This window comes from Streptomyces sp. Tek67B01, from assembly GCF_055231995.1.
The window spans coordinates 5517687-5574175 of sequence record NZ_JBUYUY010000001.1; the positions used below are offsets into that span (position 1 = coordinate 5517687).

50 protein-coding genes (2 of these 50 cut by a window edge) are annotated in these 56489 nt (G+C 73.2%); 27 read left to right on the plus strand and 23 right to left on the minus strand.

From position 1 onward, the window contains the following. The 9 genes from ACV7NM_RS24790 to ACV7NM_RS24830 all read left to right on the plus strand — a co-directional run. Window positions 1-362: the end of a ParA family protein gene (locus ACV7NM_RS24790; RefSeq protein WP_240801789.1), read on the plus strand. The gene continues 676 nt to the left of window position 1, outside the view; 362 of the gene's 1038 nt are visible here — the last part of the coding sequence; its start codon lies beyond the left edge, outside the window; it ends in the stop codon at window positions 360-362. Beyond that, window positions 347-856 carry a hypothetical protein gene (locus tag ACV7NM_RS24795; protein WP_463412338.1) on the plus strand — a complete coding sequence of 170 codons (510 nt, stop codon included), beginning with the start codon at window positions 347-349 and terminating at the stop codon, window positions 854-856. The genes ACV7NM_RS24790 and ACV7NM_RS24795 overlap by 16 nt, the downstream gene beginning before the upstream one ends. A 1953-nt stretch (window positions 857-2809) precedes the next feature. After that, window positions 2810-3589, plus strand: a complete 780-nt coding sequence (locus ACV7NM_RS24800; RefSeq protein WP_463412339.1) for a segregation and condensation protein A — start codon at window positions 2810-2812, stop codon at window positions 3587-3589. Further along, on the plus strand, window positions 3586-4215 hold the full coding sequence (gene scpB / locus ACV7NM_RS24805) for an SMC-Scp complex subunit ScpB (protein ID WP_463412340.1): 630 nt from the start codon (window positions 3586-3588) through the stop codon (window positions 4213-4215). The genes ACV7NM_RS24800 and scpB overlap by 4 nt, the downstream gene beginning before the upstream one ends. Beyond that, window positions 4215-5552: a pseudouridine synthase gene (locus tag ACV7NM_RS24810; protein WP_463412341.1), complete on the plus strand. Its 1338-nt coding sequence runs from the start codon at window positions 4215-4217 to the stop codon at window positions 5550-5552. Before scpB ends, ACV7NM_RS24810 begins: the two co-directional genes overlap by 1 nt. 177 nt (window positions 5553-5729) lie before the next feature. Continuing rightward, a complete protein-coding gene (gene pnuC / locus ACV7NM_RS24815) occupies window positions 5730-6341 on the plus strand; it encodes a nicotinamide riboside transporter PnuC (protein WP_463412342.1) in 612 nt (203 codons plus the stop codon). Continuing rightward, window positions 6338-7531: an AAA family ATPase gene (locus ACV7NM_RS24820; RefSeq protein WP_463412343.1), complete on the plus strand. Its 1194-nt coding sequence runs from the start codon at window positions 6338-6340 to the stop codon at window positions 7529-7531. The genes pnuC and ACV7NM_RS24820 overlap by 4 nt, the downstream gene beginning before the upstream one ends. Then, window positions 7528-8259 (plus strand): NUDIX hydrolase, encoded by a 732-nt coding sequence (locus ACV7NM_RS24825; protein ID WP_463412344.1) that lies wholly within the window; start codon window positions 7528-7530, stop codon window positions 8257-8259. The genes ACV7NM_RS24820 and ACV7NM_RS24825 overlap by 4 nt, the downstream gene beginning before the upstream one ends. Beyond that, a complete protein-coding gene (locus ACV7NM_RS24830) occupies window positions 8256-9305 on the plus strand; it encodes an ADP-ribosylglycohydrolase family protein (RefSeq protein WP_463412345.1) in 1050 nt (349 codons plus the stop codon). Before ACV7NM_RS24825 ends, ACV7NM_RS24830 begins: the two co-directional genes overlap by 4 nt. Before the next feature lie 38 nt (window positions 9306-9343). Here the strand turns inward: ACV7NM_RS24830 and ACV7NM_RS24835 are convergent, their stop codons facing one another. The 3 genes from ACV7NM_RS24835 to ACV7NM_RS24845 all read right to left on the minus strand — a co-directional run bounded on the left by ACV7NM_RS24835 (window position 9344) and on the right by ACV7NM_RS24845 (window position 10999). After that, on the minus strand, window positions 9344-10057 hold the full coding sequence (locus ACV7NM_RS24835) for a nucleotidyltransferase domain-containing protein (RefSeq protein ID WP_463412346.1): 714 nt from the start codon (window positions 10055-10057) through the stop codon (window positions 9344-9346). Between the two features lie 28 nt (window positions 10058-10085). Continuing rightward, complete coding sequence (locus tag ACV7NM_RS24840; RefSeq protein ID WP_463412347.1) at window positions 10086-10559, minus strand: Rieske (2Fe-2S) protein; 474 nt, start codon at window positions 10557-10559, stop codon at window positions 10086-10088. A 98-nt stretch (window positions 10560-10657) separates the two neighbouring features. Beyond that, complete coding sequence (locus ACV7NM_RS24845; RefSeq protein WP_463412348.1) at window positions 10658-10999, minus strand: DUF952 domain-containing protein; 342 nt, start codon at window positions 10997-10999, stop codon at window positions 10658-10660. 97 nt (window positions 11000-11096) lie between these two features. Here ACV7NM_RS24845 and ACV7NM_RS24850 point away from each other — a divergent pair, with 97 nt between their 5' ends. From ACV7NM_RS24850 to der, 4 genes are all read left to right on the plus strand, one after another. Continuing rightward, a complete protein-coding gene (locus ACV7NM_RS24850; RefSeq protein ID WP_463412349.1) occupies window positions 11097-12185 on the plus strand; it encodes a prephenate dehydrogenase in 1089 nt (362 codons plus the stop codon). Between the two features lie 222 nt (window positions 12186-12407). Then, window positions 12408-13115, plus strand: coding sequence for a (d)CMP kinase (gene cmk / locus ACV7NM_RS24855; RefSeq protein ID WP_463412350.1), 708 nt, complete (start codon window positions 12408-12410; stop codon window positions 13113-13115). Between the two features lie 56 nt (window positions 13116-13171). Continuing rightward, on the plus strand, window positions 13172-13759 hold the full coding sequence (locus ACV7NM_RS24860) for a lysophospholipid acyltransferase family protein (RefSeq protein ID WP_463414059.1): 588 nt from the start codon (window positions 13172-13174) through the stop codon (window positions 13757-13759). Window positions 13760-13834: 75 nt separating this feature from the next. Next, window positions 13835-15298: a ribosome biogenesis GTPase Der gene (gene der / locus ACV7NM_RS24865; protein WP_136214937.1), complete on the plus strand. Its 1464-nt coding sequence runs from the start codon at window positions 13835-13837 to the stop codon at window positions 15296-15298. 26 nt (window positions 15299-15324) lie between these two features. Here the strand turns inward: der and ACV7NM_RS24870 are convergent, their stop codons facing one another. Further along, on the minus strand, window positions 15325-15744 hold the full coding sequence (locus tag ACV7NM_RS24870; protein WP_463412351.1) for a hypothetical protein: 420 nt from the start codon (window positions 15742-15744) through the stop codon (window positions 15325-15327). Between the two features lie 229 nt (window positions 15745-15973). Continuing rightward, a complete protein-coding gene (locus ACV7NM_RS24875; RefSeq protein WP_463412352.1) occupies window positions 15974-16789 on the minus strand; it encodes a hypothetical protein in 816 nt (271 codons plus the stop codon). Window positions 16790-17089: 300 nt separating this feature from the next. Between ACV7NM_RS24875 and ACV7NM_RS24880 the strand changes: the two genes are divergently transcribed. Next, entirely contained in the window at window positions 17090-17797 is a 708-nt protein-coding gene (locus ACV7NM_RS24880; RefSeq protein ID WP_463412353.1) for a LysM peptidoglycan-binding domain-containing protein, read from the plus strand. Between the two features lie 138 nt (window positions 17798-17935). Beyond that, entirely contained in the window at window positions 17936-18910 is a 975-nt protein-coding gene (locus tag ACV7NM_RS24885; protein WP_463412354.1) for a helix-turn-helix transcriptional regulator, read from the plus strand. A 343-nt stretch (window positions 18911-19253) separates the two neighbouring features. On the opposite strand, the gene ACV7NM_RS24890 is transcribed toward ACV7NM_RS24885, so the two are convergent. Continuing rightward, the gene (locus ACV7NM_RS24890) at window positions 19254-20291 is read right to left on the minus strand and encodes a phosphatase PAP2 family protein (RefSeq protein ID WP_463412355.1); all 1038 of its coding nucleotides are present in this window, start codon (window positions 20289-20291) and stop codon (window positions 19254-19256) included. 242 nt (window positions 20292-20533) lie between these two features. Beyond that, entirely contained in the window at window positions 20534-21655 is a 1122-nt protein-coding gene (locus ACV7NM_RS24895) for a glycosyltransferase family 39 protein (protein ID WP_463414060.1), read from the minus strand. A gap of 277 nt (window positions 21656-21932) precedes the next feature. Here ACV7NM_RS24895 and ACV7NM_RS24900 point away from each other — a divergent pair, with 277 nt between their 5' ends. Beyond that, entirely contained in the window at window positions 21933-23627 is a 1695-nt protein-coding gene (locus ACV7NM_RS24900; RefSeq protein WP_463412356.1) for an MFS transporter, read from the plus strand. Window positions 23628-23722: 95 nt separating this feature from the next. After that, window positions 23723-24892: an acyl-CoA dehydrogenase family protein gene (locus ACV7NM_RS24905; protein WP_463412357.1), complete on the plus strand. Its 1170-nt coding sequence runs from the start codon at window positions 23723-23725 to the stop codon at window positions 24890-24892. A 9-nt stretch (window positions 24893-24901) separates the two neighbouring features. Here the strand turns inward: ACV7NM_RS24905 and ACV7NM_RS24910 are convergent, their stop codons facing one another. Next, complete coding sequence (locus ACV7NM_RS24910; protein WP_136214944.1) at window positions 24902-25363, minus strand: cell division protein SepF; 462 nt, start codon at window positions 25361-25363, stop codon at window positions 24902-24904. A 283-nt stretch (window positions 25364-25646) separates the two neighbouring features. Here ACV7NM_RS24910 and ACV7NM_RS24915 point away from each other — a divergent pair, with 283 nt between their 5' ends. The 4 genes from ACV7NM_RS24915 (at window position 25647) to ACV7NM_RS24930 (ending at window position 29439) form a co-directional block, all read left to right on the plus strand. Further along, complete coding sequence (locus tag ACV7NM_RS24915; RefSeq protein ID WP_463412358.1) at window positions 25647-26930, plus strand: DUF5685 family protein; 1284 nt, start codon at window positions 25647-25649, stop codon at window positions 26928-26930. Between the two features lie 79 nt (window positions 26931-27009). Beyond that, window positions 27010-27843 carry a DUF1684 domain-containing protein gene (locus tag ACV7NM_RS24920; protein ID WP_463412359.1) on the plus strand — a complete coding sequence of 278 codons (834 nt, stop codon included), beginning with the start codon at window positions 27010-27012 and terminating at the stop codon, window positions 27841-27843. A 143-nt stretch (window positions 27844-27986) separates the two neighbouring features. Next, window positions 27987-28868 carry a S1 family peptidase gene (locus tag ACV7NM_RS24925; protein WP_463412360.1) on the plus strand — a complete coding sequence of 294 codons (882 nt, stop codon included), beginning with the start codon at window positions 27987-27989 and terminating at the stop codon, window positions 28866-28868. Between the two features lie 91 nt (window positions 28869-28959). Further along, window positions 28960-29439 carry a hypothetical protein gene (locus tag ACV7NM_RS24930; protein ID WP_463412361.1) on the plus strand — a complete coding sequence of 160 codons (480 nt, stop codon included), beginning with the start codon at window positions 28960-28962 and terminating at the stop codon, window positions 29437-29439. A gap of 24 nt (window positions 29440-29463) precedes the next feature. On the opposite strand, the gene ACV7NM_RS24935 is transcribed toward ACV7NM_RS24930, so the two are convergent. From ACV7NM_RS24935 to fxsA, 6 genes are all read right to left on the minus strand, one after another. Then, window positions 29464-30360: a DUF4231 domain-containing protein gene (locus tag ACV7NM_RS24935; protein ID WP_463412362.1), complete on the minus strand. Its 897-nt coding sequence runs from the start codon at window positions 30358-30360 to the stop codon at window positions 29464-29466. Between the two features lie 76 nt (window positions 30361-30436). Continuing rightward, window positions 30437-34414, minus strand: a complete 3978-nt coding sequence (gene fxsT / locus ACV7NM_RS24940; RefSeq protein WP_463412363.1) for an FxSxx-COOH system tetratricopeptide repeat protein — start codon at window positions 34412-34414, stop codon at window positions 30437-30439. Then, a complete protein-coding gene (locus ACV7NM_RS24945) occupies window positions 34398-35810 on the minus strand; it encodes a TIR-like protein FxsC (RefSeq protein ID WP_463414061.1) in 1413 nt (470 codons plus the stop codon). Before ACV7NM_RS24945 ends, fxsT begins: the two co-directional genes overlap by 17 nt. A gap of 43 nt (window positions 35811-35853) precedes the next feature. Continuing rightward, a complete protein-coding gene (locus ACV7NM_RS24950; protein ID WP_463412364.1) occupies window positions 35854-36651 on the minus strand; it encodes an AAC(3) family N-acetyltransferase in 798 nt (265 codons plus the stop codon). Further along, on the minus strand, window positions 36648-38915 hold the full coding sequence (gene fxsBH, locus ACV7NM_RS24955; protein ID WP_463412365.1) for a radical SAM/SPASM protein FxsBH, inactivated beta-hydroxylase extension form: 2268 nt from the start codon (window positions 38913-38915) through the stop codon (window positions 36648-36650). Before fxsBH ends, ACV7NM_RS24950 begins: the two co-directional genes overlap by 4 nt. A gap of 29 nt (window positions 38916-38944) precedes the next feature. Then, window positions 38945-39109, minus strand: coding sequence for an FxSxx-COOH cyclophane-containing RiPP peptide (gene fxsA, locus ACV7NM_RS24960; protein WP_463412366.1), 165 nt, complete (start codon window positions 39107-39109; stop codon window positions 38945-38947). Window positions 39110-39407: 298 nt separating this feature from the next. On the opposite strand from fxsA, the gene ACV7NM_RS24965 reads away from it, so the two are divergent. Then, window positions 39408-40583, plus strand: a complete 1176-nt coding sequence (locus ACV7NM_RS24965; protein WP_463412367.1) for a hypothetical protein — start codon at window positions 39408-39410, stop codon at window positions 40581-40583. A gap of 12 nt (window positions 40584-40595) precedes the next feature. Here ACV7NM_RS24965 and ACV7NM_RS24970 read toward each other — a convergent pair whose 3' ends face one another. Continuing rightward, entirely contained in the window at window positions 40596-41498 is a 903-nt protein-coding gene (locus ACV7NM_RS24970) for an alpha/beta fold hydrolase (protein WP_463412368.1), read from the minus strand. Window positions 41499-41663: 165 nt separating this feature from the next. Between ACV7NM_RS24970 and ACV7NM_RS24975 the strand changes: the two genes are divergently transcribed. Continuing rightward, window positions 41664-42089, plus strand: coding sequence for a VOC family protein (locus tag ACV7NM_RS24975; protein WP_463412369.1), 426 nt, complete (start codon window positions 41664-41666; stop codon window positions 42087-42089). A gap of 45 nt (window positions 42090-42134) precedes the next feature. Here ACV7NM_RS24975 and ACV7NM_RS24980 read toward each other — a convergent pair whose 3' ends face one another. Beyond that, a complete protein-coding gene (locus tag ACV7NM_RS24980) occupies window positions 42135-43232 on the minus strand; it encodes a DUF3533 domain-containing protein (protein ID WP_463412370.1) in 1098 nt (365 codons plus the stop codon). Window positions 43233-43421: 189 nt separating this feature from the next. Between ACV7NM_RS24980 and ACV7NM_RS24985 the strand changes: the two genes are divergently transcribed. From ACV7NM_RS24985 to ACV7NM_RS24995, 3 genes are all read left to right on the plus strand, one after another. Beyond that, window positions 43422-46880, plus strand: a complete 3459-nt coding sequence (locus ACV7NM_RS24985) for a DNA polymerase III subunit alpha (RefSeq protein WP_463412371.1) — start codon at window positions 43422-43424, stop codon at window positions 46878-46880. Further along, window positions 46877-47860, plus strand: coding sequence for a DNA polymerase Y family protein (locus ACV7NM_RS24990; protein WP_463412372.1), 984 nt, complete (start codon window positions 46877-46879; stop codon window positions 47858-47860). Before ACV7NM_RS24985 ends, ACV7NM_RS24990 begins: the two co-directional genes overlap by 4 nt. Before the next feature lie 195 nt (window positions 47861-48055). Then, window positions 48056-48916: an esterase/lipase family protein gene (locus ACV7NM_RS24995; RefSeq protein ID WP_463412373.1), complete on the plus strand. Its 861-nt coding sequence runs from the start codon at window positions 48056-48058 to the stop codon at window positions 48914-48916. 30 nt (window positions 48917-48946) lie between these two features. On the opposite strand, the gene ACV7NM_RS25000 is transcribed toward ACV7NM_RS24995, so the two are convergent. The 5 genes from ACV7NM_RS25000 to ACV7NM_RS25020 all read right to left on the minus strand — a co-directional run bounded on the left by ACV7NM_RS25000 (window position 48947) and on the right by ACV7NM_RS25020 (window position 54732). After that, complete coding sequence (locus ACV7NM_RS25000; protein WP_463412374.1) at window positions 48947-49978, minus strand: lytic polysaccharide monooxygenase; 1032 nt, start codon at window positions 49976-49978, stop codon at window positions 48947-48949. A gap of 210 nt (window positions 49979-50188) precedes the next feature. Next, window positions 50189-51685, minus strand: a complete 1497-nt coding sequence (locus ACV7NM_RS25005) for a M4 family metallopeptidase (RefSeq protein ID WP_463414062.1) — start codon at window positions 51683-51685, stop codon at window positions 50189-50191. A gap of 306 nt (window positions 51686-51991) precedes the next feature. Next, entirely contained in the window at window positions 51992-53044 is a 1053-nt protein-coding gene (locus ACV7NM_RS25010) for a M4 family metallopeptidase (RefSeq protein ID WP_463412375.1), read from the minus strand. 243 nt (window positions 53045-53287) lie between these two features. Then, a complete protein-coding gene (locus ACV7NM_RS25015; RefSeq protein ID WP_463412376.1) occupies window positions 53288-53770 on the minus strand; it encodes a ribonuclease FAU-1 family protein in 483 nt (160 codons plus the stop codon). Then, on the minus strand, window positions 53767-54732 hold the full coding sequence (locus ACV7NM_RS25020) for an N-acetyltransferase family protein (RefSeq protein WP_463412377.1): 966 nt from the start codon (window positions 54730-54732) through the stop codon (window positions 53767-53769). The genes ACV7NM_RS25015 and ACV7NM_RS25020 overlap by 4 nt, the downstream gene beginning before the upstream one ends. A gap of 71 nt (window positions 54733-54803) precedes the next feature. Here ACV7NM_RS25020 and ACV7NM_RS25025 point away from each other — a divergent pair, with 71 nt between their 5' ends. Next, a complete protein-coding gene (locus tag ACV7NM_RS25025) occupies window positions 54804-55196 on the plus strand; it encodes a GntR family transcriptional regulator (RefSeq protein ID WP_463412378.1) in 393 nt (130 codons plus the stop codon). A gap of 23 nt (window positions 55197-55219) precedes the next feature. Here ACV7NM_RS25025 and ACV7NM_RS25030 read toward each other — a convergent pair whose 3' ends face one another. After that, window positions 55220-55762: a heme-binding beta-barrel domain-containing protein gene (locus ACV7NM_RS25030; RefSeq protein ID WP_463412379.1), complete on the minus strand. Its 543-nt coding sequence runs from the start codon at window positions 55760-55762 to the stop codon at window positions 55220-55222. Window positions 55763-55892: 130 nt separating this feature from the next. Then, window positions 55893-56489: the 3' portion of a DUF5925 domain-containing protein gene (locus ACV7NM_RS25035; protein WP_463412380.1), read on the minus strand. The gene runs 513 nt beyond the window's last position; only the last 597 of its 1110 coding nucleotides appear in the window; the start codon falls outside the window, past its right edge; its stop codon occupies window positions 55893-55895.

The following is a 56489-nucleotide window of genomic DNA, read 5'->3' on the forward strand; positions in this document are numbered from 1 at the left end:
CCCTGACGGCGGCTCACAAGGTCATCGTCCCGCTGGAGTGCGAGTTCTTCGCGCTGCGCGGTGTGGCGCTGCTGACCGAGACGATCGAGAAGGTGCAGGAGCGGCTCAACCCCGAGTTGGAGCTGGACGGCATCCTCGCCACGATGTACGACTCCCGCACGGTGCACAGCCGTGAGGTGCTGGCGCGCGTCGTCGAGGCGTTCGACGACCACGTCTACCACACGGTCATCGGCCGCACGGTGCGCTTCCCGGAGACCACGGTCGCCGGTGAGCCGATCACCACGTACGCCTCCAACTCCGTCGGCGCCGCCGCCTATCGCCAGCTGGCCAGGGAGGTGCTCGCCCGGTGTCCCGCCGAGTGAGTCTGCCCGGAGCCGACGAACTGTTCCGTACGACCGGGGGGATGGCGCTCCAGTCGTCCTCGCCGAGGCGGGGCGCGGAGGAACCGGCGACGCCGGGTTCACCAGCGCCTTCGCCTTCGGCCTCGCCGGAGCACACGGCGGGCGAGGTCCGGGGCGGCCGGGAGGCGGGCGAAGCCGCGGTGGGCGCGCAACGGCGCCCGCAGGAAGGTTCTGCCACCGCGGCCGGGGCGTCGTCGCCCCGGTCCGGCAAGGGGCAGGGCCGGGGTGCGAACCGGCGCCCCAGCGGGCGTGAGCGGCACGACGAGAAAATCACGGTCTACGTCTCCGCCGAGGAGCTGATGGACCTGGAGCACGCGCGGCTGGTGCTGCGCGGGGAGCACGGCCTGGCGGTCGACCGGGGCCGCATCGTCCGCGAGGCGGTGGCGGTGGTCCTGGCCGACCTGGAGTCCCGGGGCGACGCGAGCATCCTGGTCCGCCGCCTCCGCGGCCGCTGAGCCCGCCGGACGCCTCCCCGGCACGCGGGCCCGTGGCGGCCCGTTGCCCGACGAACGCGACGGCCCCGCGCCTGCCCCGACCGCCCGCTCCCGGCCCCTCCGGCCCGCGGGAGCCGCCGCCCGAGGCCCCCGGCCCGGGCGGAGTCCGTACCGAGTCGCACGGGGCGCCCGTGGCAGCCCGCTCCCCGGCCCCTTGGTACCGGCGAGGCCTGCCGGCCGCACCATGGCTCCCCGGGCGGTTACGAGACACGCGGCGAGCAGACCGCCGCCGGCCTCCGCAGCGCCCCGCTCGGCGCGTCGAACCCCGAAGCCTCGCGGCACGGACGCGGCCCTCAGCGGCCTCGGTGGGGAGGGTCCGGCCGGCGCGGTGTCCGTAGCCGTTCCACGCCGCGGGTCACCGGCGCGACCGGGCGTGCGCTAACCGAGCCCGCGGGTCCTGCCTTGACGCCAGATCGGGCACGGCCAGTCCGGCGCGTCCCTGTGGTTCGACGCCCCCATGGGCGTCGCCCGTGCGTATCCGGCCCCCACGGAGCCCGTCCGAGCGACTGTCCGATTCGGGCGGCCGCGTATCGAGCCCGGCGCGGCCGGCGGACCGCCTTGCGCCGTGTCGCACCGCCGTCCGGCGCGTCCCTGTGGGTCCGACGCCCCCATGGGTGTGCGGGCTTGCCTACCGGGGGTTCAAGGAGCCCGTCCGGGCGGGCGCGGCGGCGGGGCCCAACCCTGAGGCCGCGCCGGGCTCCGCCGGTTCTGCGTATCCGTGTGGGGAGGCCGGCTGGACGGGTGTCTGACGCCCCACGGTGCGGGCCTCGCTTACCGGGGGCTCAAGGAGCCCGTCTGGGGCACTGGCCGGTTCGGGCGGACGTGTATCGAGCCCGGTGCGGCCGGGCGCCGCCTGCCGGCGCCTGCCTGTGGGGAGGCCGACCGGACGGGTGCCCGGTGCCTCCGGCACGGGCGGCGCCCTTGATGTGCCCGATGGCCGGCCCCGCCGCTGGTGTCCGGGGCGTGGCCAAGGTTGTCCCGTCAGGGCGGGGGCGTATCGAGCCCGGCGCCCCGTGCCACGCCGGCCCGGCGCGTCCTTGGGAGGCGCGGTCGGCGGGTGTCCGATGTTCCTCCACGGGTGCCGCCCTCGATGTGTGCGGAGGAAGCCGCGCGTTCGGCATCCGGGGCGTGGCCCGAGGTGCCCCGCCCGGGCCACGCCCGGCGCTCGGGCGGGAGGGTGGCGGTGGGGCGCGGGGGGTGGGGGCGGCCCGGTGGTTAGGCTGCTGGCACGCTCTTCCCCGCACCACCCGAATCTGGATACCGATGTCCGCTCCCGCCGAACCCGGCCGCCCGGCCCGTCGCCATTTGGGGCGCGGCCCGGGTGGCGCCGCCCCGGACGCCCCGCACGTGGTGCCGACCGCCCCCGACGCGGGCGGCGTCGAGGCCGAGGAGCACGGACCGCGCCGCCCGGAGGCGGGCGGCACGCCGGGCGACGACCTCGGCACGGGCGTCCCCGCCCCTGCGGTCCCCGCCGAAGGCCCTGGTAGCGCGGCAGCCGCCGGTGGCCGGGTTTCCAGCCCCGGTGACGCCGGCGCCCTGGTTACCGGTTCCCCCGCCCCTGCGGTCCCCGCCGAAGACCCTGGTAGCGCGGCAGCCGCCGGTGGTCGGGTTTCCGGCCCCCGCGACCCCGAAGCCCCGGTTGCCGGCGCCTTCGTCCCGGCGGGCCCGGCGGGTCCGGCCGAGGGGCCCTGCCCCGGTTCTTCCGAGCCGCCGGAGGCCGCGGCCGGAGCGGGCCCCGGACCAGCCGGCGGCTCCGGGGGTACGGCGGCGGGGTTCGTGGCGCGCGGTGCCGCGGCGGTGGGCACGTCGCCGGACGGCCACCGTCCCGGTTCCGCCCGGTCAGAGGCGACCGTGGCCGGGGGCCCGGACCCGTCCCACGGGCATGGGCAGGGCGCCGGGGAGCGGCGGTTCACCTTGAGGCTGGACAACTTCGAGGGGCCCTTCGACCTGCTCCTCCAGTTGATCTCCCGGCACAAGCTCGACGTCACCGAGGTCGCGCTCTCCCAGGTCACCGACGAGTTCATGGCGTACATCCGGGCCATGGGCCCCGACTGGGACCTCGACCAGACCAGCGAGTTCCTCGTCGTGGCCGCGACCCTCCTCGACCTCAAGGCCGCCCGCCTCCTCCCCGCCGCCGAGGTCGAGGACGAGGCCGACCTCGCCCTGCTCGAAGCCCGGGACCTGCTCTTCGCCCGGCTGCTCCAGTACCGGGCCTACAAGCAGGTCGCCGCACTCTTCGAGGACTGGTCCCGGCAGGAGGGCAAGCGGTACCCCCGTACCGTGGGACTGGAGCCGCACCTCGCCGAGCTGCTGCCCGAGGTCGTGATCAGCGTCGGCGCCGACGGCTTCGCCCGGCTCGCCGTGCGGGCCATGCGCCCCCGCGCCGAGCCCCAGGTCTACGTCGAGCACATCCACGCCCCGCTCGTCAGCGTCCGCGAACAGGCCGGCCTGGTCGTCGCCCTGCTCAAGGCGCGTGGTGAGGCCACCTTCCAGGAGCTCACCGTAGGCGCCCCCGACACCCTCACCGTCGTCGCGCGCTTCCTGGCCCTGCTGGAGCTCTACCGCGAGAAGGCCGTGGTCCTCGACCAGGAGGAGGCGCTCGGGGCGCTCACGGTGCGCTGGAGCGGCGGGGACGGCGACGGCATGCCGAGGGTGACGGACGAGTTCGATCAGATCGTGGAGGCGAAGGAATGACAGAGGTGGCCGAGGTGGCCGGGCTCGCGCTCAAGGGCGCCCTTGAGGCCGTCCTCATGGTCGTGGACGAGCCCGCGACCGAGGAGCACCTCGCCAAGGTGCTGGACCGCAGCCCCCGGGAGGTGGCGGACGCGCTGCGCGAGCTGGCCGACGAGTACACCGTCCAGCGGCGTGGATTCGAGCTGCGCGCGGTCGCCGGCGGCTGGCGGTTCTACAGTCGCGCCGAGTACGCCCCGGCGGTCGAGGCCTTCGTACTGGACGGCCAACAGGCCCGTCTCACCCAGGCGGCCCTGGAGACCCTGGCGATCGTCGCGTACCGCCAGCCGGTGAGCCGGTCGCGGGTCTCGGCGGTCCGCGGGGTCAACTGCGACGGGGTCGTGCGGACCCTGCTCCAGCGCGGTCTGGTGGCCGAGGCGGGGACGGAACCCGAAACAGGTGCGATCCTGTACAGGACGACGAACTACTTTCTGGAGCGGATGGGCCTGCGCGGCCTGGACGAGCTCCCGGAGCTCGCGCCCTTCCTCCCCGAGGCGGACGCGATCGAAGCCGAGACGCAAGAGGGTGTTCCGTCGTTCGATCCGGATGCACCGGATACCGATGAAGACGACAAGACGACGGAACTTTGATGCGAAGCAGCGGTAACGGCAACGGCGGCGGCAACAGGAACAGCGGCGGCGGTGGTGGTGGCGGACGCGGGAACTCCCGCGGCGGCAGCTCCGGCGCGGGCGGTGGCTACCGCGGAGGCGGCAGCGGTAGCGGCTCCGGCGGTGGCTACCGCGGCGGCGGCTCCGGCGGCGGCGGTGGTGGCTACCGCGGCGGCGGTGGCTCGGGTTCGGGCGCGGGAGCGGGAGCGGGCGGCTTCCGAGACCGCGACCGTGACCGCGACCAGGCGCCCCAGCGTCCGCGCAACCCCCGCCCCGAGGAGCGGCGCTACGACGTCGGCCCCGAGGGCGAGCGGTCGGGCCGCAGCGGCCCGAAGGCGGGCGGCGGCGGTGCCCGCGGCGCCTCCGACGCCGGCCGGGGCGGTGCGCGCGGCACGGCGGCGCGCGGTGGCGCCAAGGGCGGCCCCAAGACGTCCAAGACCCCCGCTATCGGCGGGGCCGGCGGCCCGCGCCGCGGTCCCGGCAGCCGTAGCGGCCAGTCGCGCCCCCGCGAGCTGGACGCGCGGATCGAGGAGCGCGTGCGCGACCGGTACGCCGACAAGCCCGTGATCAAGACCCCCAAGACCTTCCCGGGCGCCGAGGAGGAGGGCGAGCGTCTGCAGAAGGTGCTCGCCCGCGCCGGCATGGGCTCGCGCCGCGCCTGCGAGGAGCTCATCGAGCAGGCCCGCGTCGAGGTCAACGGCGAGGTCGTGCTGGAGCAGGGCAAGCGCGTCCAGCCGAAGGACGAGATCAAGGTGGACGGTCTGACCGTCGCCACCCAGTCGTACCTGTTCTTCGCGCTGAACAAGCCCGCCGGCGTCGTCTCCACCATGGAGGACCCGGACGGCCGCCAGTGCCTCGGCGACTACGTCACCAACCGCGAGACGCGGCTGTTCCACGTGGGTCGGCTCGACACCGAGACCGAGGGCATCATCTTGCTCACCAACCACGGCGAGCTGGCCCACCGCCTCACGCACCCCAAGTACGGCGTGCAGAAGACGTACGTCGCCGCCATCACCGGCTCCCTGCCCCGGGACATCGGCAAGCGCCTCAAGGACGGCATCGAGCTGGAGGACGGCTACGCCCGCGCCGACAACTTCCGCGTCCTGGACCAGGTCGGCAAGAACTACATGGTCGAGGTGACCCTGCACGAGGGCCGCAAGCACATCGTCCGCCGGATGCTGGCGGAGGCCGGCTTCCCGGTCGACAAGCTCGTGCGCACCTCCTTCGGGCCGATCGAGCTGGGCGACCAGAAGTCCGGCTGGCTGCGCCGCCTGACCAACACCGAGGTCGGCATGCTGATGCGCGAGGTCGGCCTGTAGCCCGTCCCCGGACTTCCGCCGAACGCGTACGACCGCGGAACCGGTACGAGAGAACCCGCGGTGCCTTCGGGCGCCGCGGGTTCTTCCGTATGCGGGTTTCCCATGCGGTTTTTTCCCTTGCCCGTCGAACGCGCGGCCCTTTATAGTCATCGTGACTATAAAGGGAGTGGGGCCGTCATGGGCTGGAACACGGACTGGACCGAGATCCTCGGATCGGCCACGGGCGCCTGGTGCGTGTGGTTGGTGGCCCGGCAGCACATCGCCAACTGGCCGATCGGCATCGCCAACAACGTCTTCTTCATCGTGCTGTTCGCCCGGGCCGGCCTCTACGCGGACGCCGGGATGCAGATCGTCTTCATCGCCCTCGCCGCGTACGGCTGGTGGTCCTGGACCCACGGGGGTGGACCAGGAACCGCCAAGGCCCTGCCGGTGCGCCGCACCACGCGCGCCGAATGGGCCGCGCTCGCCGCGGCGGGGGCGGTGGGGGTGCTCGGCCTGACGCTGCTGCTCGGCCGGGTCACCGACTCCACCGTGCCGTTCTGGGACGCGCTGACCACCGCGCTGTCCCTCATGGCCACCTACGGACAGTGCCGCAAGCTGCTGGAGTCCTGGTGGCTGTGGATCGCCGCCGACCTCGTCTACATCCCCCTGTACGTCTACAAGGGGCTCTACCTGACCTCCGTCCTCTACGGCGGCTTCCTCCTCCTGTGCGTGGCCGGCCTGGCGGGCTGGCGCCGCGAGCTGCCGACCGGCCCTGGCGCCCGTACGGCCGCGGAGGCGACGGCGTGAGCGGTGGGAAGCGGTACGGGCACGGGCTGGTGCTGGGCAAGTTCTACCCGCCGCACGCCGGACACCACCACCTGGTGCGCACCGCCCAGGACCAGTGCGAGCGATTGACCGTCCTGGTCTGCGCGGCCTCCGTGGAGTCGGTGCCGCTGGCGGACCGGGTCGCCTGGATGCGTGAGGAACACCCCGGCGCCCATGTGGTCGGCGCGGTCGACGACATCCCCGTCGACCTGCACGACCCGCAGGTCTGGGAGGCCCACATGGCGATCTTCCGGGCCGCCGTGCCCCGGCGCGTGGACGCCGTCTTCACCTCGGAGGCGTACGGGAGCGAACTGGCGCGCCGGTTCGGCGCGCAGGAGGTCCTCGTGGACCGGGAGCGGACTCTGTTCCCCGTCTCGGGGACGGCCGTGCGCGCCGACCCGGCCGGCTGCTGGGAGTTCCTCGGACCCGCGGTGCGGGCCGCCCTGACCCGGCGGGTCGTCGTCCTGGGCGCCGAGTCCACGGGCACGACGACGCTGTCCCTCGACCTGGCGGCCCACTACCGGCGGCGGGGCGGGGTGTGGTCGAAGACGGGCTGGGTCGCCGAGTACGGCCGCCGGTACAGCGAGGAGAAGCTCGCGGCGGCGCGGGTGGCCGATCCGGACGCCTCCTGGGCGGACGTGACGTTCGCCTCCCGCGAGTTCCCGGTGATCGCCCGGCGTCAGGACGCGGACGAGGAACGGGCCGCCAGGTCGGGCTCGCCGGTGCTGTTCTGCGACACCGACTCCTTCGCCACCGGGGTCTGGCACGAGCGGTACCTGGGGGAGCGCGACGAGGAGGTCGAGAAGATCGCCGCCCTGACCCGGCGTGACCTGTACCTGCTGACGGACGACGCGGACGTGCCGTTCGAGGACGACGGCCTGCGCGACGGGGAACACCTGCGGCCCTGGATGACGAGCCGGTTCCGGGAGGAACTGGAGCGGACCGGCAGGCGGTTCCTCGTCATGCGCGGCGACCGCGACGCGCGGCTGGCGGCGGCCGTGACGGCGGTCGACGAACTGCTCGCCGAGGGCTGGTACTTCGCGGACCCGCTGCCCGAGAACGTACGCCGGCCCGACCACGTACCGCGGCCCGACCGTCTGCCGCGGGCCGCCGACGTACCGCCGCGGGGCGGCGCGGGGCGGTCCGGCGGCGTCGGGTCGGAGGAACGGTGAACGCGGCCTACGACCCGTACGCCTTCGAGCCGTTCGCCGTGACGGTCGACCTCGCAGTCCTCACCGTCCGCGGCGGCGCCCTGCACGTCCTGCTGATCCGGCGCGGGCAGGAACCGTACGCCGGCGCATGGGCGCTCCCCGGCGGCTTCATCCTGCCCCGCGAGTCGGCGGAGAGCGCCGCCCGCCGGGAACTCGCCGAGGAGACCGGCCTGGCGCCCGATCTTGTGGAGGCCCTGCACCTCGAACAGCTGCGCACCTACAGCGAACCCGACCGGGACCCCCGGATGAGGGTGGTCTCGGTGGCGTTCACCGCGCTGGTCCCCGACATGCCCGAGCCGGCGGCGACCGGCGGCGGTGACGCCGACCGGGCCCGCTGGGTGCCCGTGGGCGAGGCGGTCGGCCTGGCGTTCGACCACGCGGTGATCCTGGCTGACGCCCGCTCGCGGGTGGGTTCGAAGCTGGAGTACACCTGCCTGGCCACCGCCTTCTGTCCCCCCGAGTTCACCCTCGGCGAGCTCCGGGCCGTCTACGAGACCGTCTGGGACACGGCCCTGGACCGCCCCAACTTCCGCCGCAAGGTCCTGGCGACGCCCGGCTTCGTCGAGGCGGTCCCCGGAGCCGCCCGACTGACCGGCGGCCGCGGCAAGCCGGCCGCGCTGTACCGCCCCGGGCCGGCGACGGCCCTGCACCCGCCCCTGCTCCGCCCCACGGAAGGACACCAGCGATGACGCAGACGACCACCGCGAAGCCCGCCAAGGCCCGGGCGGCGAAGCGCGCCGCGACCGGCGCCCTGATCGGGCTGGCCCTGGGCGACGCCCTCGGCTTCCCGACGGAGTTCAACGACGTGCCGTCGATCCTCGCGAAGACCGGCCCGTGGCGCGATATGCGGCTGCCCAACCCGGCGCTCATCACGGACGACACCCAGATGACACTGGCGCTGGCCCGCGGCATCCGCACGGCGACGGACCGCGGCCCGATCGGCCCGCCGCGGCTGACGCGCCCGGTCCGGGAGGAGTTCGTCGCCTGGTACCACTCCCCGGAGAACAACCGGGCCCCCGGCAACACCTGCCTGCGGGCCTGCCGGCTGCTGGACGAGCCGCGACGGGACTGGCGCGACGCCTCCCAGATCGGCTCCAAGGGCTGCGGGGCGAACATGCGGGTCGCCCCCGTGGGCCTGGTACCCGACTGGACGGACGAGGAGCGGGCGGGCGCGGCCCAGCTCCAGTCGGCCCTCACGCACGGCCACCCGACCGCGCTGGCCGCCTCCGACCTGACCGCGCACGCGGTCCACCTGCTGGCACGGGGCGCGGAGCCCACGGGCCTCGTCGGCCTGCTCCGCTCCTACGCCCTGGACAACCGCACCCGCTACCACGAGCGCTGGCTGGGCGACCTGTGGACGCGCACGGCGTCCGACGCCGGCCCGGAGTCCTTCATGGCGCGCGGCTGGGACGAGTGCCTCGCCGTCCTGGACCGCCTCGCCCTGGCCCTGCGCGACCCGTCTCCCGAGACGGACCCCTGCCTCACCACGGGCGACGGCTGGATCGCCGAGGAAGCCCTCGCGACGGCCTTGCAGTGCTTCCTCCTCTTCCCCGACGCCCCGCTCCTGGCCCTGCGCCGCGCCGCCTGCACCCGGGGCGACTCGGACTCCCTCGCCTGCCTCGCCGGCGCCTTCGCGGGCGCCCACCTCGGCGCGTCGGCCTGGCCCGGCGACTGGCGGGACCGGATCGAACACCGCGACGAGCTGCTGGAGTTGGGCGCGCTCTGGGACGCCTGAGCCCGGCGCCGACCGCCGGGCCGGCACGACGCCGGACCCTACGACGCCCGGGCGGCCGAGGCGCGGCGGGCGCGGTGGAGGAAGTCCGCCACGCGGGCGGTGTCCGGCTCGGCGGGCAGCGGGCTCGTGGCGAGGGCCGACTCGCACTCCTGGGTGAGACGGGACATCCAGGTGTCCGTCTCGGCCCAGGTCGACTCGCCGCGCTTGACCGCGAGGAGCCGTTCGCGGTGCGGGGTCACGTCGATCGTCAGGCGGCCCGTGCGCAGCAGGTCGCGGCAGGACAGGAGCAGCCGCAGCATGTGCATGGCGTGCTTCCAGCGGGGAGCGCCGTGGACACGGACGTCCGCGAGGAGTTTGCGGTGCTGGCCGGCGGCGTAGCGGGTGAAACTGGCGTGGGCCTCGCGCGAGAGGAAGGCCGGGCGCAGGGAGAGGAGTTCCTCGCCCACCGGGGAGAGCCGCTCCACCAGCGGGGAGTGCAGGCACTCCAGGACGTTCGGGTTGGCGCGCAGGGCAAGCTCGCAGAATCGTTCCAGCTCCCAGGAGAACTCCTCGTCCCGGGGCCCCTCCACATGAGTGGGCGGCTTCTCGAACCGCCAGAACAGCGGCGTCGGGGCGAGGTAGACGCCGCGCCGGTCGGTGTCGCTCGCCTCGGTCGCCAGGCCGAACGCCCGGGAGCCCATCACGCACGCGTACACCGTGTGGTCGCGTACGAGGGCGAGGTGGGTCTCCTCGGGCGTGGTCGGCTCGTTCATCCCCGGAGCGTAGGCGGGGAGGCGCCCCTTACGCGAGGGAGATATCGCCGTCCGGGGCCACGGTGATCTGCTGCTCCGCGAGCGGGCGCGTCGCCGGGCCGTGGGCCACCGCCCCGTCGGCAATCTTGAACTTGCTGCCGTGGCAGGGGCAGTCGATGGTGCCGTTCGCCACCGTGCCCACGATGCAGCCCTGGTGCGTGCACACCGCCGTGAAGCAGCGGAAGGAGCCCGCCGTCGGCTGGGTGACCACCAGTTTCTCGGCCTTCAGGATCGTCCCGCCGCCGACGGGCACGGCCGAGGACTTCAGGAGGGTCTTGGCGGCGCCCCCCGAGGAAGGCGTGGCGGAGGCGGGTGCGGAGGCGGGTGTTTCCGGGGCCGGGGCGCTGCCGGACTCCCCCTTGGGCTTGTCGTCACCGCCGCAGGCGGCCAGCGTGCCGCCTGCAAGGGCCACCGCCCCGACCGCCAGTACGGTGCGCCGGGCGGTGGGTGTGGGCTCGCTCATGGGACGTTCTCCTCGCTTCGTGGCCTCTGGGCGAGCAGCATCCTGGCGTGGCCCGGCCCCCGAGAGAAGCCCGCCGCGCCATGCTGTCCGCCCTTGCCTCAGATTCCCGGCCCCCATGGGGCCAGTGAGGCGGGACGGCCTGGTGTGCGTACGACTTCCCACACGCGGCTCACCGCGTCCCGGTTCAGCGGACCGTGTACGTGTGGGTAGCGGCCCCCGGATTCACCCTCGCGGCGGACCTCCGGGAGCAGCGCGCCCTCGTCGAGTTCCACGGCCAGCAGGGTCCCGGGCGTCTCCCGGTAGTGGGCCTCGACGATCGCGAGGGCGGTCGCCCGGTCCGCCGAGCAGTGCACGAACCCCTCCGAGGCCAGCGAGGGCGGGGCGTACGGCAGGTCCGCAGCGGCGGTCCAGTCGGTGAGCGGGACGATGTGGAAGATCATGCCGCCCGTTCTACCGCAACGGGCGGCGGGCCACCTCCGGCCGGAGCCGGCTACCCTGAGTCAGGCCCGCCGTCACGCGATCACCCTGGAGCACCCCGTGAGAACCGCCGTCGTCATCGGAACCGGACTGATCGGCACCTCCGCGGCGCTCGCCCTGACCGCCCGGGGCGTCACCGTCCACCTCGTCGACCACGACCCGGCGCAGGCCCGCACGGCGGCGGCCCTGGGCGCGGGCACGGACGAGCCCCTCGAAGGCACCGTCGACCTCGCGATCGTGGCCGTGCCGCCGGCGCACGTCGCGGCGGCGCTGGCCGACGCCATCGGACGTGGCCTGGCCCGCGCCTACGTCGACGTCGCGAGCGTCAAGGGCGGCCCCCGACGGGAGCTGGCGGCGCTCGGCGCGGACGTGTCGGCGTACATCGGCACCCACCCCATGGCCGGCAAGGAACGGTCGGGCCCCCTCGCCGCGACGGCGGACCTGTTCGAGGGCCGGCCCTGGGTGCTCACCCCCACCCGGGACACCGACCACGAGGTGTTGAACCTGGCGTTGGAACTGGTGGCCCTGTGCCGGGCCGTCCCGGTGGTGATGGACGCGGACGCGCACGACCGGGCGGTCGCCCTGGTCTCGCACACCCCGCAGCTGGTGTCGAGCATGGTGGCGGCGCGGCTGGAGGACGCGGACGAGACCGCGGTCCGGCTCTGCGGACAGGGCATCCGGGACGTGACGCGCATCGCGGCCTCCGACCCGCGGATGTGGGTGGAGATCCTGTCCGCGAACCCGGGGCCGGTGGCCGACGTGCTGGCCGGGATCGCCGCCGACCTGGAGGAGACGGTCGAGGCCCTGCGCGGACTCCAGTCGGGCGACGAGGCCGAGCGGCGCGGTGGCGCGGCCGGCATCGAGGACGTCCTGAAGCGGGGCAACGCGGGCCGGGTCCGGGTCCCGGGCAAGCACGGGGCGGCGCCCATGGCGTACGAGACGGTCGGGGTCTTCATCAGCGACCGCCCGGGCGAGCTGGCCCGCATCTTCGCGGACGCCGGCCGGGCCGGGGTCAACATCGAGGACGTACGGATCGAGCACGCGACGGGTCAGCAGGCGGGCCTGGTGCAGCTGATGGTGGAGCCGAAGGCCGTGCCGGTCCTGGAGGCGGAGCTGCGCGAGCGCGGCTGGGCGCTGCGCCAGCAGTAGGGCACGGGCCCGACGGGAGCGCACGGGCCCGACGGGAGCGCGAGGGGCGGCGTGGCGCGTGGGGCGGCACGAGCGCGCGGGTCGCCCGGGGGCCCCGGGGCGCCGTCCGGGAGGCCGGGCCCGGCCGGGGCGGTGGGGGCGCTGGAAATGCCCGGTAACCTGGGGGAGGGGCGCTCTTGGCGCGCCCGGACACGTACGCGCAACCAGGAAGGTGCCCGCACCGTGGAAACCGCAGCTCCGGCCGCCGTGATCGTCGCCATCGACGGTCCCTCCGGCACGGGCAAGTCCAGCACGTCCAAGGCCGTGGCCGCGAAGCTCGGGCTGCGCTACCTGGACACCGGTGCCCAGTACCGGGCCATCACCTGGTGGATGATCACCAACGGCGTCGACACCGACGACCCTTACGCGATCGCCCTCGCGGCCGGCAAGCCCGCCATCGTCTCGGGCACGGACCCGAGCGCGCCCACCATCACCGTCGACGGTCTCGACGCCTCCGGCCCGATCCGCACCCAGGAGGTCACCTCCAAGGTCAGCGCCGTCAGCGCCGTACCCGAGGTGCGCGCCCTGATCACCGACCTCCAGCGTTCCATCGCGGCCGAGGCCGCCCGGGACGCCGACGGCATCGTCGTCGAGGGCCGCGACATCGGGACCACCGTCCTGCCCGACGCCGACCTCAAGGTCTTCCTCACCGCCTCCGCCGAGGCCCGCGCCGCCCGCCGCAACGGAGAGCTGCGCGGCAAGGAGGCCACGGACCTCGCGGCGACCAAGGAAGCCCTGATCAAGCGGGACGCGGCCGACTCCGGGCGCAAGACCTCCCCGCTGGCCAAGGCCGCCGACGCCGTCGAGGTGGACACCACCGAGCTGACGATGGAGCAGGTCATCGAGTGCGTGGTCACCCTGGTGGAAGAGAAGCGGGTGGTACGCAGGTGAGCGATACGCCCTCCCTCAAGGGTGCGGCGATCGGGCGGCGGATCGGCATCGGCCTCATGTACGGGCTGTGGAAGCCGCGCGTACTGGGCGCCTGGCGGGTGCCCGCCACGGGTCCTGTGATCCTCGCCGTGAATCACTCCCACAACATAGACGGCCCCATGGTCATGGGCACCGCGCCGCGGCCACTTCACTTCCTGATCAAGAAGGAAGCGTACGTCGGCCCCCTCGGCCCCTTCCTGGAAGGGATCGGGCAGGTGAAGGTGGACCGGACCGGGACCGACCGGACCGCCGTCAGCCGCGCCCTCGGCGTCCTGGAGAACGGCGGCGCGCTCGGGATCTTCCCCGAGGGCACCCGCGGCGACGGCGACTTCGCGTCGCTCCGGGCCGGACTCGCGTACTTCGCCGTGCGCAGCGGCGCGCCCATCGTGCCCGTCGCGGTCCTCGGCAGCACCGAGAGCCGCGGCAGGTTCGTGAAAGGACTGCCGGCGTTCAAGAGCCGGGTGGACGTCGTGTTCGGCTCCGCCTTCGACGCCGGGGACGGCACCGGCCGCCGCACGCGCACCGCGCTGGACGGCGCCACCGTACGCATCCAGGACCGGCTGACCGCCCACCTGGCCGACGCCAAGCGCCTCACCGGGCGCTGAGCGAGACTTGACCTAGTAGTGGAACCGCGCTGCGCGGTTGCCACCGATCACCACGGACGACGAGGAACGGACTTCATGAACGACCAGCACGACCACGGAGCACTTGGCGACGCCGAGTACGCGGAGTTCATGGAGCTCGCCGCGGAGGAAGGCTTCGACCTCGAAGACGTCGAAGGCGCGATCGAGGAGGCCGGCCACGGCCCGCTCCCCGTCCTCGCCGTCGTCGGCCGCCCGAACGTCGGCAAGTCGACCCTGGTGAACCGCATCATCGGCCGCCGCGAGGCGGTCGTCGAGGACAAGCCCGGCGTCACCCGCGACCGCGTCACCTACGAGGCCGAATGGGCCGGCCGCCGGTTCAAGGTCGTCGACACCGGCGGCTGGGAGCAGGACGTCCTCGGCATCGACGCGGCCGTCGCCGCCCAGGCCGAGTACGCCATCGAGACCGCCGACGCGGTCGTCTTCGTCGTGGACGCCAAGGTCGGCGCCACCGACAGCGACGAGGCCGTCGTCAAGCTGCTGCGCCGGGCCGGCAAGCCCGTCGTGCTGTGCGCCAACAAGGTCGACGGCCTGAGCGGCGAATCCGACGCCGCCTCCCTGTGGTCGCTCGGCCTCGGCCTGCCCCACCCCGTGTCCTCCCTGCACGGCCGCGGCACGGGCGACATGCTGGACGCCGTCCTCGACGCACTGCCCGAGGCGCCCGCCCAGACCTTCGGCGCGGCCCCCCTCGGCGGGCCCCGCCGCATCGCGCTGATCGGCCGCCCCAACGTCGGCAAGTCCTCCCTCCTGAACAAGGTCGCCAAGGAGGACCGCGTCGTCGTCAACGAACTGGCCGGCACCACCCGTGACCCGGTCGACGAGCTGATCCAGCTCGGCGGCGTCACCTGGAAGTTCGTCGACACCGCCGGCATCCGCAAGAAGGTCCACCTCCAGCAGGGCGCCGACTACTACGCCTCCCTGCGCACGGCCGCCGCCGTCGAGAAGGCGGAGGTCGCGGTCATCCTGATCGACTCGACCGAGACCATCAGCGTCCAGGACCAGCGGATCATCACCATGGCCGTCGAGGCGGGCCGCGCCATCGTGATCGCGTACAACAAGTGGGACGAGCTCGACGAGGAGCGCCGTTACTACCTCGAACGCGAGATCGAGACCGAGATGCAGCAGGTCTCCTGGGCGCCGCGGGTGAACGTCTCGGCGCTCACCGGCCGCCACATGGAGAAGCTGGTTCCGGCGATCGAGACCGCCCTCGCCGGTTGGGAGACGCGCGTCCCCACCGGCCGGCTGAACGCCTTCCTCGGTGAGGTCGTCGCCGCGCACCCGCACCCGATCCGCGGCGGCAAGCAGCCCCGCATCCTGTTCGGCACCCAGGCGGGCAGCAAGCCGCCGCGGTTCGTCCTCTTCGCCTCCGGCTTCCTGGAGCACGGCTACCGCCGCTTCATCGAGCGTCGGCTGCGCGAGGAGTTCGGCTTCGAGGGCACCCCGATCCACATCTCGGTCCGGGTCCGCGAGAAGCGCGGCGCGCAGTACAAGAAGAAGAAGTAGGCGTACGCGGTGACGCGGCGCCGGGGTCAGTAGCCCCGGCGCGGAGCGGGCGGCAGGGCCGCCGGGATGTGGTGCATCCCGGTCTGGTGCTGCCGCCCGTTGCCGTTGGCCTCGTAGCCGCCCGTGCCGCCGCTGCTTCCGGCGTACGCGTACGAGGGCTGCGGCAGCGGTTGGGGGGTGGGGGCGTACGCGGGCTGCCAGCCGTCCGCCGGCTGCCAGGAGGAACGGGTCCAGCCGCTGCCGTAGGAGCTGCCGCCGGCGCCGCCGGAGTACGGGAAGCCGGTGGAGGCGCTGCCGTAGGAGAACGAGGTGAAGCCCAGGTCCTCCTCGCCCGAACGATCGCCCGGCAGCGCCCGGAAGGCGCGCAGGTACTCCGAGTACAGCAGGTCGTAGATCGGGGTGTACGAGGCGGCCGGGGCGGTGTCCAGATCCCGGGACGGGCGCATCGGGGGGACGCTGCTCGAAAAGGACGGGGCGCGGGAGGAGTCGTATGGATGCACGTATCAGCCAACGAACCCGAAGCCCTGCGGATGCGGCCTGACCGGGGCGAAAACCCGGCTCGACGTTGGGGCGGCGGTACGGCGCACGGCCGCCCGGCCCCTTCCGGAGAGGGGCCGGGCGGCCGTTGCGACGCGGGCCGACCGGGTCGTGGGGGCCGACCCGTCGGCGGCGGCGTCAAGCGCCCGGAGTACCCGCCAGGGGCATCGACGCGGCGACGAGCTGGCCGTCGGCCGCGGCCTTGTCGAGGGCGTCGCGGAGCAGGTCCTCACGGGGCTGCTGACCGATCGAGCCCACCGGGGCGGCGTAGATGAGGACGCGCTGGGTCTTGTTGACGGCGGCCCTCCAGCCGTCGGTCACGGACAGCGCCTGGTGCGCCTGCCACCAGTGGATGGGGCTGCCGCCCTGCGGCCCGGGCTGGAGCACCGCGTGCAGCTGACCGGCGGCGAGCAGCACCGACCAGCCGTGCAGGGGGGAAGGCAGCTCTCTGGTGTCGGTGACGGGGATGAAGCCCTGCTCGATGAGGAGCGGCAGGAAGTCGTCGCCGGGGCCCGTCGAGCCGGGACGGGCGATGGGCGCGGTCGGCTCGACGACCAGCGCGGGGTGCAGCTCGCCGCCGATGAGGATCAGGCCACTGGTGATGCCGAGGACGGCCTGGCCGCCGGGCACGGCCTGCGGCTCGTCACCGGACGCGGGCGCGGCCGCCGGCGCCGGGCTGTCGCCCGTGATGGAGCGGACGGCGCCCTGGAGCTGCTCCTCGGAGACGGAGACGACCTGCGAGGGGATGCAGTTGGCGTGCGCGAAGGCCAGGACGGCGGTCTCCTCGCCGACGAACAGCACCGTGCTGGTGGGTTCGCGCTCGGGGTCGCCGGGGGTGCGGCAGGAGGTGCAGTCGTAACTGCCCGGCGCGTCGTCGCCGACGAGCAGCCTGTCGGCTTCTTCGTCACCGATCTCGGCACGTACCTCATCACTGACGTCGAGCATGCGCGGCACGGGGTGGCTCCTCGGACTAGGCGAGCGGGCGCCGGGTGGTTCCCGGCTCGCCGGGCACAACGCAGGAGCGGTGCGCGGGGTCACGCCGTTTGAGGGAACGGAATCGAACCGGCCACCCGGGAGAGTGAACGGCCCGGCGGGGGCTTCGGATTTGTGGCAACTCTCGCCTGGTTGCGCGCAGTTGATGGTCGAAGCTGCCCGTTTCGCGGGATGGGTGGCGGGTCGGCCGTCCGGGTGGCGCGCGAAGGTCGGCCGCGTGGCGGGTCGGGAGCGTGTGGGAGGCGTGCCTAGCGTGACCCGATGCCCGACCTCCGCACCCGGTTGGCCGCGTCGGCGGCCGTGGCCGCAGCCGCGCTGGTGTTCGTACTCCCCTTCCGCGCGACCTCGGCCCCGCCGCCGCCGGCGCCCGGGCCCGCCGGGGCGGCGCGTCCCGGGTCGCCGGGGGTGATCGGGCGGGGGCCGGGCGACTGCGGGCCGGGCGGGGAGTGGCCCTGGGACTGCGTGGCCGACTGCGAGAGCAGCGGGCGCTGGGCGGTCAACACCGGCAACGGGTTCTTCGGGGGGCTGCAGTTCAGGCAGCCGACTTGGGAGGAGTACGGGGGCCTCGTCTTCGCGCCGCGTGCCGACCTGGCACGGCGGGAGCAGCAGATCAGGGTGGGCGAGGAGGTGCTGGGCACCCAGGGGTGGGAGGCGTGGCCGGTGTGCTCGAAGCGGTACGGGCTGGCTGGGCGGATGCACGTGGTGCGGGAGGGGGAGTCGCTGGACTCGATCGCGCGGCGGCGGAGGGTGGCGGGGGGTTGGAAGGCGTTGTACGAGGCGAACCGGGGGGTGATCGGGGGGAAGCCGGGGGCGGTGGCGGTGGGGACGATGCTGGTGTTGCCGGTTGCTCCGCCGGTTGCTCCGCCGGTTGCTCCGCCGGTGGCTTCGCCGGCTGGCCCGGGGGTGGCTTCGCCGGTGCCGGTGCCTTCGGCGAGTGGGGCGGTACCGACACGGCCGGCTCCGCGCTGACAGTCCGGCCCGCGCTGCGCCCGGCCGTGCGCCTCGATCGCCGGCGGGGCTGGGTGGGCGGGCTCCGCCCGGGGTGGGGCCTCGAACGCCGGCGGGGCCGGGTCGGGTTGGAGGGTGGGGTGGCGGCAGACTTCGGGGATGCTTGAGACCTCCGCGCGGTTGTTGCGTCTGTTGTCGTTGTTGCAGGCCCATCGGGAGTGGACCGGGGCCGCGCTGGCCGAGCGGCTCGGGGTGACCCCGCGGACCGTGCGGCGGGACGTGGACCGGCTGCGGGAGTTGGGGTATCCCGTGAACGCCAGTCCCGGCACCGGCGGCGGGTACCAGTTGGGGGCCGGGGCGGAGCTGCCGCCGCTGCTGCTCGACGACGACGAGGCCGTCGCGGTGGCCGTGGGCCTGCGCACCGCCGCCGGGAACGGCGTCGAGGGCATCGGGGAGTCCTCCGTACGCGCCCTGGCCAAACTGGAGCAGGTGCTGCCGTCCCGGCTGCGCCGAAGGATCTCGGCACTCAACGAGTTCACGGTGCCCATGCTGAGGGGGCCGCAGGGCCCCACCGTCGACCCCGCCGTACTCACCGGGCTCGCCGCCGTCTGCCGGGACAACGAGCGGCTGCGCTTCGCGTACCGCGACCACGACGGCACCGTCACCCACCGCACCGTGGAGCCGCACCGGCTGGTGTGCACCGAGCGGCGCTGGTACCTCGTCGCCTGGGACCTCGACCGGGAGGACTGGCGGACCTTCCGCGCCGACCGGATCGAACCCCGGCCCCCGCACGGTCCCCGCTTCACCCCCCGCCCGCCCCCGGCCGCGGACCTCGCCGCGTACGTCTCCCGGGGCGTGTCCCAGCGCGCGTACGCCGCGCGGGCGCTGGTACGCCTCAAGGTGTCGGCGCAGGAGGCCGCGCGGACCGTCGGGCCGAGCGACGGGACCTTGGAGCCACTCGACGCGCGAAGCTGTCTGCTGCGCACCGGGGCGGTGAACCTCGACGTCCTCGTGATTCACCTGATGCTGCTCGGCTGTGAGTTCGAGGTGGTCGAGCCGGTGGAGCTGACCGAGCGCCTCCGGGGCATGCGGGACCTTCTCGACCGGTCGGTGAAGGACGTGGGGAGAAACTGAGGGGGATTCAGTCCGCGGGTCACGCGACGCAATTCCCCGCCGGTAATACGCCGGAGCCGGGGGCGCGGGCGGAATTGGCGAAGGCGTTGTCCGCGCACGCGGGAATCCCCTTCCGCGGGCCTCTTTTCCCCCTCCCGGGCGCGGTGACGCGGTGAAGCGGGCTTGGCAAGGAACTGTCGACAATTCGTGACCCAAGCGTGACCCGGTACGGAGGAACGTCCTGGCGTCGGGGTGACGGGCTGGGCATATCAACGACGAAGGCGGGCCGGTTCGGAGAACCGGCCCGCCTTCGCGTGCCTGGTGCGGGGTGGCTGTGCGTACCCTCCCGCCGGGGTCGGGCGGCTCAGCCGCCCGCGACCGGCCGGGCCGCGGTCCCTCGGGCGCCGGCCCGTTCGGCGTGCGCCGGACGGCGGCTGCCCACCGGGGTGACCGGGGTGCGTTCGGACCGTATGACGTGCGGCCGGGCGGCGGCGTGCGCCACGGGCCGTGGCGCGGGGGCGTGACCGCCCGACGGGCCGGCTCCGGCCGTCGCTTCGGCGGCGCGCCGCAGCTGCCACTTGCCGCCCGCGGAGACCAGCGGGACGAGCGCGGCGGCGACCGGCTCGGACACCTGCCCCTCCTCCAGACGGTTGCGCAGGCGCTCGCGCAGCTCGAAGACGTAGGCCTCGGACCGGGCGATCAGCGGCTCGAACCACGGCAGGGCCAGGAGCACCAACAGCCCGGCGGTCCAACCGAGCAGGACGTCGCTGACCCAGTGGGTGCCGAGGTACACGGTGGTGGCGCCGACGCTCAGCGACACGATCGCCGAGACCAGGGACAGCACCCGCCGGGTGACCACGGTGGAGGCCAGGTAGGCCAGGATTCCCCAGGTGACGACGGCGTTGGCGGTGTGACCGGAAGGGAATATATCGCCGCCGGCGAAGAGCTCGGCGGAGCCGATCTGGGTGGCGTAGTGCGGACCGAGCCGCCCGAGGCCGAGCTTCACCGAACCCACGGTGACGTTCAGCAGCAGCAGCGCCACGCCGAGCGTGATCAGGGGCCGGAGCGTGTGCTGGCGCCAGGAGCGCCAGCCGAGCCAGGCCGCGACCATGACGGCGGTGGGTCCGCGCTGGCCCAGGACCACGAGGTAGTCGAGGAAGGCGTGCAGCTGCGGCCACTGCTCGTAGGGCCGGAAGAACATGATCTGCCAGTCCAGCCGGACGAGCCAGGACGTCGTCAGTACGGCCACGACGATCGCGACGTAGAAGACGAGGGTCGACGCGAGGAGCACGACGCGGTGCCGGCTCATCCGCGGGGTTTGCAGATGGGCCGGTCGCTCTGGTTCCCGGTCGAGCCGGGCGAAGACCCGCTCCAGACGGGTCAGGATTTGGTCGGTACGCACTCAATCGACGTTACCGCGCGTCGAAGGGCGGCCCGGGCGAATCGCGGGCTTTGTGATGACCATGTGATGTGGAGTTGGTCTCACGCGGGCTGAATTCCCGTTAATTAGCCTGCGGTTGGAACTCCCGCGCGGCAATTATCCGCACACTTACTTGCTGTTTATTGCCGCAGCTCAATCACTTTGCTCAAACATGGATCGGAATGATCCATTCCGTGATCACCCCGTCGACCCGCCCGCGGTTCCTACGGGGGCCCCGACCCGTTCAGCCAGAAGGCCCCGTACGCCGCCGACACCAGGGCCAGCGCCCCGAGGACGGCGGCCGCCCGACCCGTGCGCCACTTCGCCAGCGCCACCGCCACGGGCAGCAGCAGCGGGAAGGCGGGCAGCAACAGCCGGGGCTTCGAGCCGAAGTACCCGGACGCGCACAGCGCCAGCGCCACCACGATCCCGCAATACACCAACAACGCCGCCGGCTGACGCTGTCGCACGCACAGCCCGTACAGCCACAGCACCAGCCCCACCCCGGCGAGCAGTCCCACCCCGGCCGCGAACGCCGGCGACGCCAGTCGGGCCCCGATGAACCGGGCGAAGGCCAGGCCGCCGTCGAAGCCGTTGCCCCAGCCGGCCTGCACGTCGAGGTAGCCGAGCAGCCCGGTCCCTATGCGGGCGCCCACCCACAGGACGTACGCCGCCGCGCCCGTCGGCGCCAGCAGCGCCCCGGCCGCCGTCCGCCAGGACCGCTCGCCACGCCGCCAGGCCAGTACGACCGCCACCCACACCGCCACGACCACCGCGGCGCCGACCGGGCGGGTCAGTCCGGCCCCGGCCGCGAGCAGGCCCGCCGTCAGCCACCGCCCGCGCAACACCGCGTACAGCGCCCACGCGGCCAGCGCGGTGAACAACGACTCGCTGTACGCCATGGACTGCACCACGGCGACGGGCAGCGCCGCCCACAGCGCCACGGCCACCACCCCCACCCGAGGGCCGTGGAGGAGGGAGGCGACGGCGAAGATCCCCCAGGCCGCCGCGAGCCCCGCGACCACCGACACCACCAGGCCCGCGGAGCCGTAGGACAGCCCGGTGGGCGCGGCGACGAGCCGCTCCAGCCAGGGCAGCAGGGGGAAGAAGGCCAGGTTGGAATGGACGCCGCCGTTGGGCAGGACCACCTCGTACCCGTAACCCTCGGCGGCGATCCGGGCGTACCAGAGCGAATCCCAGCGCGCCGAGAGGAGGGTGTGCGGGCTGCTGCCGACCGCCGCCCCCCACGCGGCGAGCGCGGCCAGCCCGAGCAGCCGTATCGCCGCGAAGGCGGTCAGCGCGGGCGCGGCCCGCCGCAATACGAGATCTTTCACGGGCACGATTATCGACGCCGGCGCCCCGGGCCCACGGCCCACGGCCCGCGACCACGGGCGGCGGCCACGCGCGGTGTTTGGGGGAGGAGCCGAGTGGCGCACGCCACTAGGAGGGCCTCGCCGCGATGAGAGCTTGACCACGTGTCTGTCAGGCGAACTCGCGTACGCTGACCCTTCACTCGCGCGAGTCGATGCCGGACCCCGCAGGACGCCGCAAGCGCACCACCCTCCGCGGCCGCCACAAGACGCTGGTCCGCCGAGTGCGAGGGATCACCTGGGAGGTACATGCATGTCGGGGACGAACACGACCGGCGACGGCGAGCGCTCTCCGGTTCCCCCCGCGTCGGTTCCCCCCACCTCGACCTCCCCCGCGTCCGCCTGGCAACGGATCAGCGCCGTCTCCGGCGGGACCAACCGCTGGCTGGTGCTGGGCGTGCTGTGCGTGAGCCTCGTGCTTGTCGCGCTCGACGCGACGATCCTGCACGTCGCCGTCCCCTCCGTCACGGAGGACCTGCGCCCCGGGGCGATGGAACTCCTGTGGATCGTCGACGCCTACCCGCTGGTGTGCGCGGCGCTGCTGATCCTCTTCGGCACCCTCGGCGACCGGGTCGGGCGCCGTCGGATACTCCTGTTCGGGTACGGACTCTTCGGCGTCGCCTCCGCGATCGCCGCCCTCGCCGACAGCGCGCAGGTCCTGATCGCCGCGCGCGCCCTGCTCGGCCTCGGCGGCGCGATGATCATGCCCGCCACCCTGTCGATCCTGCGCCAGGTCTTCCCCGACCGGCGCGAACGGGCGCTGGCCATCGGGATATGGACCGCCGTCGCCGCGATCGGCGCGGCGAGCGGGCCGGTGCTCGGCGGGTTCCTCGTCCAGCACTTCTGGTGGGGTTCGGTCTTCCTCATCAACATCCCGCTGATGGCACTGATCCTTCCGGTGGGCCGCTGGTTGCTGCCCGAGTCGAAGGGCTCCGCCGACGGGCCCTGGGACGTCCTGGGCGCGCTGATGGCGGCCGGCGGCGTGTTGGCAGCCGTGCTCGGGCTCAAGCGGCTCGGCGTGGAGCGGCAGCTCGACGACGCGCAGGCACTGCTGCCGTTGCTGCTCGGCGCGGCGCTGCTCGTGCTCTTCGTGCGGCGCCAGAGGCGGCGCACTCATCCGCTGATCGACATGCGGATGTTCTCCCGCGCGGCCTTCTCGACGTCCGTCGGCTGCATCGTGCTCGCGATGCTGGCGCTGGTCGGCCTGGAGCTGATCGCCGTCCAGTACCTCCAGCTGGTGTTGCACCTCACCCCGCTGCGGACGGGGCTGCGGCTGCTGCCCCTGACCTTCGCGGCCATGGCCGCGGGCGCGACCGGCTCGTACACCCTCCAGCGGATCGGGCCCCGCACGATGGTCTCGCTGGGCTTCGTGCTGACCGGCTGCGCGGTGCTGCTGCTGACGCTGATGGGGCAGCAGGACCGGCCGGCGCTGCTGACCGTCGGGTTCGTGCTGCTCGGCTTCGGGCTCCAGACGACGTTGTTCGCGGCGTACGAGTCCATGCTGAGCGAGGTGCCGGCGGCCAAGGCGGGCGGCGCGGCCTCCATAGGGGAGACCTCCTACCAGCTCGGGGCGGGCATGGGCATCGCGCTGCTGGGGAGCGTGATGAACGCGGCGTACGCGCCCGGGCTGGAGGACGTGCCGGGGGTGTCGGCCACCGACTCGGGGAACGCGGCGCATTCCCTGGGCGAGGCGTACCAGATCGCGGCGCGGTTGGGCGGGGCGGCGGGGGAGTCGCTGTACGCGGCGGCGCGGCACTCGTTCGTGCACGGGCTGCACGTGACGCTGGTGGTGAGCGCGGGGCTGTTGTTCGCCGGGGCGGTGATGGCGTTGAAGCTGCCCAGGGCGATGGAGTGCGGGGACGCGTCGGACGCGGCGCGGGTACCGGCGCAGGGGCGGTCGACCGGTGGGCGGGCGGAGAGCGACGCGGCTGTGGGTCGCCGGGGCTGAGAGCGGGCGGCGGGTCGCCAGGGGGGCTGGAAAAGAGGGCGGCGGGAGGAGAAACTTGCGGCGCTAGGTTTCGTTCCAGGCCGCCGGGAGGCCACGTGTCCTTCGTACCCACCGATCCGCTCGGGCTCGACGATCTGCTGAGCCCCGAGGATCGTGCCGTCCGCGACACCGTGCGCCGCTGGGCCGCGGACCGGGTGCTGCCGGAGATCGCTGACTGGTACGAGCGCGGGGAGCTGCCCGGTATCCGGGAGCTGGCCCGGGAGCTCGGGGCGATCGGGGCGCTCGGGATGTCCCTGCGGGGTTACGGGTGCGCCGGGGCCAGTGCCGTGCAGTACGGGCTGGCCTGCCTGGAGCTGGAGGCCGCCGACTCCGGCATCCGGTCCCTGGTCTCCGTACAGGGCTCGCTCGCGATGTACGCGATCCACCGCTACGGCTCGGAGGAGCAGAAGCAGCGCTGGCTCCCGGGCATGGCGGCCGGCGAGCTGATCGGCTGCTTCGGGCTGACCGAGCCGGACGTCGGCTCCGACCCGGCCGCGATGCGCACCTACGCCAAGCGTGACGGCACCGACTGGGTGCTGAGCGGCCGCAAGATGTGGATCACCAACGGCAGCGTCGCCTCCATCGCGGTGGTCTGGGCCCAGACCGACGAGGGAATCCGAGGCTTCGCTGTCCCCACCGAGAGCGCCGGCTTCAGCGCGCCGGAGATCAAGCACAAGTGGTCGCTGCGCGCGTCGGTGACGAGCGAGCTGGTGATGGACGACGTACGGCTGCCCGCGGACGCGGTGCTTCCAGGCGTCACCGGGCTCAAGGGACCGCTGGGCTGCCTCAGCCACGCGCGGTACGGGATCATCTGGGGTGCCATGGGCGCGGCGCGCGCCAGTTTCGAGGCCGCGCTCGACTACGCGAAGACGCGGGAGCAGTTCGGCAAGCCGATCGGCGGCTTCCAGCTCACCCAGGCCAAGCTCGCGGACATGGCGCTGGAACTCCACAAGGGCATCCTGCTCGCGCACCACCTGGGCCGGCGCATGGACGCGGGCACCCTGCGACCGGAGCAGATCAGTTTCGGCAAGCTCAACAACGTCCGCGAGGCCATCGACATCTGCCGCACCGCGCGGACCATCCTGGGTGCCAACGGGATCTCGCTCGAATACCCCGTCATGCGGCACGCCACCAACCTCGAATCGGTCCTCACCTACGAGGGAACCGTCGAGATGCACCAGTTGGTGCTGGGCAAGGCGCTCACCGGGCTCGACGCTTTTCGGTGAGAGCCCCGCTCAGCTCTGGTTGAAGAAGTCCCGGGCACGACCGCCCGCTTCGCCGCTGACGATCTGGGTGTCGGCCGGGGTCAACAGGAAGACCCTGGTCGCCACCCGCTCGATCGAGCCGCGGAGCCCGAAGGTCAGACCGGCGGCGAAGTCGACCACGCGCTTGGCGTCGGCCGGCTCCATGGACGAGAGGTTCACGATCACCGGGACGCCCTCGCGGAACAGCTCGCCGATTCCACGCGCGTCACGGAATCCGTCGGGCGTCACGGTCGCGATCCGCCGGCCCTGCTCGACCGCGGACTCCGACGCCACCTTGACGCGCGGATCGGTGACCCACTGGTCGCCGGGTCCGGACACCGAGCCGCCGTGCTGACGCTCCACGGCCTCCGCGTAGTCGTCGTCGTAGTACCGCTCGTCGTCGTTGTCCTCCACGAGACCCAACCAGGCACTCGCCTTGCGCACCGAACCCATGGACGCCTCCTTTCACCGCGGTCAGTTGTCTTCTCTTCCGCTGCCCCTATGGTCGTCCATGATGCTGACAACGCGCCAAGTGGATAGTCGGCGCGCACGGGTTTCGTGACGGTACTGGTGCAGAACATCCGTTGCACCGTCAAGGTTCCGGCCGCCTGTCGCTGCTGACTGAGTGAAAATACGACTGCGGACGCCGTCCGGGTGAGCCCTGCGGGCGTACGGGTGAACGACCGGGCTCGATACCATGCCCGCCAGGCACGCGTATGACACGGGGGAACCACACTTGTTCGGCATAGTCAGACCTTGCACGCACCGGCTGGGGGAGCGGTTCAAAGCCGAGTGGACGGCCCATCTCTGCGGACTGTGCCTGGCACTTCGCGGGGACCACGGCCAGTTCGCCAGGATCGTCACCAACTACGACGGGCTGCTGGTCTCCGTTTTGACGGAGGCTCAGTCGGGACCGGCCCCCGGCTCGCGCCGCACCGCCGGGCCGTGTCCCCTGCGCGGGATGCGGACGGCCGCGGTGGCCGACGGGCAGGGTGCCCGCCTCGCCGCCGCGGTCTCCCTGGTGCTGGCGTCCGCGAAGGTGCGGGACCACGTCGCCGACCGCGACGGGTTGTTGGCGCGGGCCCCGATCGCGGCCGCCGCCCGCAGGGTCGCCCGGGGCTGGGACCGGGCCGGCGCCCGGACCGGGGCCTCGCTGGGCTTCGACACGGCCGTGCTGATCGACGCCGTCGACCGGCAGGGCGGCATCGAGTCCTTGGCCGGCCTCGGCACGCCCGTGCTGGTGGTCACCGAGCCGACGGAGACCGCGACGGCGGCCGCCTTCGCGCATACCGCGATCCTCGCCGGACGGCCAGGCAACGCCGCCGCGCTCGCCGAGGCGGGCCGCTACTTCGGGCGGCTCGCGCACTTGCTGGACGCCGTGGAGGACCGGGCCGCCGACGCCGCGGCGGGCGCCTGGAACCCCCTCACGGCCACCGGCACCACCCTCACCGAGGCCCGACGGCTGTGCGACGACGCCCTCCACGGCATCCGGCTCGCCCTGCGCGAGGTGGAGTTCGCCGACGCGGGCCTCGCGCACCGGCTGCTGGTGCACGAACTGCGCACCTCCGTGGACCGCGCCTTCGGGACCGGTGGCTGCGCTCACACCGGTGTGAACTCCGCGGGGCAGGGCGGCTTCGGGGCCGCGCCGCAGGGGTACGGGGGCCCGGGCGCGGGCGGGGCACCGTACGGGAGCGGCGGCCCCTACGCCCCGTACCCGCCGGCCGGGCCGGGGATGCACCCGCCGATGGGCCCGGGCGGCCCCGGCGGGCCCGGCGGGCCCGGCTGGGGCGGAGGTGGAGGCGGGGTGCCCCCGCGGAAGCCGCGCCGCGGTCTGCTCGCCGGCTGCGCGGTCGCCGTGGGGCTGTTCTGCACGTGCCAACTGTGTTGCACCGATCACGAGGGCCCGTGGTCGCGCGAGAAGCGGGACGCGTGGTGCGACGACTGCGACTGCGGTGACTGCGGCAATTGCGACTGCGGCTGCGACGGCTGCGACTGCTGCTGTCCCTGCGACGGCTGCTGACCGCCTGTCAGGTGACCCGCAGGCCCGGACGGAGTACCGGGCGGTTCCCCTCACCGCCGGTGTGGAAGGGCTGAGGGCCATGAGCGATCACGAAGCGGGCGGTCACGCGGCGGGCGACCCGGACACCGCCTGGAAGCAGTGGCACGAGCGCCGCCTGGCCACCGTGTCCGCCCCTTACGGACCACTCTCCCTGACCGGCACGCACTGGCTCGCCGACTACCCGGACGGTCGAATTCCGGCCGTTCCGGGACGCTGGCGCGTCACCGAGGGCGCGGTGGCCCTGAGCGCCGGACCCAAGGACGGCCTCGGCCTCGACGGCGAGCCCTTCACGGGGGAGGCCGAACTCGCCGCCGACGACGGTCCGGCCTCGCGATCGCGGGTCACGACCGGGGACGTACGCCTCGTGGTCGTCCTGCGGGAGGGGGAGTGGGCGGTCCGCGTCTTCGACCCGGCCGCGGCGACCAGGCGTGCCTTCGGCGGTATCGAGGCGGGCCCCTACGATCCCGACTTCGTGCTCGCGGGCCACTTCCGCCCCTACGGCGAGGACCAGACCGTCCAGGTCGAGAACGCCGACGGCCGGGTCCGGGGGCTCGGCCTCGGCGGCGAGCTGAGCTTCGTCCACGGGGGCGTGGAACACACCCTCCAGGTCGCGGTGGACCGCGAGGACGGCAGCCTCTGGGCGGTCTTCGCCGATGCCACCAGCGGCGTCTCCAGTTACCGTTTCCGTTTCCTGCGGCCCGGTACGCCCGCCGCGGACCGCTCCGTCACCGTCGATTTCAACCGGGCGCTGCTGCCGCCCTGTGCCTTCGCCGATCACTTCATCTGCCCCTTTCCCCCGCCCGGCAACACCCTGCCGTTCGCGGTCGCGGCGGGTGAGCGGAGGCTGAAAGGCGCCCTTGCTCCAACAATCTGACGCCAGGACACTCCCGTCAGCGTCTCTCAAGGGACTTGTCAGGGGCACGGCGAAGGCTGAGGCGTTCCCGTGCCCCCGGCCGCTCCCTCACAGGCACCGGCACCCCCACGCGCCGGGCCCCGATCCCTTACCGGGAGGACGAAGTGAGGACCAAGATCACCCGTACCAGGCTGCTCGCAGCCGCCGTCGGCGCCGCCGCCGTCGCCGCGCTCGCGCTGCCCACCGCCGCCAGCGCGGACATCAAGGACAGCGGCTTCAGTGCCGCCCGGCTGGCCTCGGCCGAGGCCTCCGTCCTGCGTGCCGACGTCGCCGGCACGGCCTGGAACACCGACCCCGCCACCGGAACCCTCGTGGTCACCGCCGACTCCACCGTCACGGCGGCCGACATCGCCAGGATCCGCCGCGAGGCCGGGGCCGACGCCGCGGCCCTGCGGATCGAGCGCACCTCCGGCAAGCTGCGCAAGCTGCTCTCGGGCGGCGACGCCATCTACGCGTCGAGCTGGCGCTGCTCGCTCGGCTTCAACGTCAGGAGCGGCAGCAACTACTACATCCTCACCGCCGGGCACTGCACCGACGGCGCGGGCACCTGGTGGACCAGTACCTCCCACAGCAGCACCATCGGCACCACCGTCGGTTCCAGTTTCCCCACCAATGACTACGGACTGATCAAGTACGCGAGCAACTCGCCCGTGCCGCCCGGCACCGTCGGCAGCCAGGACATCACCAGCGCCGTCGACGCCACCACCGGCATGTCCGTCACCCGGCGCGGCTCCACCACCGGAGTCCAAGGCGGCACGGTCACCGGGCTCAACGCCACCGTCAACTACGGCAACGGCGACATCGTCTACGGCATGATCAAGACCAATGTCTGCGCGGAGCCCGGCGACAGCGGCGGCCCGCTCTACTCCGGAAGCCGCGCGGTCGGCCTCACCTCCGGCGGCAGCGGCAACTGCTCCTCCGGCGGGACCACCTTCTTCCAGCCCGTCGTGGAAGCCCTGAACGCCTACGGCGTCAGCGTGTACTGAGCCACCCGCGCCCGCGCACCCCTGGACGTCCTCCCTCCTTCTGGGAGGATGTCCAGGGCGTCCGTGTTTCCGGGGGGAGGCAGGTTTCCGTATGAAACGCATCGGGGTGACCGGCCACCGGTCGATTCCCGTCGAGGCGCTCGGACACGTCAGGCAGTGCCTGCGGGTCGTACTGTGCGGCCGCGAGGGGCCGTTGGAGGTGCTCTCCAGCCTCGCGGAGGGAGCGGACCAGTTGTTCGCCGGCATCGCCCTGGAATGCGGCGCGGACCTCACCGTGGTGATCCCCAGCGAGGACTACGAGGACGACTTCGCGGACGCCGAAGCCCTGGCCCGCTACCGGCGGCTCAGGCGCCGGGCCGCCCAGGAAGTACGGATGGGATTCGCCCGCTCCACCGACGAGGCGTACTACGCCGCAGGCACCTACATCGCCGAATCCTGCGACCGTCTGGTCGCCGTCTGGGACGGCCTCCCGGCCCGCGGGCACGGCGGCACCGGCGAGATCGTCGCCTACGCCCGGGCGCTCGGCAAACCCGTCACCGTCATCTGGCGCGAGGGCGTGACCCGGGAATGAGTCACGCCCCGCACGTGCCACCGCTCAACTGCTGTGTCGGGCGAGCCAGTCCGTGTGCTGGGGGGAGACGTAGCGCTCCGTCTCGTACACCGCCGAGGGCCACTGCGACTCGGTGATCGTCGTCTGCATCACGACCATCATCGCCGAGAGGTCCTGCTCGATCAGCGTGTGCGCCTCGATCAGCGGATGGTGGCGCCTGACCTCGTTCCAGGCGATGGCCGCCGCCGCGGCGGCGCTCAGCAACGCCGTGAGGGCCGGGCCCGGCCCCGAGCCGAACGCGCCGAGCAGCGCGAACAGCAGCGCCACGCACGTCAGCAGCACGATCGTCCAGGACCACAGCGCCGTCGCCCGCCGGGACACCTCCGTCTTGCGCTGGTACCAGTTGCGCTGCTCGATCAACCGGTCCCGCACGTACGTCTCCCGGCGTACCTGGTACCCCAGTCCGCGCAGCCGCTGCATCGCCCCGGTGATCTCCCCGCCCTCCGGCACCAGGCCCGCGGCGCGGGGATCTTCCCAGCCCATCTTGCGCAGCTCGTCCAGCCCCGCCTCCAACCGGGTCCGGTACGTCGCCTCCGGGGCGCCGACGTCACTGCCGAACGGCGCCCCGTGCACCGCGTACCGCCAGGCCAGGGACTTGATGAACTCCGCGGCGCTCCGGTTGAGCTGCCATTGCGGGCGGGCCCGGCGCCGGGTCGCCCGTACGCCCACCGCCAGCACCCCGGCGTAGGCCAGCGCGCTCAGCGCGCCGAACAGGTGCAGCGGGCCCGCGGCGGGTGCGGAGGGCAAGGTGGCGGCCGCCGCGGCCGCCACCAGCAGCATCAGCTGCCGGCGCGTGGCCCGGGTGGACTCCCGCTGCCGGGAGATCGCCGCCTGGTCGGTGTGGTGGAAGAGGGCCGGCAGGTCCTCGTTCCGGAACGTCATGCTGTCGCTCACAGCAACCCCCCAGGTCTGCTGTAGGGGCGGAGGGCGGCCCGTGCGGGGACCGCCCTCCGTCGGATCACACGGCGAGCGGCTCCAGGTCGCGGTGGACCCGTCGCTCGTCGCGGGCGTAGCGGGTCAGACCGTGGTCCTCGCCGAGCAGGCGCGTCAGCTCGCCCACCGTCTCCGTCCGTACCCGGGCCGCCTCCTCCTTGCGGCCCATCATGTCCAGGCTCACCGCCATGTTCGAGGCGGCCGCCAGGGTCTCCGGGTGGTGCGCCCCGAGCGCCTCGCGCAGCCGCAGTACCACCAGCCGCTCCAGCTCCAACGCGCCCTCCGGGTCCCCGAGGTCGGCGAGGGCGTTGGCGAGGTTCAGGTTCCCGAAGATGGTGTGCGGGTGGTTGTCGCCCAGCACCTCGCGCATGTGCCGGATCGTCTGGCGCAGCATCGGCTCCGCCGTGTCCGCCGAGCCCGTGCCCCAGTGGAAGACGGCCAGGTTGTTGACGGCCGCCAGGGTGTACGGGTGCCGCTCGCCCGGCACCTTCACGTACTCGTCCACCACCTCCTGCGCCAGGTCCCGCGCCGCGCCCGGGTCCCCGGTCGCGAACAGGTCGGCCGCCAGGTTGAGTTCACAGGCCAGCAGGTCCGGGTTGACGGACGTGTACTTGGCGCGGTAGCGGTTGCGCGTGGCGGTCGTCAGCCGCAGCGCGTCCTCCAGGTCGCCCGCCCTGCGCAGCGACACCGCCAGGTTCTTCGCCGCGGACAGGGTGCCCGGGAAGGCCCGGCCCAGCGTCCGCTTGTAGATGTCGTACGTCCGGCTCAGCAACTGCACCGAATCGTCGTACCGGCCGACCTCGCGCAGGTCACGGGCCAGGTTCTGCGCCGAGGACAGGGTGTACGGGTGGTCCGGGCCCAGTACCTCGGTGCGCCGGTCGAACACCTCCTGGTCGATCTCCCGGGCCCGGGAGTACTGCCCGACCATGCGCAGGTTCAGGGCCAGGTTGTTCGCGGCGGCCAGGGTCCTGGGGTGCGCCTCGTGGAAGATCTGCCCGAAGCCCTCGTGCGCGGCCGTCGCCAACTCCATCGCCTCGCCGTAGCGGCCGAGCGCCCCCAGGTCCATCGCGAGACCGCTGGTGGTCATGTACGTGTGCGGGTGGGAGGGGCCGAGCGCGGTCCGCTGCCGTTCCAGGGTGACCTCGTCCAGTTCCTTCGCCTCCACGAACCGGCCCTGCGAGCGCAGGATGTTCGACAGGTGGAAGCGCAGGTACAGGTACTGGAGGTCGCTGTCGCCCAGCATCTCCTTCCACACCTCGCGCAGCTCCTCGCCGAGCTGGTACGCGGCCTTGAAGTCGCCGCGCTTCCACAGGTAGCGCACCCGGTCGATCAGCAGTCGGCGGGTCTCCGGCTCCTTGCAGAACCGGGCTTCGGAAGGCGTCAGGTGCGGCCAGATGGTGTTGAACCGCGGCCAGGTGGCCGGATTGTCTATGGGCTCGTCGTCATCGGGCCGGGCACCCGCCAGGATGCGGTGCACGGCGTGCCGGGCCTCGCGCTGCTCCTCCTGCGACAACTGCGCCCGGATCACGGCCTGGACCAGGCGGTGCACCTGGATGCTGTTGCCGACCTGGTCGACCTTGGCCATCGCGAACCGGCCGATCTCCCGGATCACCCGCCCCAGCATCAGCTTCTCCTGGAGGGAGGAGTCGTACGGTTTGAGGGCGTTGATCATTTCCTTGCTGTAGAGGAGGTTCGCCGATATCGGCTCGGGCGCGAAGAAGGCGCACAGCTGCAACAGCCGTACGGCGGCCGGGGAGCGGGACTGGAGGCGCTCGATGGAGACGTTCCAGGTCGCGGCGACCGGCTCCGGGTAGCCGGCCGGCTGGTTCAGCCCCAGCACGCTCGCGGCCTGCTGCGCCAGCTGTTCCAGGTACGCGGAGACGGGCGTGGCGGTCTCCGCGATCCAGGCACCCGCCTGCTCGACGGCGAGCGGCAGGTCGCCCACCGCTATGGCCACCTGCTCGGCGTCCTCGTGGGAGAGCCCGGGGGCCCGTCGCTGGAGGTGCTCGACGGACTCCTCGCGCAAGAACACGTCCACCGGCAGGGCGTCCCCGTACTGCGACCAGGACTGGTTGCGCGAGGTGACCAGTACGTGCCCCGGGCCGCCCGGCGGGAAGAACCGCTTGAGCGCCTCGGGGTCGTCGGCGTTGTCGAAGACCAGCAGCCAGCGCGAGGTGGGCACGCCACGCCTCAGCAGGTCGATCGCCTCCTGGGAGGCGGCCGCCATGTCCTCGCCCGTCTGGGCGCCCAGCCGTACCGCCAGTTCGGCGAGGGCCGCGACCACGTCGTCGGTCTGCTCCGAGGAGATCCACCAGACCAGGTCGTAGTCCGCCATGAACCGGTGCACGTACTCCAGGGCGACCTGGGTCTTGCCGACGCCGCCGAGCCCGTACAGGGTCTGTGGCTGCGGCAGCACCACGGCCATCCCGCCGCCGAGCTGGTTGCGCATCCGCTCCAGCACGATGCTGCGCCCGGTGAAACCGGTGTTGCGGGGCGGCGCGTTCCAGATCTTGGGCACGGTGCCCGGAAACCGGGGGCCGGGCCGGGAGGTGCTGTTGACGGTGTCGTTCAGGGCCATGGGCCGCTCCACCGCGCGCAGCAGGGCGGTCGTCGCGTGCACCTCGTCGAGACGGAAGAGGTCCACCGGGTTGCGGTCGATGTACGGCGTCGCGAGCCGTACGTCGCCCACCCGCAGCGGCACCAGCTGACGCCGGCCCCCCGTCGGGTCCTCGGCGGCGGCCCGGTTCCACACCTCGACGGCGCGCGCGGACTTGAGGAAGGCGCTGGAGAGCAGCACGACCGTGCGGGCGGCGCCCTCGACGCTGATGCCCGAACCGCCGAGCGTGTCCCCGGACGAGGGGGCGGGGGTCACTTCCGCCGACACGTCCTTGGGCACCACGCGGAAACCGGCCCGGGTGAGCACCGACTCGATCCAGTCGGCCCACATCCGGTTCTCGGCGACGTAGCAGAGGAACAGGTCGGCGGGCAGGGCCGGGCGGCGGCGGGTGAAGGCGTCCCGGATGCGCATCCGCACGTCCTCGGCGATGGCCGGCATGGAGGTGATGCCGCCTTCGGTGACCACGGCGGTGAGCCGCTCGAACGCCGAGAGCAGGGAGTTGGTGAGCCCGGCCTCGTCCCCGAAGGTGGCCAGCGTCTCCTCGTAGGCGTAGTAGGGCCGGTACGGGATCTCCACGGCGCCCCAGTAGGACGTCAGGTCGTCCCCGACGAGGCCGCCCGGGAAACGGTCGAACTTGATCCGGGCCAGTGCCCGGCCCGCGTCGGCCTTCTCCTTCTCGCCCTCGTCGATGCGCATCGGCACCGGGTAGATCTTGATGCCCCGGTCGTTGAACCGCTCGTCGATCTGCCGGGCCACGGAGGCGGCGCCGTCGATGGACTGGTCGGAGAGGGTGAAGCAGTCTACCAGGACGTCCGGCAGGTGCACGGTGCATATGTCGGCGATGTCGGACAGGCCGGTGCGGCTGTCGATCAGCACGTAGTCGTAGTTGTTCTTCATGTCGGCGCGCAACGCGTCGAAGAAGAGGCCGCCTCCGAGGCGGTCGTAGAAGTTGTCCCAGTCGAAGGTGGACACGGTCGCCGAGTACTCGCGGTTCTGCCGGCCCGCGGAGACGAAGTCGAGCGTGCCGCCGTCGGGGAACTCCCAACCCAGCGTCTCGGGGGTGAGGGAGACCGCGTGCGGCTGTATCCGCGCGTAGTCCTTGTGCCAGTCGTCGGCGCGCTGCACCGGGCTGGTGGCGGCCCAGGCGTACTCGCTGATCAGGTCGATGACCCCGGTGGTGGCCCCGAGCGTGGAGGGGTCCAGGAAGGGGTGGAAGAAGCGGTGCAGGCCCGGCGCCTCCAGGTCCCAGTCCACGGCGAGCACCCGCTTGCCGTTGGCGGCCAGGATCCAGGCGGTGTTCGCCAGCGCCATGGTGCGGCCGGTACCGCCCTTGTACGAATAGAAGGTGACGATGCGTCCGCCACGGCTGTCACGACCGGCTGTCATCCGTGTCCCCCCGCTCTGTGTCGCTGACGTCGTTGGTGTCGGTCCCGCCCGGTGCGTCGCCGCCCGCCTCGGTGTCGGGCGGGAAGGGAACGCGCGGCGGCAGCGGCGGGGTCGGCTCGTCCATCCCCATCGGCCCGATCAGCCGCGGCCGTTCGGTGTGGGTGCCGCCTGCCGGCGGGTACACCTGGGCGTGTCTGAGGAACTGCTGGGCGGCGGCCTCGACCACCTGGGGCAGGATCTGCCCGAGCATCTCCATGTTGGCCACGCCGTTGGCGGCCGCCCGACAGGCGGCCCGGCCCTGGCCCATCTTGACGGGCATCGTCCCCTCCAGCCGGTCCGCCAGCTCGCCCTCCTTCGCCCGGCTCTGGTGGTCGTACCGGTTCCAGGGCACGACCACGTTGATCCACGGCCGGTGTTCCTGGTCGAAGGCGGCCAGGCGCTGGCGGCGCTGCTCGTCCTCCACCGCCCAACGGTCGACGATCAGGATCTCCGGCCGCGTCGGCGGCTGTTTGCTGTCGAAGTGCCCGGCCTCGTCGTCGAACGAGCCCAGACTGGTCTGGTAGTTGAGGTTGCGGATCACCTCCTCGGCCACGTAGGCGATGGGCCGCTGCGCCACCGGGTGGTACGGGTTCCACTCCAGCGCGTTGTCCCCGTAGTACTCGGGACTGCGGCCCTCGGGGATGTCGTGCCGGGAGGCGGCCGCCACCGTGATGTGCAGGGTGCGGGCCGGGCTGCCGCCGTTGCTGCCGAAGGCACTCGGGACCACCCGGTAGTCCAGCGGTTTGATCGGGTCGATGCGTACGGTCTCGGCGACGTGCACGATGCGTTTGGCGAGCTCGTACACGGCCGCCTCGTACTGCTCCGCGTAGCCGCGGAGCTTGATCAGGCCGTACAGGCCGTCGGTGACGTAGCGCTCGCCGAAGGTGTTGTGGTTGAACTGCAACCGCGAGGCCGGGCCCGGCATGTGGGTCGCCGGCACCGGAACCCACAGGGCCGGCACGATGGCCTCCGGCGCCGGCTCGTTGTGGCGCGCGCCGTGCTGGATCGCGCGCTGCGCGAAGGCGAACCACTCCTTCCCGCACATCTCACTGGCGAAGTAGCGCGGCGAGAACAGGGGGACGAAGACCCGGCAGGTGGCGAGCGCCGCCGCGAGCCGTTCCGACCAGCCCTCGCCGCTGCGTATCTCGCGGTCCATGAAGCCGGCCTCGGAACCGGCGGGGAGATCAGTCAGCGCCATGACGTGGTTGCAGAGATCGCGGAAGAGCCGCTCGACCCACATGTCGGGGTCGGGCCCCCCGGCCCCGAATCTCGGCGTATGCGCATAACTGAGAAAGAAGTACGGCTGCACTGATGCGGGCACACGACCCCCGTCCCGAAGATGCGAGCGAAGGAACATCATTCCGGAGCTGCTTCGCCACATCCCCTCATGGTTCAGTCAATCAGCGTCTGTTTTCGGTCATCCAGTCGATTGCGTGACCAACGGCATCGGGAATCGAGAAGAGCACGGCAGTCGCCCCTCCCAGCCGACCCCTGCGCAAGCGTGAATCCGGGAACGCGTCGCCGATCTCTTCGAAATCACTGTCGTCCAGCGCGACGTCCTCGTACGTCGTCCACCCCTCCCCCTGCCGGCCCCCCGGAAGGTTCACCTTCACCACACAGTCGTACATGCGCAAGAGGGGCTTCGGAATTCGGTACTCCGCCAGATGGAAAGCGGTGCAGGCCGAAAATCCCACATTGATCATGAGTACCTGGCCACCCTCCCCGCACATTTTCCCCAGGGGTGACTCCTCGCCCAGATGGCATTCGAGGCGGTGACCTGCGCACAACCGCCGCGCGCCCTTTCCGAGCGCCGCGAAGGAGGTCTGCGGGTGCGCGCTGCGCGCGGCGCCCGGGGAGGTCCGGACCGTCTCGGCGAAGCGCCCCACGCCCTGACTCGGGGTCCGCCGCGGGTCGAACGCGGGCATCCGGGCCCGGAACTCCCGCACCCGCGAGGGCGAAAGACCCGCGATCCGCTCCAGGTGCGCCGTGGAGGTAAGGGAGTTCTCCGAGGTGAAGGCGGGTACGACCAGGGTGCCGTCCCGACCCAGCACGCCCGTCAGGGCGTCGCGCAGCGACTCGGTCCGCAGGCCGGTGCCGCCGAGCGCCGCGTGCACCAGCAGGGGCGCGGCCGGCCGCACCCCGAGCCGGCGTAACTCCCCGGCCAGCGCGGGCGCCCCCGGGTCGCCGGGAGACGTCACGCGTCGACCGCCTTGGACTCCCACCGCAACTCCGCCACCAGCCGCTTGCCGGTACTGGTCAACTCGGCCGCACCGGCCAGCCGGTCCAGGGCCCGCTGGATACGGTCCGACGCCCCCGGTTCGGGGGCGGCCGTGGCCCGCCGGTACGCCTCCACCGCCACCCGCTCGTGCACGTCGGCCAGCAGCCGGGACACCGGGACCGGGCGCTCCCGCCAGGGCGAGGGGTGCTGCCACTGCCCGTCGAGCGCGTACAGGTCCGCCACCTCGGTCAGCGCCCGCAGCCGCGCCCGCCGCCGCCCCGTCAGCAGGGCCAGGGCCGTCTCCCGGACCCCGGCGCCGTACGGCACTCCGAGCGCCCCCGGGCCGTGCCGCCCCGCCTCGCCCCAGCCGTGCGCCCGCGGACCGCCCGCGAGCGGGGTCAGCGTCGTCAGCCCCGCCGCGGCGGCCCGGGCGAACTCCGGGACGGCGGCGTGCAACAGCGCCCAGGCCGCGTCGAGGCGGCCCCGCCACTCCTCGGCCTCCCGGGCCCCCAGCCGCAGCCGGGGCGGGCGGGCGAAGCAGTTGCGGTACGGGTCGAGGTCCTCCAACGCCACCGGGGCGCTGTCCGGCCCGGGCGGCGACCAACTCCGTACGGGCAGCCAACGCGCGTCCCCCGCCGCCGGACCGAAACGGTGCTCGGCGCGGCCGTCGCGAACCGCGTACCCCGACCCGGTGGCCCACAGCGCGGCCCGGCCCTCCGTGCCAGGGGCGCCCAGCCGCAGCAGCCCCAGCGTCGGCAGGTACACCTCGCCGTCCCGGTAGGGCACCTCGGCCGGCAGGTCCAGCCCGCCCCGCAGCACGGCCGCGGCGGCCAGCGCGGCCAGCCTGCGCGCCGCGCCGGGGCCGTCCGGGCGCCCTTCCCGCCCGGCGTCCAGGGCCTCCAGGACCCAGGTGCGGGTGAAGGGGTGGTCCAGTACGGCGCCCAGGGCCCGCGCGCCCGGCTCGCCCGCCCGCTCCACGCGGGCCAGCAGCTCCCAGTACCGCGCCCAGTCGGGATCACCCGTACGGTCGGCGTTCAGCCGGGCGAGCAGGACCCGGGTCAGCCGCTCCTGCGAGCGGGCCAGTTCGGCCGGGTCGGTGAGCTCCGGCGCGGTCTGCCGGGACGCGGTGCGGCCCTCGACGCCGTCCACCAGCTCGCGCAGGTCGGTGCAGTACACGGAGGGGTGGTCGAAGCCGCCCTCGGCGCCCGGCTCTGCCCGGTAGCGGTGGGTGTACAGACCGCCGCCGCACGAACGTACGACGGGGCACCGGCGGCACGTGGCACTGACGCCGGCCAGGCCCAGCTGCCGGGCCCGTACCCCGGGGTGGGCGGCGACCTCGTCGAAGGAGTGGGCGAAGACGTCGAAGCCGGTGGCGGCGGCGCCCTCGTAGGCGCTCTTGAGGGAGTCCACCTGCTCCAGCGTCCCGTCCGTCTCGACGACGACCAGGTCGGTCGGGGCGAGGCCCAGGGACTCGGTCAGGCTCGGGCCGCCGCGCAGGGTGGACAGCAGGGACTCGAAGAGCCGTACGGAGACCGGCCGGCCGAGCCGCTCCCAGTGGTCGAAGACCCGAAGCAGCCAGCGCGCGTACGCGTCGGGTGCGCCGTCGGGCCGGACGGGCGGGTTCTCCCACGTGGCGTGGGGGAGCAGGAAGTCCACCCGGGGCGGTTGAAGCTCCACGAGGGCGTCCAGCACGGCGACGGGGTCGTTGGCGACGTCCACGGTGCAGAGCAGGCCCTGGTAGAGGTGGCGGTAGGGCTCCGAACGGAGCAGTGCGACGGCGGCCAGGACCAGGGGGTGACTGGTGCGCCCGTCGGCGAACCGGCGGTGGCGGTCGTTCGCGGCGCGGTCCCCGTCGAGGGAGATGCCCACGCGGACGCCGAATTCGGCGAAGAGGTCGAGGCGACGACTGGTGAGCTGGAGCCCGTTGGTGTGGATCCGAAGGTCGAGCGCGGCGGTCCCGGCGAGCGCGCGGGTGAACTCCTCGCACACGAGGCGTAGTCGGGCGGTGCCCGCCAACAGGGGTTCCCCTCCGTGGAGAATCACCGTGACGGAGGGGAGTGCATGGTCACGGGCATGTTCGGCGAGCCGCGACGCGGTCTGCGAAATGACCTCGGGGGAGATCACTTTCGGCCGGGCTCGCCAGCTCTGATCAGCGTGTTCGTAGACATAGCAATGATCACAAGCGAGATCGCATCTGCTGTGAACCTTGAGGACGATCTCGCGAAATGCGATCAGGCCGGTCATTCCACCAGTCTAGAGCGCGTGCTCCGGTGTCAGAGCGCGGAGTTGAACATCGGTGCCTGAACGTGACGACCGCTTTCCGAGGGCAGGACGCGTCCGAGCGTCTCGGCCGCCGAGGCGCTGTGGACGTCGATCCGGTCGAGCGGGACCAGGGGGGTCTTGACCGTGCTGGTCGTGGGGGTTGCGGAAGTGTTCACGACACCGTCCTCGGGGAGGCCATGCGAAATGGGCAGGGGAGCGGCACCAGCGGACCCGCTGGTGTCAAGCGTGGACTTTACTCGTCCCCACCCTATTGGCAACCGGGACATGACGCCTGGTCAAGCGTTCTATGGAAAGGCTGCCGCAATTCTCGAGGTGCGGTAATCGGCCGTTTGCCGTACATCAAGATCCTGTATTCCTGACACCGGGTCACCACCGATGTCGATCACCGGTGCGAGGGGGTTTAGCATGTCCACGCCACCCCCCTGACCTGCCGTTCGGCCGAAAGTACCCCTCATGCGCCTCCAGCGGACCCTCGCCGCGACCGCCGTTCTCACCGCCCTCCCCGCGCTCGCCGCCTGCCAGGGCGACCCGGCGCCGGCCGCCGGCCGCGCGGGCGCGAGCCCCTCCCCGTCCGTCGCGCGGCCGTCCGCCGGCGGCTCGATCATCGAAGCCCAGCAGTACGTAAGGCAGTTCACCTCCTGCGAGGACCTCAGCGGCGAACCGGACGACCCACGGCTGCCGACGAGCGAGTTCACCCGTGTCGGACAGTGGTCCGTGACCCAGCGGGGCGTGTGCAGCGACCGGCCCGCGCACGGTGAGCTCGTCTTCTACGTCGCCTCCGACATGAAGGAGTTCCAGGAGCGCTACAAGCAGAAGGTCATGGACGCGATCAAGGGCGGTGACGGGGTCTCCGGCCTCAACAGCCGGGTCTTCGTCGGCAAGGGCTACGTCGTCACCCCGACGCAGACCAAGTCGGCCCTCGCCCTCGCCCGGTCCGACCTGCGGATCCTCACCTGCAACCCGACCTTCGCCGTACCCAAGGGGTACAAGAAGGAGAAGGCGCTGGTCGAGGGCTGCGTCCTCAGCGACTTCGTGGGCAGCTCGGACGGCTCCGGGAGTCCGAACCTGGAGACCCCGCAGGACGCGGGCGGCGAGAAGCCGGGGCAGCCGGCCCAGGGCAGCCTCGGGCTCGCGCACGCCGCGAGCATCGCCGAGCTGAGGAAGCTGGTGGCGCCCAGCGTGGACTGCTCGCACTTCTCCACCGACCCCGACACGGTGGCGGTCGAATCGATCGACTACACCCCCGTGGTCAAGGGCAACCCGCTCGACTGGGGCGTGGACGGTCGAGCCCTGTGCGGGGTGCCGGCCGGTGCGCAGCGCGCCCACGACCTCAACTGGCTCGACACGGTCCGGGACATGAAGACGCTCCAAACCAAGGCGAAGGCCGCCCAACTGGCCGACCTCAAGGACGACGGCCGGCTCAAGCACACCGCGAGCCTGCTGCTCGTCGGCGACGGCGTCGCGGTGGAGACCAACGATCCGAGCGCCCGGTTCGGCCTGTACCAGTCGCAGTTCCTCTACCTGAACTGCACGCCCGGCTTCTCCGCCCCGACCGGGTACCGGCTGGAGCGGTCGCAGGTCGACGGGTGCGTCCTGACCAACTACGAGCCCGAGCACCCGGTCGGCTGAGCCGGAACCCGCTCAGGCCGGCTGCTGTTCGCCCGGGAGCGGCGCCGGCAGGTCGCGCAGCAGCCAGGTCAGTACGTCGGGCAGCGCGCGCAGGGCCGCGAAGTGGGCGGCGGCCGGGTCGAAGGTGGTGGTGGCGCCCGGGATGCGGCGCGCCAGCCAGCGGGAGTGGCCGACGGGCGAGAACACGTCCAGCTCGCCGTGCCAGATCAGCACCGGGCAGCGGATGTCGGCGGGGTCGAAACCCCACGGGCCACTGAAGGCCATCGCGTCGTCGATCCAGCCGTACGCCGAAGTACGCACGCCTTCACGGTAGTTGCGCAGCAGCATCGCCCGCAGGCCCGCGTCCGCGACGATCACGCGGTCGTTCTCCGTCAGCTCCCGGCGCAGTTCCTCCAGCAGCCGGCGGGGGTCCTTGCGGATTCCGTCGGCGCGGGGGATCAGCCGGGCGGCGAACTCCTCGGGGTCGTCGTAGGCCCTGGTGTACTCCTCGACGTTCGAGGCGGCCATGCCGTCGAACCAGTCGAGGTCCTCCGCGTCCCGGGGCGCGAGCGGGACCAGGGCCGCCGTGCGGGTGACCCGGTCCGGGAGCAGGGCGGCGCAGGCCAGCGCGCCGGGACCGCCGCCGGAGCGGCCGGCGACGGCGAAGCTGTCGAGGCCGAGCGCGTCGGCGATCGTGGCCACCTCTTGGGCGACGTCGGCGACGGTGCGGCCCGGGTGGCGGTCGGAGCCGCCGTAGCCGGGGCGGTCGTAGGCGATGAGCTGTACCCGCCGCTGGTAGAGGACCATGCCGCGCGGGGCCGGTCCCAGACGGCTGCCGGGGGTGCCGTGGAGGAGGAAGACGGGCTTGCCGTCCGGGTCCCCCCAGCGCTCCACCATCAGGGCGCGGCCGTCGGCGGTGCGCACCAGATCGCGCACGCGCTCCCTCCCTCACGTTCGACGCGGGCAGTCAGGGTGATTGTGCGCTTCGGGGCGGGGGCGCGGTAGAGCGCACCCGGTGGCAATTTCCCGGCTCGTCCGGGGGCGCCATGCCGTCCCCGGTGCCTCCCTCCCCGCGGGCGGCGGCCACGGCACAGTGGGCACATGAACGCAGACGACGAGAACGTACTGGCCCGGGGACGCGTGGCGACCCGGCTTCCGGCCGCGGACCTGGACCGCGCGCGGCGCTTCTACTCCGAGCGGCTCGGTCTGGAGCCCGTGGACGAACGGCCGGGCGGGCTGCTGTACCGGTGCGGCAGCACGGAGTTCGCGGTGTTCCGGTCGACGGGGAGTTCGTCCGGCACCTTCACCCAGATGGGGTGGGAGGTCGACGACCTGGAGACGGCCGTGTCGCAGCTCAGGCGGCGCGGTGTGGTGTTCGAGGAGGTCGACGTACCCGGGTTCCGGACGCGGGACGGGATCGCCGACATCGAGGGCAACTACCCCAGCAAGGGGGCCCGGGGGGAACGCGCCGCCTGGTTCCGCGACAGCGAGGGGAACCTGCTGGGCATCGGCGAGCCGGTCGCCTGAGGAGGCGCCCGGCGGGGTCCGGTCCGGCCTCGGCCGGAACCCCGGTCAGGGCCCCGGCGTCCGGGTGGCGGGGCCCGCCGTGGCGCCGCTGCCCACCGCCGGGCCGCCCCTGCCGCGGTGGAGGACCGCGCTGATCAGGGTGACGGCCGCGCCGAGGACCGCCCAGGCGGACAGCACCAGCATCGCCGGGCCCGCGTCATTGCCCCGGAAGTACGTGATCGAGCGGGCCGCGTAGGTACCGGCGCCCGGTGGCAGGGCCGGTCCGATGGCGCTCCAGAACGGCGGGAGCAGCGGATAGGCGTAGGCGCCGCCCGCGCTCGGGTTGCCCAGGACCACCACCAGCAGGATCGCCAGGCCGATGCCGACCACCCCCGCCACGCCCTGGAACGCCAGGGTGATCGCGCCCACGGCGAAGACGACCAGGGTGCCCAGCCCCCACAGGGCCATGACGCTGCCGGGCAGCGCGCCCAGGATCGGGCCCGCGATGACCGTGCCCAGCAACCCGGCGGCGATCGAGTACAGGAGCAGGGCGGCGAGCCGGATGACGGCGCGGGCGGAGTTCGCGGGCCGCGCCCCGGCGCTGATCGCCAGGACCGCGGCGCACAGGTAGCCGCCGACGCACCAGCCCACGACCAGGTAGAAGGAGCTCAGGCCGCGGGCGTCCCCGGCGGCGGCCGGGGCCACGTCGACGATCCGCACCCCGCGCCCCTGGGCCGCCTCGACCCGACCGACGACCTCCGCGAGCGCCTGGGAGAGCGAGGCCCCGGCGCCGCTCGCGACCAGCAGCCGGTCGGTCTTGCCGCTCGGATCGATGATCAGCGCGCCGTCCACGTCCCGGGCCTTGATCCGCGCGAGCGCCGCCGCCTCGTTGGGGACGGTTCGGGTGTCGAGCGGTTCGCCGGGCAGGGCGCCGAGGCGCTGCGCGGAGCGGGCGGCGACCTGTTCGGCGGGCGCGGTCACCGCGAGGGGGATCCGGCTCGGCGCGGGGTGGTGGAAGGCCCCGATGTAGGAGGTGATGAAGGCGAGCTGGAGCGCCAGGACCCCCAGGACCAGCAGGAAGGCCCGGGTGCTGACGGCGTCCTTGAACTCGGCGGGGAATCCGCCGGAGGGACCCGCGGATGCGTCGGTGGTGGGCTGGGTCATGTCTCACACGCTCGGCGGAGCGGGGGCGGGGCGCAGCAGGGGTGGGCCGAACGGGGGAGCGGGCCTCTCGCCAACCGGTGCGAATGGAGGATCGAACAGGTGTTTCGCACGGGTATTCGAATTGCTCTATGGTGGAGACGGGGAGGCCAAGGAGTGTTGGGAGCATCGAGGGAAAGCAGGAGGCCGCGGGTGCCCGGGTTCACGCATCTGCACACCGTTTCGGGGTTCTCCATGCGCTACGGAGCCTCCCACCCGGAACGGTTGGCGCAGCGCGCCGCCGAGCGGGGCATGGACGCCCTCGCCCTCACCGACCGCGACGGCCTCGCGGGCGCGGTCCGCTTCGCGCGGGCGGCGGCCGAAGCCGGGGTGCGGCCCCTGTTCGGGGTCGACCTGGGGGTCGCCGGAAGCCCCGCGACCACCGCCCGCGCCGACTCCGGTGAGGCCTCCTCCCGGCGGCGCAACCCCGTCAGGGGCGGCGCCTTCGTCGACGAGTCCGCCGCCCGCGCCGTCTTCCTCGCCCGCGACGGCGCGACCGGCTGGGCCGAGCTGTGCCGCATGGTCACCGCCGCCCACGCGGGCGCCCCCGACGTCCCGCTCCTGCCCCGGGAGGAGCTGCGCGGCGCGAGCGGCGTGTTCGTCCTGCTCGGCCCCGGCTCCGAAGTGGGCCGGGCCCTCGCCGCCGGCCGACCGGACCGGGCCGCGCGCCTGCTCGCGCCCTGGCGGGAGGTCTACGGCGACGACCTGCGCCTGGAGGCCGTCCACCACGGCCGCACCGGCACCGGGCCCGGCTCGCTGCGCTTGGCCGCCCGTACGGTCGGCTTCGCCGTGGAGCAGGGCGTCCCGGCCGTGCTCACCAACGCCGTCCGGTACGCCGACCCCGGCCAAGGGCCCGTCGCCGACGTCCTCGACGCGGCCCGCCGGCTGGTCCCCGTCGACCCCCGCAAACCCCTCGACAGCGGCGAACGCTGGCTCAAGGACCCCGCCGCCATGGCCGAGACCGCCGACAGGATCGCCCAAGCGGCCGGACTGCGTCCCGCCGACGCCCGCCGGCTGCTCGCGCAGACCCGGCGGACCGCCGAGGCCTGTGTGGTGGACCCCGAGGACGACCTGGGGGTCGGGTCCGTCCACTTTCCCGAGGCCCGGCTCGTCGGCGCCGCCCACCGCACCGCCCAGCGGGTCCTCGCCTCCCGGGCGGCCGCGGGCATGGTGCTGCGCGGCTACGCCGGCGACCGCCGGTACTGGGAGCGGATGCACGAGGAACTCGACATCATCGCCTACCACGGTTTCGCCTCGTACTTCCTGACGGTCGCCCACGTCGTGGACGACGTACGGGAGATGGGCATCCGGGTGGCGGCCCGCGGCTCCGGCGCGGGTTCCCTCGTCAACCACCTCCTCGGCGTCGCGCACGCCGACCCCCTCGCCAACGGCCTGCTGATGGAGCGCTTCTTGTCCAAGCGCCGCCGGGTCCTGCCCGACATCGACATCGATGTGGAGTCCGCCCGCCGGCTGGAGGTCTACCGGCGGATCATCGACCGGTTCGGCGCCGAACGCGTCGCCACCGTCTCCATGCCCGAGACCTACCGGGTCCGCCACGCCATCCGTGACGTGGGCGCCGCCCTGTCCATGGAACCGGCCGCCGTCGACCGGCTCGCCAAGGCCTTCCCGCACATCCGGGCCCGCGACGCCCGCGCCGCGCTCGCCGAACTCCCCGAACTCCAAGGTGTGCGGGGAGAGTCGCACGAGCGGCTGTGGGAGCTGGTCGAAGCGCTGGACGGGCTGCCGCGCGGGATCGCCATGCACCCGTGCGGGGTGCTGCTCTCCGACGCGACGCTGCTCGCCCGCACCCCGGTCGTGCCCAGCAGCGGCGAAGGCTTCCCCATGTCCCAGTTCGACAAGGACGACGTGGAGGAACTCGGACTGCTCAAACTCGACGTGCTGGGCGTGCGGATGCAGTCCGCGATGGCGCACGCCGTCGCGGAGCTGCGGCGCGCGACCGGGCAGGAACTCGACCTGGACGACCCGACGCAGGTGCCTCCGGGCGACGAGGCCACGTACGAGCTGATCCGCTCGGCCGAGACGCTCGGCTGCTTCCAGATCGAGTCCCCGGGCCAGCGCGACCTGGTGGGACGGCTCCAGCCCGCCACCTTCCACGACCTGGTCGTGGACATCTCGCTGTTCCGCCCCGGCCCGGTGGCCGCCGACATGGTGCGGCCGTTCATCGAGGCCCGGCACGGACGGGCCCCGGTCCGCTTCCCGCACCCGGACCTGGCGGACGCGTTGCGGGAGACGTACGGGGTGGTGGTCTTCCACGAGCAGATCATCGAGATCGTGCACGTCTTGACCGGCTGCGGCCGTGACGAGGCCGACCGGGTGCGGCGCGGGCTGTCCGACCCGGACTCGCAGGGGCGGATCAAGGTCTGGTTCGCGGCGACGGCACGGGCGCGCGGCTATTCGCCCGAGGTGATCGCCCGGACCTGGGAGATCGTGGAGGCCTTCGGCTCGTACGGGTTCTGCAAGGCGCACGCCGTGGCCTTCGCCGTCCCCACCTACCAGTCCGCCTGGCTCAAGGCCCACCACCCGGCCGCCTTCTACGCCGGACTGCTCACCCACGACCCCGGCATGTACCCGAAGCGGCTGCTGCTGGCGGACGCGCGACGCCGGGGCGTGCCCGTGCTGCCGCTGGACGTGAACCGGTCCTCGATCCACCACCGTATCGAACTGGTGTCCGAGGTGCCGCCGCTGTGGGGCCTCCGGCTCGCGCTGGCCGACGTCCACGGCATCAGCGAGGCCGAGGCCGCCAAGATCGAGGCGGGCCGGCCCTACGCCTCCCTGCGCGACTTCTGGGACCGGGCCCACCCGGGACGCCCCGTGGCCGAACGACTGGCCCAGGTCGGTGCGTTGGACGCGTTCGGTGCGAACCGCCGGGACCTGCTGCTGCACTTGAGCGAACTGCACGGCGCCCAGCGCGCCGCCGACGCCAGGGGGAGCGCGCAACTCCCGCTCGGCGGCGGCCGGGCCACCGCCGCCGTCGGGCTGCCCGACCTCAGCGAGGCCGAGCGGCTCAGCGCCGAACTGGGCGTCCTCGGCATGGACGCCTCGCGGCACCTGATGGCGGACCACCACGCCTTCCTCGCCGAGCTGGGGGTCGTCCCCGCCCGGCGGCTGCGCGACGCCGAGCACGGTCGGACCGTACTGGTCGCCGGCGCCAAGGCGGCCACCCAGACCCCGCCCATCCGCTCCGGCCGGCGGGTCATCTTCACCACCCTCGACGACGGGACCGGCCTGGTCGACCTGGCCTTCTTCGACGACAGCCACGAGGCCTGCGCCCACACCGTCTTCCACTCCTTCCTGCTGCTGGTGCGCGGAGTGGTGCAACGGCGCGGCCCGCAGAGCCTGAGCATCGTCGGAGCGGCGGCCTGGAACCTCGCCGAACTGGTCGAACTGCGCGCGCGGAGCGGCCTGGCGGCGGTCACCGCCCGGCTGTCCGAACCCGTCCGCGAAGACACCGCGGCGCCCCCCGCTCCCGGACGCCGCATCCACCTGCCGACCGGCTACGAGATGAACCCGTGGGCCGACCTCCAACCGCCCGGGACGGGCCCCGCGACCGGACGCAAGCTGTGGCACTCCAGCCCGGGGAGCGCGGGATGAACAGCGCGGTCCTGCACGTCCGGTGCGCCCCGACGCTGACCGGCGAGGGCTACCGGGAGGTCCTGGAACTGCTGCGGGAGTTCTCCCCGGTGGTACAGGCCCTGCCGCCGCGCGCCGCGCTGGTCCAAGTGGGCGGGGCGCGGCGCTACTTCGGCACGGACGCCGCCCGTATCGCCGAGGTGGTCCGGCTGCGCGCGGTGGCCCGGTTGGGCACCGACGTCCGGATCGGGGTCGCCGGCACCTGGGCCGTGGCGGCGACGGCCTCCGCGCGGGTGCCCGGACCCGGCGGCGTCCTGGCCGTCCCCGAGGGGGAGGTGCCCGACTTCCTCGGGCCGCTGCCGGTGGAAGCGCTGTACGGGATCGGCTCCCGGCAGGCAGAGGCGCTGCGCGGCTACGGGCTGCATACGATCGGGGCGCTCACCGAGGTGTCCCCGGGGGTCGTCGAGCGCATCCTCGGCAAGCGGGCCGGCCGACTGGTCGTGGAGCGCGCCCGCGGGATCGACCCGCGCCCGGTCACCCCCAGGGACCTGCCCTCCTCGACCGCCGTCCGTGCCCGGTTCCCCCGGGAGGAGTTGGACGGCCCGCACGCCCGGGCCGCACTGCTCGCCCTGGTCGTGCGGCTCGGCGCCACCCTGCGCGGGCGCCGCCAGGCCGCGCGGGCCCTGACCCTGACCCTGCAGTTCGCCGGCGGTACCCGCTGGGAGAAGACCCGGCGGCTGACCGAACCCTCCGCCCACGACGAGGACCTGCGTGCCACGGCGTACCGGCTGATGGACGCGGCCGGCCTGCAACGGGCCCGGCTGACCGGAGTGGTGCTGCGGGCCGAGGACCTCACCGGCGCCGAGGGCGTGGCCCGCCAGCTCACCCTGGACCCCGTCCGCGAGTCCCGTCTGACGGTCGAGGCGGCCATCGACCGTGCCAACGCCCGCTTCGGCCCGGGCACGGTCCGCCCGGCGGCCACCTTCGGCAAGGCCTCGTAGGTCCTCGGTAGGTCGTCGGTAGGTCCTCCGGGGCCTAGCGGTAAGCCGGAGGGCGGCTCGACGCACGAGTTTTTACCGACGCGTAACTTCCAAGTCTTGCTACTCGCCCGTAATTTATCGGCAGCAGCTCCCCTTGTGATCCGGATCACGGGACGAACCCCCCGCACCATCCCCATGACGCAAGGAGATCACTCGATGCTGCCCTGGCGCCGCCTGCTCCGCCCGCTGGCCGTCCTCACCCTCGCAGCCGCCGCGCTCGTCGCCCCCACCGGCGCCGCGCAAGCCGCCTCCGCCCCCACCAGCGGCTGGAACGACTGGACCTGCAAGCCGTCCGCCGCCCACCCGCGTCCCGTCGTGCTCGTGCACGGCACCTTCGGGAACTCCGTCGACAACTGGCTCGGCCTCGCGCCGTACCTCGTCCACCGCGGCTACTGCGTCTACTCCCTCGACTACGGCCAACTCCCCGGCCAGACCTTCTTCAACGGACTGGGACCCATCGACAAGTCCGCCGTCCAACTCGGGACCTTCGTGGACCGGGTGCTGGCCTCCACCGGCGCCGCCAAGACCGACATCGTCGGCCACTCCCAGGGCGGCATGATGCCCCGCCAGTACCTCAAGTTCCTCGGCGGCGCCGCCAAGGTGGGCACCCTCGTCGGACTCGCCCCCGACAACCACGGCACCACCCTGTCCGGCCTGACCCAGCTGCTCCCGTACTTCCCCGGCGCCGAGGACCTGGTCAGCTCGGCGACCCCGGGCCTGGCCGACCAGATCGCCGGGTCCGCCTTCGTCACCAAGCTCAACGCGGGCGGCGACACCGTCCCGGGAGTGTCCTACACGGTGATCGCCACCAAGTACGACGAGGTGGTGACCCCGTACACCAGCGGGTTCCTCAGCGGGCCGAACGTCCACAACGTCGTGCTCCAGGACCTGTGCGCCCTCGACCTCTCCGAGCACGTCGCCATCGGACTGACCGACCGCATCGCCTGGCACGAGGCGGCCAACGCCCTCGACCCCGCCCACGCCGAACGGACGACCTGCGCCTCGGTCTTCCAGTGATCCTCGGCTGACCCTCGGCGCCCGGGAGGTCTAACGGCCGTGACGGCCCGTCGTCGAACGGCGGCGGGCCACCGCGAAGAGCACGGCCGAGCCCACGGCCAGGGTGGTCGCCCCGGCGATCGCGATCATCGGGGCGGAGCCGTCGCCGCCGGTCTGCGCGAGACCCCCACCCGTCGAGGCCACCGCCGTCGCCGACGACGGCGAGGCGAGCGGGGAGTCGGCGGTCGAGCCGTTGGTGTTCGGGTCGTTGTCGCCGTGGCCGCCGTGCTCCACCGTCGACTTGGACGCGCCCTCGGAGATCTGCTCGTCCGTCGGCGGCTTGGCCACGGGACCGTTCGACGGCTTCGCACTCGCGGCGCCGGCGCCGGCGCCGCCGGTGTTCGCGGTGCCGCTCGGCTTGGGGCCGGGCTTGCCGCTCCCCGTGTCCTGGCCGAAGACCACGTCCGAGCAGGTGTAGAAGGCCTCCGGGCTGTCCGAGCGCTGCCAGATGCTGTAGATCAGGTGCCGGCCGCTCTTCTTCGGGACCGTGCCGGAGAAGACGTAGTCGCCGCCCCGCATCTCCGGGTCGGTGACCTTCGCGAACGGCTCCGGTTCCAGGTCGGACCATTTGAGCGGCTTCGTCGGGTCGTAGCCGTCCTTCGTCACGTACAGCTCGAAGGTGCCCTTGTGCGGGGCGGTGCCCTTGTAGCGGAAGGTGTGCGGGCCGGACGTCAGCGCACTGGCCGGCCAGTCCGCGCGGGCCAGGTCCAGGCCCCGGTACTTGTCGTTGCCCGCCGAACACAGCTGCCCGTTCGGGATCAACGCCCGGTGGCTGCCCGCCGCGTTGGCGATGTTCACGGCGTTCCAGTCGTAGAACGCCTGGGCGCCGCCCGCCGCGACCGCCGCCTTGCAGGCCGCCGACCGCGGGGATTCGGGGCCTTCCGCGTAGCAGGCCGCCACCCGGCTGACCGGGTCCGTCATCGAGCCGTGAGCGGCCGCCGGCGCGGCGGCGTACGCGGCCACCGCGAGCGGGGCGAGGCCTGCGGCGGCGATGCGGCCGACGGTGCGGGTGACGGTACGCATGGTGGAGCTCCTCCGGGCGGTGGCGTCGTGGGACGCCAGGGGGGCCGGGCGGCGCGTCCCCGGACACGAGGTGTCTCCGACGCCGTCCCGGCCCTCCCTGGCCCCGCCAACCTAACCGCCCCGACCTGCGGTTCCGCGCGGATCGGGGCGGTCGAGGCGATCCTTAGGCCCCTCTTAAGGCGCAGGTAAGCAGCCCCTGAGGAAGGGGGCTCACTTCACGTTGACCGCGGTCCAGGCCGCGGCGACCGCCTGGTACTCGGCGCCTCCCGTTCCGTACAGGTCCGCGGCGGCCTTGAGGGTCGCCACCCGCGCCCCCGCGTAGTCCGTCGAGGAGGTCATGTACACCGAAAGCGCCTTGTACCAGATCTTGTACGCCTTGGTCCGGCCGATGCCGGCCACCGTGGAGCCGTCGGCGGTCGGGGAGTTGTAGCTGACGCCGTTGATCGTCTTGGCGCCGCTCCCCTCGGACAGCAGGTAGAAGAAGTGGTTGGCGACACCGGAGGAGTTGTGGACGTCGAGGCGGCCGACGTTCCTGTCCCAGTAGTCGGCGGAGGCGCCGTCGCGGCTCGGCTTGTCCATGTACCGCAGCGGCGTGCCGTTGCCGTGGATGTCGATCTTCTCGCCGATGAGGTAGTCGCCGGGGTCGGAGGAGTTGGCGGCGTAGAACTCCACCGAGGTGCCGAAGATGTCGGAGGTGGCCTCGTTGAGACCGCCGGACTCCCGGGTGTAGCGCAGCCCCGCCGTCGAGGCGGTCAGGCCGTGCGACATCTCGTGGCCGGCCACGTCGAGCGCGGTCAACGGCTTGGTGTTGTTCGTGCCGTCGCCGTAGGTCATGCAGAAGCAGCTGTCGTCCCAGAACGCGTTGACGTAGGCGTTTCCGTAGTGGACGCGGGAGTACGCCGCGACGCCGTCGCCGCGGATGCCCAGCCGGCCCAGTTCGTTCTTGTAGAAGTCCCACGTCACGGCAGCGCCGTAATGGGCGTCGACGGCGGCGGTCTGCCGGTTGGCGGGGGTGCCGTCGCCCCAGGTGTCGTCGGCGTCGGTGAACAGGGACCCGGTCCCGGTCGTGCCACCGGTCAGGTCGTAGGTCTTGTGGCCGCCGCGGGCGGTGTCGTTCAGCTCGAACTGCGAGCCGTTGGCCTTCGTGCCGACGGTGACGGAGCCGCTGTACTCACTGGCGCCGATGCCCGTCTCGATGGCGTCGTAGGAGTAGAGCACCTTGCCGCTGCGGGCGTCGGTGACCGTGTGCAGCTTGCTCGGCGTGCCGTCGTCACCGACGCCCTCGGTGACGCTCTCCCAGGCCAGTACCGGCGCTCCGCCGACGGCCCAGACGACCTTGCGGGCGCCCTTGGGGGCCGCGAGGGAAGCGGTCTTGGTGTCGACGGATATCCGGGCACCGTAAGCCTTCGTGGTGGAGCGCGCGCCGTTCTTGGCGTGCACGACCAGGTCGCCGCCGAGAACCGGCAGACCGGCGTAGGTGCGCTCGTAGCGGGTGTGGACGGTGCCGTCCGCGTCCTTGACGACGTCCCGGACGACGAGCCCTTCCTGATCGCCGAGGCCGATGGCCTTGGCTGTGGACGGGGCGTCGGACTGTGCCCGGGCGATCGCGGAGGCGCGCGCCGTCCCGGTCAGCGAGACGGCCGTGGCGCCGGTCTCGCGCTCGGCGGCGGCGTTGGCGGGGCCGCTCTGCACGGCGAGGGCGACCATCGCGGCGGAGGCGACGAGAGCGGCGGCGCGGAGGGCGTGAACACGGCTGCGGGAGGTGGGGGTTGAGGACGTGGGGTGAGTCACTCGTTGCTCCTTGGCTGGCCAGTGGGGGCAGTGATGGAGACAGTGCCAGGAAGTCACCCCGGATTGGCAGGTGCGCAACAAGAATTTGACCTTCTCGTTGTCCGCAGAACGCAAAGCGGTGTCCGCTCGGCGGTGAATGCGCCCGGTTTCGGAAGGAGTTGCTCCGCTACCGCCCCGGGGACGACGGCCCGGGGCGGTAGCGGCTGCGCGCGAGGTGCGGGGCTACCCGATGCCGGGGATCTGCCGCGCGGCGAAGGCGGCGCGAACGGCATCCGCCGCGGTCTTGCCGTACATGCGCTGCGCCGTCGAGATCGTCGTGCGCGCCGCGTCCGCGAAGTCGGTGTCGGCGCGGAAGCCGAACTGCGCGTCGACGATGATCCGGTCGGCCGTGCGGGCACCCAGCGCGCCCCGGATGTCGAAGAGCGCGCGCGACCAGATCTCCCCGTCCGCGTGCACCTCCCCGACCCGGTCGGCGTACACCTTGGCCCCGTCGATCCGCCGCAGGCAGTGCGGGGCCGCGCTGTAGTCGGTCGAGTCCCAGTCGCCGACGCACGCCAGGTCCGTCTTGCGCGGCCACCCGTATACATCGTCCGCGTGCGCGCCGACCTCTACCGCGAGGTAGTCGCCGAACGCCTCGCCGATCGCGCCCGCCTCCGGGGAGCTGCCGAAGCCCGGAACCTGCGCGTCGTGCACCGCGTGGCCGTACTCGTGGACGATCACCTCGGCGTCCTCGGCGTCGTCCACCCCGCCCTTGCCGAAGCGGATCTCGCCCCTCTTGTCGGAGAAGAAGGAGTTGTCGGCGCCCCACTGGTTGATCCGCACCGGCTGGGCACGGTCGTTGGCTCCCGGCAGTTCGCTCCCGAAGCCCAACCCCTGGAGGTACTCCTGTGCCTCGTTCACCCAGAAGTACGCCATGACCTGCTCGAACCGGTCGTCCGAGCGGTCGTACCCGGCGGCGTCCGAGGTCTTCGCGGAGGGGCCGGTGTCCGAGCGGACGTACGCCCACTTCCCGGACAGCGAGCCGCTGCCGTCCAGGTTGCGCAGGGAGGCCAGGGCGTAGGCGGAGGCGGGCACGGCGTCGGCGCCGTCCTTGGAGTCGGTCAACGTCTGGTCGCCGGAGGACTGGACGGGGTTGACCATGAAAATCCGGGCCTGGGGGAGCCGCGTCGGCGCGGGGCTTGCCGAGGGCAGGGCCGAGACCGGGCCGGCCAGGGCGAACAGCGCCGCGGTGGCGGTGCCCGCGCAGACGAGGCCGCGGGGTATGCGGCGAGCCATAGACGTCCTCCTGTAAGGAAGTGGTGGCGTGGTGAGGCGTGATCCTCGCGCACGCCGACTCCCGGGCGCCAGAGGTGGGGGGAAGTGATGGTGCGGGTGGGGCGAGCGGGCCACCCGGGGCCCCGGGTGGGCACGCGATGTCGCCCGGGGCGCCGGGCCCCTCCCACGCCGCGACGGTCAAGGCGTCCGCCCCAACGGCCGGCTGCACGGGCCCGTACCGCCGCCGGGCCCGCCAAGCGGTCCCTAGGCGAGCAGTCCGGGGAGGCCGGCAGGGGTCCTGGCCTGGGCTTCGAGGGCGTCGAGAGCCCGTACCGCCTGCGCGGCGGCCTCCGGGTCACGCTCGGCGAGGCCACTCGCCGCGAACTCGTCCTCGTCCAGGCGCAGGACGTCAGACCCGTCTGCGGAGACCCACAGGTCGAGGTCGAGGTCCTCCACCACGATCTCCCCGTCGCCGACCACGGCCGGCCGGGTCACGTCGCAGTACCAGCCCTTGAGGTGGCCCTCGCCCGTCCGGACCTCCTTGATCGCGTACCAGCGGCTGCGCCAGAAGTGCTCGGTGAAAACGTCGCCGGGCTCGAAGCGCACGAAGCCGAAGTCCCGTACGCCTTCGGCCGCCCAGGGAGCGCGCACGGAGAGCCGGTCACCGGTGTCGGCGACGAGTCGGGCCGGATAGCGGATCTTGGTGTTGCCGGCCTTGACGAGGGCGACGGTGAGCGGGTCGGTCATGCTGTCACTTCCTTCGGGTCCGAGCGGGGAACGAGTCGCTTCGCGAAACGGGTCTCGATGGCGCGGACCTCGTAGCCGAACCACTTGTTGACGGCGAGCATCGGCGCGTTGCCCGCGTCGTTGCCGGTGAAGGCCTCGGTACAGCCGGCCGCGAGGGCCCGGTGCAGCGAGACGGTCTTGGCGAGCTTGGCCAGACCGCGACCGCGGTGGGCGCGGCGGGTACCGGTCATCGCGGAGCCGTAGCGGCCCGCCCCGTCGGTTCGGGCGGCGGCGAAGGCGGCCACGACGCCGCCGACGAGGACTACCGTCGTCAGGTCGTGGTCGAGCGAGGGCTCGCGCCACACCTCGGTGAGCCAGTTGTCGTAGTCGTCCAGGTCCACCGGCAGGTCGCCCGGCTCGTCGGACGTGACCTCCGCGTCAGCCTCGTACAGCGGGCGGGGATCACCCGCGAACGCGGAGGCGGGGCGCAGCTCGACGCCGGGAGGCAGCACGGCCGGATACGGGGGCAGGGTGTCCGCCGACAGCTCCAGGCGCAGGAAGTGCGCGGAGCGGCCGGGCCGGTATCCGTGCCGTAGGGCGAAGGCGTGGTCCGCCGGTTCGTCCAGGACCCAGGCGTACGCCTCCACCGCGCCGGCGGCGGTCAGGTGCTCCTCCGCCGCGCGCAGCAGGGCGCTCGCGACACCGAGGCCGCGATGGTCGGGATGTACCTGGAGGTTGACGTAACCCCGGCCCGGTTCGGGGCTCTCGTGCGCGATGCCGACCTGGGCGGTGGCGACGGCCGGGCCGTCCGCGCGCTCGGCGAGCAGGACGCGGTGCCGCTTGTCGGGGTGGGCGGAGGCAACCTCGTGGGCCACCCCCGCCGAGGTGCTGATCATGAACGGGAGGGCGGACCGGCGCAGGCGTACGACGGCCTCCGCGTCCCCCGGATCACCTGGGCTCAGATCGCGGATCGAAAGGGTCATGCGGCCGACGCTAGGCGCGGGGCCGCCCGGGCGCCTGCGAATTACCGGCGCGGTGGGGGACAATCGGCCCCGTGACCTCGACTTCGACCAAGCTCAAGATCAAAATCGACGGCGCGGCCGGCGCCGCCGCCCCGTACGAGCAGCTGCGCGCGCAGATCGCGGACGGGGCCCGCGCCGGGCGGCTGCCGGTGGGGTTCAAACTCCCGACGGTCCGAGGACTGGCGGAGGAACTGGGGCTCGCGGCGAACACGGTGGCCAAGGCGTACCGGGCCCTGGAGGCGGACGGCGTGATCGAGACGCGGGGGCGCAACGGGACGTTCGTCGCCGCCGCCGCGGACTCCGCCGCGCGGGAAGCCGCCGCGGCGGCGCAGGCGTTCGCGGAACGCGCCCACCGGCTGGGCCTGACCCGGGACGAGGCCGCGGCCGCGGCGGACGAGGCCCTGCGGGCGCGGTACGGCGCCTGAACCCCGCACGGCGGGAGCGCCGGTCAGGCCTTGCGGGAAGCGAGCCGCGCCATCAGGTGGTGCTGCATCGGTTGGCCCATGGCCTCCATCTCCTGCACCACGACCAGCTCCCCGCCCTCCAGGGTGTACCGACGGCGCATCCCGGTCACCTCCTTGGCCCGGGGGGTGACCGACACGGTCCGTGTCGCCATCTCGAACTCCGTGCCGCGGGCCCGGCCGACGTACGTCTCCACGATCCCGGTCGGGTGGGCCAGGACCACCTCCAGGGAGGCGTCGGGCAGGACCCGCCACCAGCCGACCTCCCGCCCCGACGGGCGCAGGGCCGCGCCGGACCCGTCGATCAGCCAGGCGCGGGACTCGTAGCGCAGGAAGGGCCGCCCGTCATGGCTGAAGGTGACCTCCTGCTCGTAGCGGAACCCGTGCTCCAGGGTGGGGTACTCGCCGCTTCCCCGGCCGTGCCAGCGCCCGATGAGCGCCAGCACGGGGCTCAGCTGCGGGTGCGGCTCCGGGCCCTCGCCGAGGACGAAGGTGTCGGGGTAGGGGTTCTCCTGCGCCGGTTCGAGCACGTGGACTCCTGTTCGGTGTGCGGGGGTCGCCGGGACCGCCCGGGCACGGCGGGGCGTCGTCGTCGCCATCGTCGTCGCGGTCATTGTCGTCGCGGCCATTGTCGTCGCCCGGGGGCGGTCGGGGCGGGAGCTACAGGTAGAGTCCCGGCTCCGCGCCGTGGCCCTGCGGCGGCAGGAGGGCCGAGGTCGGCCCCGTACCGCGGCGCAGCGCGAACAGTTCGGCCAGCGTGGCGCCCTCGCGGGAGACGCCCTCGTCGGTGCCGAGCCAGTCCGTCGCCTCACGGGGCGTCAGCCGCCCCACCTCGATGCGCGCCAGGCAGCGGCCCGGGCGGACCACCGCCGGGTGCAGGCGCTCCAGGTCCTCGTTGGTCGTCACCCCGACCAGGACGTTGCGGCCCTGGCCCAGCAGGCCGTCCGTCAGGTTCAGCAGCCGGGACAGCGCCTGCCCGGCCTGGTGGCGTGCCTCGCCGCGGATCAGCTCGTCGCAGTCCTCCAGCAGCAGCAGTCGCCAGCGGCCCTTGGCCGTGCCCTCGTCCTCGCCGATCGCGATGTCCATCAGGTACCCCACGTCGTTGAACAGCCGCTCCGGGTCCAGGACGCAGTCCACCTGGCACCAGTCCCGCCACGACCGGGCCAGCGTCCGCAGCGCGGAGGTCTTCCCGGTGCCGGGCGGCCCGTGCAGCAGGAGCAGCCGGCCCGCGATGTCGTCCGGGGTCACCTTCATCAG

What these genes read in the sequence shown, in the direction of transcription:
- fxsBH (WP_463412365.1), bottom strand. Translation starts at nt 38,915, where the DNA reads ATGACCGGCCTGATCGCATTTCGCGAGATCGTCCTCAAGGTTCACAGC.
- ACV7NM_RS24880 (WP_463412353.1), top strand. Translation starts at nt 17,090, where the DNA reads ATGCCCGACCTCCGCACCCGGTTGGCCGCGTCGGCGGCCGTGGCCGCA.
- ACV7NM_RS24980 (WP_463412370.1), bottom strand. Translation starts at nt 43,232, where the DNA reads ATGACCCAGCCCACCACCGACGCATCCGCGGGTCCCTCCGGCGGATTC.
- ACV7NM_RS24835 (WP_463412346.1), bottom strand. Translation starts at nt 10,057, where the DNA reads ATGAACGAGCCGACCACGCCCGAGGAGACCCACCTCGCCCTCGTACGC.
- ACV7NM_RS24930 (WP_463412361.1), top strand. Translation starts at nt 28,960, where the DNA reads ATGAAACGCATCGGGGTGACCGGCCACCGGTCGATTCCCGTCGAGGCG.
- ACV7NM_RS25020 (WP_463412377.1), bottom strand. Translation starts at nt 54,732, where the DNA reads ATGACCCTTTCGATCCGCGATCTGAGCCCAGGTGATCCGGGGGACGCG.
- ACV7NM_RS24840 (WP_463412347.1), bottom strand. Translation starts at nt 10,559, where the DNA reads ATGAGCGAGCCCACACCCACCGCCCGGCGCACCGTACTGGCGGTCGGG.
- ACV7NM_RS24990 (WP_463412372.1), top strand. Translation starts at nt 46,877, where the DNA reads ATGAACAGCGCGGTCCTGCACGTCCGGTGCGCCCCGACGCTGACCGGC.
- ACV7NM_RS25005 (WP_463414062.1), bottom strand. Translation starts at nt 51,685, where the DNA reads ATGGTCGCCCTCGCCGTGCAGAGCGGCCCCGCCAACGCCGCCGCCGAG.
- ACV7NM_RS24945 (WP_463414061.1), bottom strand. Translation starts at nt 35,810, where the DNA reads ATGTTCCTTCGCTCGCATCTTCGGGACGGGGGTCGTGTGCCCGCATCA.
- ACV7NM_RS24900 (WP_463412356.1), top strand. Translation starts at nt 21,933, where the DNA reads ATGTCGGGGACGAACACGACCGGCGACGGCGAGCGCTCTCCGGTTCCC.
- ACV7NM_RS24920 (WP_463412359.1), top strand. Translation starts at nt 27,010, where the DNA reads ATGAGCGATCACGAAGCGGGCGGTCACGCGGCGGGCGACCCGGACACC.
- ACV7NM_RS25000 (WP_463412374.1), bottom strand. Translation starts at nt 49,978, where the DNA reads ATGCGTACCGTCACCCGCACCGTCGGCCGCATCGCCGCCGCAGGCCTC.
- ACV7NM_RS24830 (WP_463412345.1), top strand. Translation starts at nt 8,256, where the DNA reads ATGACGCAGACGACCACCGCGAAGCCCGCCAAGGCCCGGGCGGCGAAG.
- ACV7NM_RS24910 (WP_136214944.1), bottom strand. Translation starts at nt 25,363, where the DNA reads ATGGGTTCGGTGCGCAAGGCGAGTGCCTGGTTGGGTCTCGTGGAGGAC.
- ACV7NM_RS24860 (WP_463414059.1), top strand. Translation starts at nt 13,172, where the DNA reads ATGTACGGGCTGTGGAAGCCGCGCGTACTGGGCGCCTGGCGGGTGCCC.
- ACV7NM_RS24845 (WP_463412348.1), bottom strand. Translation starts at nt 10,999, where the DNA reads ATGATCTTCCACATCGTCCCGCTCACCGACTGGACCGCCGCTGCGGAC.
- pnuC (WP_463412342.1), top strand. Translation starts at nt 5,730, where the DNA reads ATGGGCTGGAACACGGACTGGACCGAGATCCTCGGATCGGCCACGGGC.
- ACV7NM_RS24885 (WP_463412354.1), top strand. Translation starts at nt 17,936, where the DNA reads ATGCTTGAGACCTCCGCGCGGTTGTTGCGTCTGTTGTCGTTGTTGCAG.
- fxsT (WP_463412363.1), bottom strand. Translation starts at nt 34,414, where the DNA reads ATGACAGCCGGTCGTGACAGCCGTGGCGGACGCATCGTCACCTTCTAT.
- ACV7NM_RS24975 (WP_463412369.1), top strand. Translation starts at nt 41,664, where the DNA reads ATGAACGCAGACGACGAGAACGTACTGGCCCGGGGACGCGTGGCGACC.
- ACV7NM_RS24870 (WP_463412351.1), bottom strand. Translation starts at nt 15,744, where the DNA reads ATGCGCCCGTCCCGGGATCTGGACACCGCCCCGGCCGCCTCGTACACC.
- scpB (WP_463412340.1), top strand. Translation starts at nt 3,586, where the DNA reads ATGACAGAGGTGGCCGAGGTGGCCGGGCTCGCGCTCAAGGGCGCCCTT.
- ACV7NM_RS24965 (WP_463412367.1), top strand. Translation starts at nt 39,408, where the DNA reads ATGCGCCTCCAGCGGACCCTCGCCGCGACCGCCGTTCTCACCGCCCTC.
- ACV7NM_RS24935 (WP_463412362.1), bottom strand. Translation starts at nt 30,360, where the DNA reads ATGACGTTCCGGAACGAGGACCTGCCGGCCCTCTTCCACCACACCGAC.
- ACV7NM_RS24810 (WP_463412341.1), top strand. Translation starts at nt 4,215, where the DNA reads ATGCGAAGCAGCGGTAACGGCAACGGCGGCGGCAACAGGAACAGCGGC.
- der (WP_136214937.1), top strand. Translation starts at nt 13,835, where the DNA reads ATGAACGACCAGCACGACCACGGAGCACTTGGCGACGCCGAGTACGCG.
- ACV7NM_RS24995 (WP_463412373.1), top strand. Translation starts at nt 48,056, where the DNA reads ATGCTGCCCTGGCGCCGCCTGCTCCGCCCGCTGGCCGTCCTCACCCTC.
- ACV7NM_RS25015 (WP_463412376.1), bottom strand. Translation starts at nt 53,770, where the DNA reads ATGACCGACCCGCTCACCGTCGCCCTCGTCAAGGCCGGCAACACCAAG.
- ACV7NM_RS25010 (WP_463412375.1), bottom strand. Translation starts at nt 53,044, where the DNA reads ATGGCTCGCCGCATACCCCGCGGCCTCGTCTGCGCGGGCACCGCCACC.